Genomic DNA, 57671 nt, shown 5'->3' on the forward strand with positions numbered 1-57671 from the left:
CCCATCTCTTCCTTGGTGTAAATTCTCAAGCAACTCGTCCGATAAGACTCACATTTGTCCCGTATCTTCTTTGTCACTTCGCTCAGTCTGCGACGCGCCGTTCGCCGCCACCTCAGTCTGCTGTCCCCCAGCAGCCGTCGACGTAGGCGGAGCGGATGGGTTGTCCGCACTGGCTGCATCCATGCGAACTGTGGAATTTGTCCTTACTTCTGGCGAACTGGCTGCACGAAGCGGCGCGGTTGACGCCTCTCCTTCTGCGGATGAAGCCAGTGCGGCCGTGCGCTGCACCGATGCGTTGCCCGACTTCGCTGCCAAAGCCTGCTCGGAGTGACCTGTTGGCCCATCCGCGGCGATGCGTTCTGACGCTGGCCGATCCGCCCCATTTTCACGCTGCTGCCGCTGCTTTTCCTTCCACTCTTTTTCCACTTCCGTAGCATGACGCTTCGCGGCACGCTGCTTTACATCCGAAAAGAACTGCTCCACTTTTTGCACCATACTTTCATCAAGAACGCTCATATGGTTGGCCACAGGCTCTCCCACGCGCGACAGAATCGTCAAAATTTCTTTGCTGGACATATTTAATTGCTTCGCGTATTCATATACTCTCAGTTTCGTCAAACAATACACCTCCGCTGATTTCCCCCGCCAAGGTCTTGAAGGGCTTTGCAAATCCGGGGTCTGTGACCGCGATAACGGCCATCACCGACCGTCCCACGGCTCGCCCCATCTCTTCCTTGGTGTAAATTCTCAAGCAACTCGTCCGATAAGACTCACATTTGTCCCGTATCTTCTTTGTCACATTGTCACCAGCATCGGTGGCTAACAGCACGCACGCCGCCTGGCCACTCGCGATTGCGGCTATCGCCGCATCCGTCCCAGTAGCCGCGCGGCGCGCTCGACGCGCCATTCCCAGGCTCTGCAAGCCAGCCAACCGTTTAGGTGTCGCCGTGTCCAACGTCCATCGCCTCCCTCACCATCATCTGTTCTAAATCGTCGTACATGACCGGCGGTATCGCCGTTTTCAAAGCTCTTTCGAGCGATTTTTTCTTCCTTGCTTGACGCAGACACTCCACGTTCTTGCACAAGTAAGCGCCTCGCCCGTTCTGGCGACCACGCAGGTCAAGCAGAATCTTCTCCTCCGGAGTCAGCACCACTCGCAACAACTGCATCTTAGGAAACATTTCTTGACAACCGACACATTTGCGCAGAGGAACTTTCCGCACCTTCACTGGGAAATCCGCACCTCGCTTCCTGAACTAGACCTGAAGCAGGGGCATAGACCGCGCCGTTTATGGCTCATTCAGCCAGTCGGACGAAAGCGTCGCCACTTCTTCAGCATCTTCTTCTGGAAACTCCTCAAACAAATCAAGCCCACCCGCTTGCCGCTCGCTCTTGATATCAATCTTCCACCCTGTCAACTTGGCGGCCAACCGCGCATTTTGCCCTTCCTTGCCAATCGCCAACGACAGCTGATAGTCGGGAACAATGGTTCGAGCAATCTTTTCGTCCTCAAGTATTTGAACCTCGACTACTTTCGCCGGAGACAGCGCATTCGCCACAAACTCTGCCGGATCTTCACTCCACTTGACAATGTCGACCTTCTCTCCGCGCAGTTCGTTGACCACCGCTTGAACTCGTGAACCACGCGAACCCACGCAGGCACCCACCGGATCGACCTCCGGATTGCGGGAATGCACGGCTATTTTGGAACGATGCCCAGCTTCGCGGGACACGGCTCGAATTTCCACCACACCTTCGAAGATTTCCGGCACCTCTAACTCAAACAGCCGCTTGAGAAGACCAGGATTGACTCGAGAAAGAACAATCTGCGGCCCTTTGGTGGTTCGTTCGACTTTCGCGATGAAGGCTCGGATACGGTCCCCGGGTTTCAACACATCCGTCGGCATCACTTCTGACAGAGGTAACACGGCTTCCGTCTCGCCAAGGTCTACATAGACGTTCCGACCATCTTGGCGCTGAACGATGCCGCTCACAATTTCTTCTTCCTTATCGGCAAATTTTCCATAAATGACAGAACGTTCTGCCTCGCGAATGCGCTGTGTCACCACTTGCTTCGCCGTCTGTGCTGCAATTCGACCGAAATCTCGCGGCGTGACTTCAATTTCCACCACGTCCCCAATCTGATAATTTGGGTTCATGTCGCGAGCCGCATCTAAGGATATTTCCAGGCGAGTGTCGGTCGGCTCCTCCACCACATCTTTGCGAGCAAACACGCGCACGGTGCCAAGTTCACGATGAATGTCCACATGGGCATTCGGGGCAGAATTAAAATTGCGCTTGTAGCCCGAGATAAGCGCAGCTTCAATCGCCTCAAGCAACGTTTCGCGGTCAATTCCCTTTTCCTTCGCCAACTGGTTCAGTGCTTCAATAAATTCGACGTTCATGCTCCGTTTAACTCCTCCTTTCATCCCCGTCCAAACGAGCTTAGGTCCACACCGATAAGCGCGCCGCCGCAATCTTGTCGAGCGGCAAACAGACATGACGCTGCACGGATTTCTCTGCGTACTCCATCTCGAGGGACGTTCCATCGCAACGCAACAAGACACCTTCAAAAGCTTTGTGACCGTCGAATGGTTCGTAGAGGCGAATGTGAATGCGTTCTCCAAGAGCTCGCTCGAAGTCGGCCAGTTTTTTCAAAGGGCGTTCCGCACCAGGCGACGACACTTCTAAAAAATACGATGTCGCAATTGGATCCGCCACGTCCAGCGCATCAGACAACTGCTCACTGACGCGGCTGCAGTCGTCAATGTCGACTCCACCGGGTTTGTCGATAAACACCCGCAAAAACCAATTGGCCCCTTCCTTTTTATACTCCACTTCCACGAGCTCAACCCCCGCATGCTCCGCAATCGGCAGCGCCAATCGCTCCACAATCTCGGTCACGCGTTCATTCGCCACGCCACTTCCTCCTCCGGTCGCTGTCGACCACAAAACCGACATCTTGCTGGTTGCATAAATCGAAGAGTGGGCAGGACCCACTCTTCGCGCGATAACCTATACGAAGTCTAACGGAGTGATTATACCATTCCGAGGCGGAGAAGTGCAACATAGGTACGTTGCGCCAGAGGTCTTACCATGGTATGGTGAGGGGCGGAGCACAAATCCACTCCACAAACAAATAGAGAGATAAATCGATGGAGAGAATGAGGAAACTATGTCTATAGAAACTTTGAGTCAACTCCGCAATGTTGCTATCGTCGCCCACGTCGACCATGGAAAAACTTCACTCGTCGACCAACTGCTTCGTCAGTCAGGTCTGTTTCGGTCCAATGAGCACGTGGCGGACCGCGCCATGGACTCGGGAGATATTGAGCGGGAGCGCGGAATCACAATTCTTGCAAAAAATACATCCATTCCTTACGCTGGACTCCGCATCAACATCGTGGATACTCCGGGGCACGCGGATTTCAGCGGAGAAGTAGAGCGCATCGTCAAGATGGTGGACGGTGTCCTGCTCGTTGTAGACGCGTTTGAAGGTGTCATGCCACAAACCAAGTTCGTACTGCAAAAGGCGCTTGAAGTGGGGCTGGTACCCATTGTCGTCGTCAACAAAATTGACCGAGAAAATTCCCGACCTGATGAAGTCATTGACGAGGTCTTAGACTTGTTTATCGATCTCGGTGCATCTGAGGAACAATGTGACTTCCCGGTGGTCTACGCTTCGGCTCTGCAAGGCGTGGCTACGCTTGACATGGAAGTGCCAGGAACCGACATGCGTCCGCTCTTTGAGGCGATTGTCAAACACATCCCTGCTCCGACGGGAGATGTGTCCGCCCCTTTGCAATGGCAAGTGACCATGCTTGACTACAATGAATTTCTCGGGCGCATCGGAATCGGGCGCATCACGCGCGGCACGATGAGTGTCGGGGACGCAGTCAGCGTAGTGCGGCGGGACGGCAGTATCTCTCGGGCTCGCATTGTCAAGTTGTTTGCGTTTCAAGGCCTGAAGCGAATTGAAGTACCCTCTGCAGCTGTCGGAGACATCGTGGCCGTCGCAGGCATCGCTGACTTGACGGTTGGCGAAACAGTGTGTCCTGTCGACGCTCCAGATGGACTGCCGACGATTCACATTGACGAACCCACGTTGCAGATGACATTTCGGGTCAACGACTCACCGTTCGCCGGGCGGGAAGGCCAGTTTGTCACTTCTCGGAAGCTGCGTGAGCGCCTCTATGCAGAATTAGAATCGGACGTGTCTCTGCGCGTAGAAGACACAGAAGATACGGATGCATTCCTTGTCTCGAGTCGCGGAGAGCTTCATCTGTCCATCTTGATTGAGACCATGCGTCGAGAGGGTTACGAGCTTCAGGTCTCCAAACCACGTGTCATTTTGCGCGAGAAGGCCGGAAAAGTGGAGGAACCAGTGGAGCACCTGATTGCTGATGTCCCGAGTGACAATATCGGCGCGGTCATTGAAGCTCTCGGTCTGCGCAAAGGCGAAATGGTTAACATGATGCCTGCACCGTCGGGCGGTTCCACCCGACTCGAATTTCACGTACCCGCACGAGGTCTCATCGGATTTCGGACAGAGTTTTTGACCATGACTCGAGGCTATGGCACGATGCACCACAGTTTCCTTCAATACTCCGAATGGAAAGGCGATGTGGTGACGCGCCGTCAAGGAGTACTCGTTGCCAGTGAAAGTGGTACGGCGACGAGCTATAGCATCCAAAATCTTGAGGACCGCGGCATTCTGTTCGTTACGCCTGGAACCGAAGTTTATGAGGGCATGATTGTCGGCGAACACACTCGTGAAAACGACTTAACCGTGAACGTCACGAAAGCGAAACACGTAACGAACGTACGCTCCGCCACAAAGGATGAGACAGTGCGTCTCAAAACTCCACGGCTCCTCACTTTAGAGCAGGCTATGACCTACATCGAGGACGACGAACTGTGTGAGATTACGCCAACCAACATCCGCTTGCGCAAGCGCTACCTCGATAAGGGTGAGAGAGAGCGTGCGGCAAAGCGAGGAAAAGAAGTCCTGTCATAACGAGCAGAAAAGAGAAGTTTCGTCAGAGAGAGCAAGAAAGAGAAGTTTTGTCATAGCAAACCAGGAAAAAACATCTTGTCGTACGCTGCACGAAGGCTCCTTACAACTGCACTAGAAACCCTGATTGCCTCCGTCCGGTAATGCCTGGCTAGCCCCCGCTAAGGAGAAATACTTTTTCTCTTTAGCGGGTTTTTGCACCACGAACCGCTGCTCCGCTCGACCCCTCATCACTTATCCGTCCGACGGAGCAGGCGTTGATGAGTTTTGACGAGCGGGATCGATATCGTAATAGTACCCGAGTGGTAGAACGGAAATGTCTTGCCATTCCAACATACTGACAACAATGTCCACGATTCGACCCACATCCACGGCCTCATGATGTGCCGTGACCACGTCCACAAAAAAGTCGTAGTAACCGAACATGCCGCCAACCGGTCGGGACTCAATCCGTGACAAATTTAATCCGTAATATTGGAACGGGGTCAACGCCGTCAACAAGCCACCAGGCCGATTTCCAACGCCAGTCAGGCAGAGAGAGAGAGTCTTCACCGCACAGTCGTTCGTATTCTGACAGGGAATCCCGATTTTACTGAGAAGCCCAAAACGTGTCACATTATCGCAGTCATCCTCAACATCACTCCATGCCATCTCAAGCTCATACAAAGTCGCCGCAGCCGCATTGCCGAGTGCTCCATAAGAAAAATTCCTCTCATCGCGCACCAACTTTGCGGCCTCTGCCGAGCTGCTGAGGGCCACCGTCTCCACTTTCGGAAATTCACGCTCCAAAAAATTTTTGCACTGTGCAAGAACTTGCGGATGGGAGTAGATTTTCGCAATCTTCTTCAAATCGGCTCCGGGAAGAGTCAACAGATGATGATGTATCGGCTCCCTTAACGCCGCGACCAACATCGGTAGCGGCAACTCTTCTCGTTGATCGATGGCTCTGAGGAGTTCAGACAGCACCCATTGGTCCGGACTTTTCCGGCCATCCGCACGACTACCCGCAAGACTATGCACTGTTTTCCTCATCAAGCGGTCCCAGGTCAAGGTAACAGAACCTTGCACGCTGTTTTCCAGGGGCACACAAGCCATGCTCTCTCCGGGCGCCTCAGATTCTATCGCCTGAATCACTTCGGAAATACTTGCGAGTGGAACCGCCTGAACATCCTTCCAACTTAACAGCGCAGCCAAATGCTGCGTCGCCACATCTGAGTGTGTTCCGGCGGGCCCGAGGTAATAGACCGTGTGCGGGGGTTTCAAACTGGCCAACCTCTCTCACTCCCTTCAAAAGCTAAAGAGCGTTAGCTGATTGGATTCGGGAAGTCCACCCAAACAGCCAAGTCCAAGCAACACTTCAACGACCGACTTGGAAATACGACTCCTATCTTGCAAGTCCTCGATGGACAAAAAAGGACCACTCGACCGGGCGTCCGCCAAATTTCTTGCGGCCGCTTCGCCCACCCCAGCAATGGCAGCAAAGGGCGGGATCAGCGCTTGTTGATCCTCGTGCATATGAAATTTCGTCGCATCCGACTCGTACAAAGAGATGGGAGCAAATCGAAAACCTCGTTCCACCATCTCCAGGGCGACTTCTAACACTGTCAGCAAACTTTTTTCCTTTGGTAAAGCCGAATTCCCCTTTTCCTCTATGTCCTCAATCCTCTTTCTGATAGCGCTGGAACCCTTCGTCATCAGTTCCACGTCAAAGTCGTCTGCTCGCACGGTAAAGTAAGCGCAGTAAAACGCCAACGGATGATACACTTTAAACCACGCTATGCGAACAGCCATGATGACGTACGCGGCTGCGTGAGCCTTTGGGAACATATACTTGATTTTCTTACCCGATTCAATATACCAGTCAGGAACCTGAAATTCTCGCATATAACTTTCCTCATCAGGTTTTAAACCTTTCCCCTTGCGGATAGACTCCATGATTTTAAACGCTCGACTTGGCTCCAGACCTTTATAAATGAGATAGACCATGATGTCGTCGCGCGCGCAGATGACTTCAGACAGCGTTGCAACCTTGTTGCGAATCAACGTTTGAGCATTGTTTAACCAGACGTCCGTCCCATGAGACAACCCGGAAATTCTCACCAACTCGGAGAATGTCGTTGGGTTTGTGTCCTCGAGCATTTGACGAACAAACTTGGTCCCGAATTCGGGAATGGCGTAAGTTCCCGTATTTGAGCGAATGCTCTCAGGCGTAACCCCTATGGACTCCGTGCTGCGGAACAGTTGAAGCACAGCGGGATCGTCAAAAGGAATGCTTTTTGGGTCGACTCCCGTCAAGTCCTGTAACATGCGAATGACCGTCGGATCGTCATGACCAAGAATATCCAGCTTCAAAAGACAGTTTTCCAAGCCGGAATGATAGTCAAAGTGAGTCGTTAAGGTACCAGCGTTTTTGTCGTCGGCAGGATATTGTACTGGCGAGAAATCATAAATGGAGACATCGTTTGGCACCACGACCTGGCCACCCGGATGTTGCCCAGTCGTTCGTTTAACGCCCGTACATCCTTTGACTAATCGGTCCATCTCGGCTTCCCGGAGAACCAGACCGCGCTCCTCCGCATATTTCCGGACATATCCATACGCCGTCTTTTCCGCGACCACCGAGATGGTTCCGGCACGAAAAACGTGATCGCGCCCAAACAGTTCTTCAGTATACCGATGTGCTCGCGGTTGGTACTCTCCGGAAAAGTTCAAATCAATATCCGGAACTTTATCTCCTTCAAACCCGAGAAATGTTTCAAAGGGAATGTCTTGACCGTCGCGTGCGAGAGCACTTTGACAGTTGGGGCACATTTTTGCGGGAAGATCAAACCCGGACCCATAGTGACCATCTTCCATAAATTCGCTATATTTGCAGTTCGGACAGCGATAGTGTGGGGCGAGCGGATTGACCTCAGTGATATCAAGCATGGTCGCCACCAACGAACTGCCCACCGAACCACGACTGCCGACGAGATAACCATCGGACAGGGATTTGGTCACCAACTTATGGGCAATCAGATAGATCACCGCAAAGCCATTCGAAATAATGGAATGCAACTCTTTTTCTAAGCGTTTTGATACGATTTCTGGGAGCTCTTTCCCATACAACTCTTCAGCACGGGCATATGCAAGACGACGTACATCGTCTTCAGCCCCTTCAATGACTGGCGTAAACAACTCCGTGGGGATGGGGCGCACGTCTTCGACCGAGTCCGCAATGGCCTTAGGATGGTCGACCACGACGGCCATGGCTGCTTCGCCCAAATACTCAAACTCCTTCAGCATCTCATCAGTGGTACGGAGATAGAGCGGCGGTTGATGCATGGCTGCAGAAGCATTCTGCGACTGCAAAAAAACTTCGCGAAACACCCCGTCCTCAGGATTCAAAAAATGGACATCGCCGGTGGCGACCACGGGTTTGTTCAGTCGTTTGCCGAGGTCGACAATTTGAGCATGTAGCTGTTTGATTTCTCCTACATGGAGAATCTCTTCACGAATTAGGTTGTCGTAGTGGCTCGGAGGCTGAATTTCCAAGTAATCGTAGAACGAACAGATTTCTTCTATCTCCTCCATGGACTTTCCGCGAATAAACGCTTCAATCAGCTCGCCTTGTTGACAGGCCGTCCCGATGAGCAACCCGTCTCGCAAACGCGCTAATTCCGTTTTAGGAATCCTTGGGGTTCGATACAAATGCGTCGTGTGCGCCAGCGACACCAACTCATACAAATTGCGCAACCCTGCTTGCGACTGGACAATCACTGTCGCGTGAAAAGGACGAACTTTGCTGACATCAGCAGAATTTGACAAGTCGTTCAATTGGTCAAGGTTATCAATCCCGATCTCAGACAGAGACGCGAGCATTCTCGAAAACACTTTGGCCGTGGCCTCAGTGTCGGCCAGTGCGCGATGGTGATTGACCAATTCCACATCAAACTTTTGGGTGAGTGTCTTGAGTCGATAATTTTTCTCACCCGGATAAAGAATACGCGCCAACGCCAACGTGTCCACGATTGGGGGCGTCCACACATCCATACCTAAACGTTCCATCGACTGTTGCAAAAAACCGCTATCAAATTCTGCATTGTGCGCAACCAGTACCGCATCGCCCACGAATTCGCGAAATTTCGGCAAGACATCTTCTAGATGAGGCTGTCCGACTAACATGTCCGGTGTAATCCCCGTCAGTTCCGCAATCTTCGGAGAGTAACCGCGTTCTGGGTCAATCAGAGAGGTAAAGTGGTCAAGCAATTGCCCTCCCCGCATCCGCACTGCAGCAATCTCAATCAGTGCATCTTGACGCGCGTTGAGTCCCGTCGTCTCCGTGTCAAACACGACGTATTCAGTCTCGTCGGACAGACGTCGCGTCACTGGGTGAATGACCACTTTTGCGGCATTATCGATAACATATGCTTCCACTCCAAGAAGCACCTTGACCCCGTGTTTTTTCCCTGCACTGTATGCATCGGGAAATGCCTGGACTCCCCCGTGATCCGTTATTGCAACGGCAGGATGCCCCAACCGCGCGACTTCCGCGATGAGTTCGGAAGGCGGAATAATTCCATCCAAGGAAGACATGTTGGTATGTGCGTGCAGCTCAATACGCGGCGCGTCTGCTCCATCCACTCGAAGTTTGGGTTCGGTCGGCTGCATGTCTTGAACCATGAACACGATTTCTTTGCTGTACGTGTCAAATTGCACCTGCCCGCCAATGCGCAGTGTAACGCCATCTACTAAATCGGAAAACGACTCTTTTTGGCGTTCATCGCGCACAAAACACTTGGCTGTAATGGAACTCGTATTGTCGGTGATATTAAACTGAACCAAAGTCCTCCCGCTCGGCAGAGTGCGCTTGTCGACGCTAAACACGCGACCTTCAACAACAGCCCGACGCATCTCATCCTCAATCAGCCGGATAGAAATGACGTCTTCGGAAGACATGGGCCGACCCAGGGTCAGCGGGGCCGACGACTCCTCTTCTGCGCGTCCACGCCGTCCCATCCCCCGTGAAGTCACGGCGTTTGTGGCGGCCTCTCGGGCTGCTGCTGTTTCTTGTTTGGCTTCTTCTTCTAAAATGCTGGCAACGTGTTCTTGTTCCATCTTTTTCAATTGCGAGCGAAAATCCGCCTGACGCTCTGAAAAACATTCTTGCGTCTCTAGTCTCAATTGGACGGATATCCCGAAAAACTCGAGTACCGCTCGCTCCATCCACGACGTAACCGACTTCTTTTGAAGTATTTCCACTTCTGAGGGATTTTGAAGCCGTGCTAAGACCACCCACGACACTTCATCGGAGAATCCTTCGCTTCTGCTCAGCACCTCCCACTCGGCCGTCAGCAACCAACGGGCAGCTACCGGCTCTTGACACAGCCACGTATGAGCGAGAGCTTGGAAAATACGCGCATAGGCATTCCCCGACCGGAGTTGCCATGAGTGCGCACATTGAAAGCGCACATCGCGAACGAGCGGGGTTAATGTCCGCTCAACCTCTGCACGCACTTCCACCGCCACTGTCAGCCAGTCGGCCAGCGCCTGTACGGGGAGGGGTTCAACTGCGCCCTCATCGCCCAAGTCATCTCGCATGGAAAAAGTACCGGCGTCTAGGAATACATCTTTCGGCGGGCAAAAAAGAACAGTGACGCTAAGAGCTTCTCTATCGACCATAACTTTAGAAACGCAGCGACGAATTCGGGTGGTCCAGTCCGCAGCATCTTGATAGGTTTGCACCACGCCGGGAGTGGACGGTACCGCCCCATTGCTCTCCATCGCATGGGAAAGCGTCTTGTCGATTCCAGAATTCAAGAAACTATTCACTCCTCCAGCAGTCCGAGCTTGTTCGTCTGTTGACATAGGCTTCCATCCGCTCTTCTATGCGTTCAGAAAAACCGGACGACATCTCGATACGTAATGACCACTGTCAACACCATCAACAGGCCAAATCCAACGAGATGGACCAAACCTTCTTTCCGAGGATCAACCGCCTTACCCCGGATGAGCTCGATGACCATAAAGAGCAGTCGGCCGCCGTCCAAAGCTGGAATAGGAATCAGATTAAAGAGCCCAAGATTAAGCGACAGCAGAGCCGTGATGTAGACCACTTGCCAAATACCCGTTTGTGCCTGCTGAGAAATAACATCCGCAATTCCAACGGGTCCAGAAAGATCTCGAAATTGATGCCGCTCAATCACTTGGCCGTAAAGATGAATGGCACTCACGCTGTTCGTATAAACCGAAGCAAATCCGTGTACAAAAGCTTTGGCTGGATTGTGCGTCAGAGCACTATCAATCCCGAGCAAGGGCACTCCGTTTGGCCCCAACTCTGGTTTAACCTCAACTACCTTGCGCTGACTACCATGCATGACCACTAATTTCACGGGACGAGGTGGATTTGTATTGTCGGAATGAATTGCCTGAACCAATTGTCCCCAAGAATCAATCGGTCGCTGTCCAGCTTGAACAATACGGTCACCCGTTTCCAGATGGGCTGCAGCAGCCGGCGTACCCGATATCACCCCACCAACCACGGGTTGTCCAGACGGCATGCCAAAGTGAATGAACGCTAAGGAAAAGAGCACACCCGCCAACAGAAAATTCATCACTGGACCTGCAAGAATAATCGCTGCTCGTTGGGAGAGAGGCTTTCCAATCAACTGTTCCCGCTTTTCAACAATGGGGATGGACGACCGTGGACCCGTCATCACACGAGCGTGTGGTTGCACAGGAAATGTCCGCAAGGTACCGTCGGCCGTCTCTAAAGTCACAGTCAACTTTTGCATTAAGTCGAGGGCGCGAACCACTCCCACTGGCGCATCCGGAATAGTATCAGGCTCCGCTAAGACACTGATTTGCCCATGGTCATTCAGTCGATAGGCAACCGACTCCCCAATGCGAAAATAAGCGTCTTGCGGCATCTCTCCAGCGAGTTGAACAAATCCGCCGATCGGAAATAGGCGAATGGAATACTCCGTACCACCGCGTTGAAACGCAAACAGCTTCGGACCCATACCGAGTGCAAAGACAGGAACAGCCACTCCAGACTTTTTCGCCACATAAAAGTGACCAAATTCATGCAAAACGATGCATACGACAAACACCAAAATAATCGCAATGGCTGACCGAAGGATGTGCAACAAGGAAATCAACCACATCGTGTTACACACACCCTTCCGTTAAGAATCCAAAACACGACTTGCGAGTGCGCGCGCATTGGCATCGATGTAGAGAATATCGTCTAGAGACTGTGGCCGATAACATTCTGCCACGGACAACACCTCTTCAATCACTTCTGGTATTCGCCCGAACCGAACTCGGCCTGCCAAAAACGCTGCTACTACAATTTCATTGGCAGCGTTAACAACACAGGTTGCAAAATCACCCGCTACGCCAGCTTGATAGGCGAGACGAAGGCACGGGAAACGCTCCATGTCAGGCTCTTCAAAGGTCAAACACGACATGTCCTGCAAAGTGAGTCGGCGCGCTCTGTTTTCGCGGCGTTCCGGATACGTAAAAGCATACTGCACAGGAATACGCATGTCGTGTGTGGCTAACTCCGCAAGTACGGCCCCATCTTCATACTCTACTAGAGAATGGACAATGCTCTGCGGGTGAACCAGTACTTTAATTTTATCATATGGAGCACCAAACAAATGATGAGCTTCAATGACTTCGAATCCTTTGTTCATCATGGAGGCACTGTCTACTGTTATTTTCTCGCCCATCTTCCAATTTGGATGCCGGAGCGCCTCTGCTCTCGATGCCTGCTCAATTTGAACTTTAGGCCATTCCCGGAATGGTCCACCAGAAGCCGTCACCCAAAAAGATGCCACATCCTGTCTCCGGCCCGCTAATAAGGACTGAAAGACGGCCGAGTGCTCACTGTCCACAGGGATGATTTCCGCTTTATGGCGTCGCGCGTGTTCCATGACCAGATGCCCGGCTGCTACCAACGTCTCCTTATTCGCCAGCCCAATTCGCGCACCGCGAGCCATCGCGGTCCAGGTGGGAATTAATCCCTTGGCGCCAACAATCGCAGTTAACACTAAATCAGACGAAACATTGGCCGCAGCGACGAGCCCATCATCACCGATGCCGACGTCACAGGGGAGTGCGCCATCGAACTCCTCCAGCAGACGACGATAAGCCGCCTCATCTCCAACCGAAACATACTCCGGATGATATATTCGGATTTGTTCGGCCAGCACGTCCATCTGTTGCCCAGCAGACAGAGTTGCTACCTGCCACTCAGAGGAAAGGTCAGAGACAACGGCGAGGCCCAGCTTACCGACGACGCCAGTCGAACCGAAAATAGACACTCGTTTCAAGAATGACTCGCCTCCAGTGGGTAGTCTGTGTATGTCAATACGCGATGTGCAGCCAATTCATGACTCCAGAAGTAGCAAACCAGAGCATCAAGGGAGCTGCAAACAACAAGCTATCAATTCGGTCCAGAACACCGCCGTGTCCAGGCAGTAGCCATCCAGAGTCCTTCACTCCAGTAGACCGCTTATAAGCAGATTCAATTAAGTCTCCCAGTTGAGAGAGAATCGACAGGCACACACCAAGAATAAAATAGCCGATGCCTCCACTGACCCCGTTACCGACGACCATACCAAATATCCAGGCAGCCATTCCTGCTCCCAAAATACCGCCGATAGCGCCGCTCCATGTTTTCTTTGGGGAAATTTCGGGCCACATGAGCGGTCCCTTTAACCACCTGCCAACAAAAAAAGCACACGTATCACTCATAAAGACAGAAATGAGCAAAGCCCAGACCAACAGAGGGCCGTGGGCTAAACTCCGCAAAGACATAAGACTCATGCCACCGATGCCAACATACAGGGCACCTATGAATATCGGAGAAGTTTTCCCTAATTCTTGTCTGTTCTTCGTCGCTACTGGCCAGAGCAGGGCGATAGCAACCATCAGAAACAGTGACAACGGCCGATACCAGTCGGCCGAAAACTCGATGTAGGCTGTTGCCAGGACTGCGGCGTACGCAATCGGACTTCGATACGTGGCTCCGTACATTTGCGCAAACTCCATGACGCCAAGACCAGTGACCAAAAACACCAGTACGGCCCAAGGAATCGAGGTAGGGAAAATCAAAATCACAAAAATTGTTATAATCCCAATTGCTGCAGTCAGAACTCGCTGCCTCAGCACATTATTTCACCTACTTTACGTCACCGAAACGTCGTTTACGATGATGAAATGCGTGTAACGCTGCGAGTAAATCTGATTTCGTAAAGTCTGGCCACAGCGTATCCGTAAACCACAGTTCGGAATATGCCGACTGCCACACTAGAAAATTGCTCAAGCGTAATTCTCCGCTGGTCCGAATAATCAAGTCCGGGTCGACTAATTCTCGTGTTGAGAGCCTCGCTGCGATGGCACTTTCATCAATGTCGTCGACCGATAACAGGCCTTGCTCCACATCTTGCAACAAGCGCTTTGTCGCCTCGACAATATCGCGCCGCCCTCCATAATTGAGCGCAAAAGTAACAATCATCCCCGTATTGTGGGCCGTTCGCTCAAGCGATAGTCGCACCGTCTCCTGAGTGTAAGTCGGCAAGCGATGCGTTTCGCCTATGAATTTGAGACGTACACCACGTTGAACCAACTCGTCCATTTCGGAACGAAAGAATTGGTCCGGCAACTTCATCAAATATTCCACTTCGTTCTCCGGACGTTTCCAATTCTCGGTGGAAAACGCATACAAAGTAACACAAGATATCCCGCAGTCGTCACAGGCCCGAATCGCTTCTTTCATTGCGTTCATCCCAGCATGATGACCTGCCATACGGGGCAACCCTCGCCGCTTCGCCCAGCGTCCATTCCCATCCATGATAATGCCAAGATGTTGAGGGAGATTCCAATCGGCAACCTGCTCCAATTCCTCGGACCGCAAGCGAGGGCGGCTTCTAAATCCCCACTGCACAACAACGCCCCCCTCGACCCATCCACCTTACAACACTTCGACGCAGAGAGAAAGCTGCCCCCTATGATTCACCGAGTTCACGCCAGCTTCCATCAGACTTCAAGGAGTTCCTGTTCTTTCGCGGACAGAGCATGGTCGATTTCGGCAATGGCTTTGTCGGTCCGCTGCTGGACCTGGTCCATCAAGCGGCGAATTTCGTCTTCCGATACCTCTCCGGACTTCTCAGACTTTTTCAACTCGTCATTGGCGTCGCGCCGAACATTGCGGACTGCCACGCGCCCTTCTTCAGCAATTTTCTTCACTTGCTTCGCCAACTCTTGCCGGCGTTGTTCCGTCAACGCCGGAACGGCGATTCGAATCACCGAGCCGTCGTTCGACGGATTCAGCCCCAAATCTGACTTTTGAATCGCTTTTTCAATCTCTGCTAACATCGTTTTCTCCCATGGGGAGATTATGAGCAGCCTTGGCTCTGGAGACGTGACACTGGCCACTTGATTGACTGGCATCGGGCTGCCGTAGTAAGAGACCATCACCTTGTCCAACATCGCTGGAGTCGCTCTGCCCGCGCGCACTGAGGCCAACTCTCGTTTCATTGCCGAGACCGCCTTTTCCATTCGGATCTCTGCGTCCTTCACAATCGATTCTGTCACGATTTCATCCTCCTTACCATGGTACCAATGGGCTCGCCCATGACAGCGCGACAGATGTTTCCAGACTCTCCAAGTGCGAATACCAAGAGGGGAATGTTATTATCCATACAGAGTGAAGTAGCAGTGGAGTCCATCACGCCAAGTCCTTGATTAAGGACATCCATAAACTCCAGTTCATCGTATTTAATGGCCTCAGGATTTTTCTGCGGGTCGGCAGAGTAGACTCCGTCGACACCATTCTTCGCCATAAGAATGACTTCCGCCTCGATTTCGGCTGCGCGCAAAGCCGCAGTCGTATCGGTTGAGAAATATGGATTCCCCGTACCTCCTGCAAAAATCACCACGCGCCCTTTTTCTAAATGGCGTATCGCACGGCGGCGAATATACGGTTCTGCTACTTGTCTCATCTCAACCGAGGTTTGCACCCGAGTGTGAACTCCGAGCTTTTCCAAGAAATCCTGAAGGGATAGCGAATTCATCACGGTCGCGAGCATGCCCACATAATCCGCAGTCGCTCGATCCATACCGCGCGCACTTGCAGCTACGCCTCTCCAGATGTTCCCCCCACCTACGACAATGGCCGTCTGCACTCCAAGTTCCGCAACTTCGGCTACTTGTTGTGCGATGTTCGCCATCATCTCGGCGTCAATACCATAGCCTTGCGCTCCGGCCAAGGCTTCCCCGCTCACTTTGAGTATAATCCGCTGATACTTCGGTTTACCTGACGCAAACACCGGCTCACCTCGCCTCCTTTGCCTAGACGACGAGGGAACACGCACCGTGCTCCCTCGTTTGACCTGTCCATTCCCACCTAAGCGCGAACCTGTGCCATCACTTCATCCGCAAAATTGGTCTGCTCTTTCTCGATTCCTTCCCCGACAACAAAACGAGTAAATCTCCGAATGGAAATATTCTCGCCAATCTGAGCAATTTTTTCGCGGACGAGCATTTCGACGGTTTTGTCTGGATCTTTCACAAAAGGTTGATCGAGCAAACAAATTTCTTTCAAAAACTTCTCAATTCGTCCGTCAACAATCTTGTCGACGATGGCTTCTGGTTTACCCTCATTCAAAGTCTGTGCCCTCAAAATTTCGCGTTCTTTAGCGATGACGTCATCCGAGACTTCCTCGCGGCGAACAAACTGGGGGTTGGAAGCAGCAATATGCATGGCAATATCTTTGACCATCTGACGGAAATCATCGTTTTTGGCTACAAAATCAGTTTCACAGTTAACCTCTAGCAAAACGCCGATTCTTCCTCCACCATGAATATAGGCCTCCACCAAGCCTTCAGCAGCGACTCGTCCAGCCTTCTTGGCTGCGGAAGCCAATCCGCGCTCCCGAAGAACTTCTTGCGCGCGTTCCATATTCCCTTCCGCTTCGGCTAGGGCCCGCTTGCAATCCATCATGCCAGCCCCCGTCTTCTCACGCAACTCTTTGACCATTCCTGCCGTAATTTCCATTCGATTAAGTCCTCCTTATCGTAACTCAACGCACTGCACAAAAAAGGTGACGAGCTGAAGATACCCCCGTCACCCGCCGACCTAAATCAAGCGGTCGTCTCTTCGCCCTGCGTTCCTTCCAACACCGCATCCGCCAACTTCGCTGTCAAGAGCTTCACAGCACGAATCGCATCGTCGTTGCCTGGGATGACGTGGTCAATCTCGTCAGGGTCACAATTCGTGTCGACGATAGCAACGATGGGAATACCCAACTTCCGAGCTTCAGCGACCGCGATTCGCTCCTTGCGGGGGTCAATGACATACATGGCACTCGGGATTTTTTTCATTGTCTTGATGCCGCCCAAGAACCGTTCCAGACGCTCCGCCTCTTTGCGCAGTAGAATAACTTCTTTCTTGGGAAGCACATCGAACGTTCCGTCCTCTTCCATTCGTTCTAAGTCGAGAAGGCGTTGAATACGCTTCTGAATCGTATTGAAGTTCGTCAGTGTACCACCAAGCCAGCGTTGGTTGACATAATACATACCGCAACGCTCGGCCTCATCTTTTACCGCTTCTTGTGCTTGCTTTTTGGTACCGACGAACAAAATCGTCTCTCCGTTTTGCGCCAATTCACGAACAAAATTGTACGCTTCTTCTACTTTCCGGACCGTCTTTTGAAGGTCAATAATATAAATCCCGTTGCGCTCCGTGAAAATGTACCGTGCCATTTTCGGATTCCAGCGCCGCGTCTGATGACCGAAGTGAACTCCGGCCTCCAGTAGTTGCTTCATTGAAATAATAGCCAATGTAAATCCTCCTCATTTGGTTTGTCCGCCGCCACCATCATCCGAAAAGCTTCCTCAAGGGACCAAGCTCTTCGTCCTTTGGCGTGAGTACTCCACACTTTCGTGGGTGATGCACCGTTCTCAAATATACCACACAGCGTGAGTCCAGGCAATGTGTACAATGGTGTTCTCGTCAAACGAGGAAACAGGTGGAACTGTTGATATCCTTGTTCGTCTTCAGTTTGGCTCCGACACTGACAGCACGGGAGAAGACATGATGTACTGAACTCTCTGAACTGCCGCTTCCGTTACATCCAATCGATGACTGACCTGCACGCTCGTATAGCCTTGCGATAGCAGGTCGAGAATATCAAAGTATTTTTCGGAAAAAACCTCGTTTTCTAAGGCATGGCTATCTGGTCCATTCGCGTGGTTCTCCTCTGCGCCTTGATGGCCGAGTGCTGTCCCTTCGGCGAAAAGAGGTCTATTTCCACCTACAGCATCACGACTCTCCTCATAGCCTGCTCGAGCACCACCTGTTGTAGCATGCGCGTCCGATTCTCCGGAAAAACGCGTTCTAGGCATGTTCGACAAACCCTCCTGAAGCGACGTCTGGCCTAACATCGACTCTAATCGAGACAATCGCTCTTCCATCTGAAGGCGTAGTTGCTCCACATCCCCTTTCAAGTCTGCATACAAGTCTTCGAGAATGGCCGCAACCTCTTCATCCATGGTGCTACTCCCACTCGCAGAGCGCTTTGACGGCAACGTTGGGTCCGACAACGCGCCGCTACGAATCCACCGAAATATCCCCAATAACCCACCATACTGTCGCCAACCGCCAGTGATTGTATAGAGAACGATGATGAGAGCAATCGACAATAAGCCCATTAAGATGGTCAATCCCACCCGATTCCCTCCCCTTACTGTCTTTCAGTCGCCAGACGTCGTAGCTTTGCGCGACACGCCTCGCTCAGAAACAATACGTTCCACTCAAGGCCGTGCGTACCGACATCGTCTCTGTCCGCACATCAAACTCGATGGTCCGGCCAGCATTGCCTCCAACATCCGACCCGAACAGCGGGATACCGTGCCGCGCTAAGGCTTCGCGCACCGCCTCCACATTGCGAGGACCGACTCTCATGACTTCCGAAGCCTGTCCAGTAGCGGCAAACATCTGCGCACCGCCAGCCATCTTTGCTCGTATCGATGCCAGAGAGACGCCCTGTGCCGTTAACTCAGACACCAGCCAGTCCGTTCCAGTGTCCGCGTATTTACAGACGTTGGTAACGTTCTCTCTAGGTGCCGAGGGCAACATAATGTGAACTAGTCCGGCGAGTTTCTGACCCTCATCGTAAAGAACGAGGCCGACACAAGAGCCAAGTCCTGTGGTGGAAATTCTCTGCGGCGCTCGAACCACATTCCCTTGCGCAATACCGACACGAACAACCTCAGAGGACACTGGAATGGTAGACATCATAGACTACACCCCAATGCCGCAAAAAGTGGCGCCATCGACTCAGGATGCGGCAGCATAAAAAAATGGCCATCCACGCTGCGGTCCCCTTGCCAGATGGAGGTATTGATTAAAATCGCTCGATCCGCCACGTCCCCTGACAACATGAACCCAACATCCAAAATGGCCCCGGCCATATCCAATGCAACCGCAGGAACCGACAACTGCAAGACTAAGGAAGACATTTCCGCAATCGCCGTCAAATAACTCCCCGAAAGGATGTTTCCGACCTCGGCCAATGCAGACATCTCCAGATCACTGAGGCCTTCTTCGCTGTCCACGGGAAGATGCAGATGACGCAGCAGTTGACGAGCACTGGAGAGCGGCAAGAGCAGAAACATGCTTCCATGAAGACCTCCATTCAACTGCAGAAAAATGCCAACAACGGGCACCTCCGCGCCACCGACGACCTCCGAAATTTCGTCAAATTCGCAGAGGCGGGCTGCTGTCACAGACATCCGAACGGTTTGACCGAGCAGAACGGAGAGCGCAGTAGCTGCATGGCCAGCGCCTACATTCCCCAATTCGCGCAGTACGTCCTGTTGCTGCTCACTGAGTGATGAATTCTCGGACGTCATCCTTGTAGACTCTTTTCCACTGCTCGCAACTGCCTTTCCTCCACGTCACTCAATAGTCGAGACAGATTAAGAAGAATCAGCAAGCGGTCGTCCAACTTCGCAACTCCTTTCAAATATTCTGCACGAAGTCCCCCAACGATAGATGGCGCAGGTTCGACCATGGACTCGTCCAAAGTCACCACGTCCGTTACTGCATCGACGGTCATTCCAACAAGCATACTGTCTACGTCTACCACAACAATTCTCGAGTCCTCCCCACTGGCGCCACTGGTAAGTCCAATGCGCTCTGCTAAATCGATGACCGGCACCACCGCACCGCGTAGATTCATGATTCCTTTGATGAACGGCAAGGTCTTTGGAACCCTGGTCACTTCCAATCTCTTTTCAATGGAAAGTACTTGCTCCACGGGCGCCCCATAGCGCTCCACTCCGACCGCCATCACCACGTATTGCTGTTCTCGAATTCCCACGGATGGTCCACTCCCTTCATCCTACTTTGTACAATCGTCCCCTTCGGCACGCCTCATGTAAACTACTCTGACTCTGCACTATGACTCTCGAGACAACTATACAGCCCATTGATGCAGGTCGAGAATGAGTCCCATCGACCCATCTCCGAGTATGGTAGCTCCCGAAAAACCTTCAACGTGCTTTAAATAAGAGCCGAGCGGTTTATTGACAATCTCTTGTTCACCCATCAGGTTTTCCACAATCAGCCCCACAGCGCGATTGCCCTCCCGGCAAATGAGAACTGGCCAAGGAAAGGCTTGTGAGGTACGCTCACCGTAGAATTCAAATGACAAGTCGACAAGAGGCAGTACTTTTTCTCGATACTTCAACATTCTCTCGCCGCGAATCGAATCCAAGTCCGACTTTTCCACGTAAATTACCTCGTCCACGCTGCCCAGAGGAACCGCAAACTGGTCCTTCTGGACGGTAAACAACAAGGCCGGCAGCACCGCCAAGGTCAACGGAAGCTGGATGCGAAAAGTCGTTCCTCGCCCGAGTTCCGAGTCAATAGAAATTCGGCCTGAAAGAGACTCTACCTTGGCCTTGACTGCGTCTAATCCAACTCCTCGGCCAGAGATATCGGTCACTTGTGCAGCCGTGGAAAACCCTGACGCAAATAACAAACCATAAATTTGCCCAGGTTTCCACGTCTTTGCCGTCTCCGCATCTACCAATCCTCGTTCCACGCCTTTGGCCAACACTGTCTCCGCATTGATGCCAGCACCATCATCACTGACTTCGAGATACACGTTCTGACCGGATGAATAGGCGACCAGTCGCATGGTCCCATGTGCCGACTTCCCCTTCGCGAGACGTTGTTCCGCCGATTCAATGCCGTGATCCGCCGCATTTCGAATGAGATGAACGAGTGCCTCCCCCATCTCGTCTATGACGGTTCTGTCTAACTCGGTATCCCCGCCGGAAAGTTCCAGGCGGATATCTTTTTTCAGAGATTTGGATAAGTCCCGCACCAATCGAGGAAACCGCTGAAAGAGGGTGTCCACCGGAACCATCCGCAAGGACATCAGTCCCGACTGGATGTCTCCAGAGATTCTCGTCAACTGGGACACGCGCTCTGTCAACTCGGCGTCGTCTCGAGCCAGCGCGAGCGTCTCCATACTGGTGCGAGCAATGACGAACTCGCTGAGTAAGTTCAACAACACGTCCATGCGTTCGACCGGAACACGAATGGTCCTCTCAAGACGCACGGATTCACCGTCGGCCGAAACTGGTCCCGATTGTCTTTTGGGAGGGATTCCCGGATGGTCTGCTTCCACTGGCGCCGTTTTCTCAACCTTTTCGAGGAGTGGTGAACCAGTGTCGTTCTTGCCCCCAGACGCCTCCCCATCCCAGACGTCAAAGCGTACCGCTGTCACTTCGGAGATATTCTCGATCGCTCGGAGAACGGGTGCCTCGTCTTGCCCAGTTAACGCTACCAACCATCGCAGTTCGGAGTCGTATTTGCCTTCCTGTATGTCGTTTGCACTGGGAACGCAGCCGAGACAGTCTGCCATTTGCTCTAATTCGCGCAACACCAGCAGAGCACGCACTGCTTTCATGGGACAAGATGGATGGATACAAACCGTCAGAACACCTACCAAAAGGCCCTCGGCCTGGGCAGCCATCGCGACGGTCATCGATTCCTCAGGAAAGTCTTCCAGCACTCCGCGACCTGACGTCTGATGTGGCGATGTGGCCGCAACATGTGTCGATTCTAGCGAGTTTGCGTTGGCTTCCGTCAAGCGCGCATGCCATACGGTCAATTGTGCGATAGGCTCTTCATCCGCTGTCCCTTCGTCCGAATGCGTAGAAATAATTTGATTCAAAAGAACACTGAGATGATCGATCCCCTCAAACAGTGCATCCGTCACAGCCGCTGTCAACTTTGATGGATGGGAACGAAGTACGCCCAACAAGTCCTCCAGTCGATGCGTCAACGTGGCCATTCTTGTAAACCCCATGCTCGCGCTCATCCCTTTTAAAGTGTGGGCCGCGCGAAACATGGCAGCAAACAGATCGTCGGACGGACCTTGCTGCTCTAAACGCAAACACAAGTCACCCATAGTCTGAACATTTTCTTGGGACTCTTCCAGAAAAGCTTGCAAATACTCTTCATTTTGCACGAGTGGCACCTCTTCCACCATGGGTCTCCGGACATTCCTGACAAGGTCACAAGCGAATACTTCAACGCCAGAAGTCGACGAACTGCGAGACAACGTTCAGAATTTATCCCTCGGAGCCAGCCGTCGCGTCAAGGCCGGCGGTATCTCCTGCACTGCCAACAATTCGCATACCGCCTTCAATTCGACGGCGGCACGAGGCATGCCATAGACAGTGCAGGTCTCCGCCGACTCAGCGATGGTCCAACCTCCCCCTTCTCGAATGGAGAGCATCCCACGCGCTCCATCTTTACCCATTCCAGTCAGCAGACAGCCCACCGTGTGCGGCAGAATGTCCGCTGGAATAGACTGCATTAACAGATCCACCGCAGGTCTCTGGAAATGGACCAAATCTCCGTCGGTCAAATCCACATACCAGTCGGGACCATCGGCCCGAAACAGACCGTGCTTTCCCGCCGGAATGACAAGGGCCGTCGAACTCTGCAACTGCGAACCATGGATAGCCTCTTCAATCCGCCACTGAGACACGTCGTTTAAACGGTTAGCAAAGCGGCGCGTAAAGCCAATCGGCATGTGCTGTACGATGAGACAAGTCACTCCGCTGAGAGCGGGGAAGTCCCGAAATACGATCTCCAGTGCCTTTGGCCCACCTGTCGATGCACCGACCACCAGCAATTTGGTAGGCGAAGTTTTATGCAGAGTGTCCAGAATTCTTATCTCCTCCCGAATCCCCCGTTCGCCCCAAAAGACGTGACAAAAATCTTGTCCAGCCCCCTCGACTGGGTCTGTCTGCCCGAAGATAATTTTGGACAATTTGCTCCATACAACGAGTCGCGGTGCTGTTCGGATGAGACAATACCCACGGAGTTTGACGCATGACTGCCTTTTGCACATCCTCATCCTCCAGGACGTACCCCAACACCTGCACATCCAAATCCAAAAACCGCCGCACGGTTGCGGATAGCTTTTCCGCCGCATCCTTCGCATCAACCAAGCGGCGCGCGCGATTGATGACCAGTCGCCAATGCGGACGATGGCCATTCTCTTGCACATACTTGATGAGAGCATAGGCATCGGACAGCGCAGTCGGTTCAGGAGTGGTGACGACCACCATCTCATCCGCTTCCGCGACTAAAGTCGAGAACTGAGGACCAATGCCCGCACCGAGATCGAACACAACAACGTTGAAGCGTTCACCCAGTCTTCCGAGTTGTGAGTGAAGGCGCTGCACACCTTCTCCGTCTAACTGATTGACGCTCGAGAGACTGCTACCACCCGACAGAAAAGGCAATCCGTGCTTGCTGTATTGGACCACGTCCCAGACGTCAGCCGTGCCACACAAATCCAACACGGTTGCCGTGGGACGCGCGTCTAACAGCAATTCCACGTTGGCAAAACCGACATCGCTGTCCACCACCACCGGGCGGTATCCCTGTTGACTCAAAGAGAGCGAAAAGTTGACGCAGAAGTTCGATTTACCGACCCCTCCTTTTCCGCTGGCTACCACAATCACTCTCGGCACGAACTCTCCTTCCAATGCCGGTGGCGCGACTTCAACCATGCGGCGACGCAAGGACTCCGCCTGGTCTGTCATGGCAATTCCCCCTTGAACGCCTCATCGAGAAAAGGGAATGTCGATGCGAGAGCGAGATCGTCCGGGACATTCTGTCCAGTGGTCACATAAGATAAGGGAATCTTCATTTTCCAGGAAAGTTCCAGTGCTGCGCCGTGGGATGAAGTTTCGTCCAATTTCGTGAACAGCAGCTTGTCCACACCAACTGGTTCAAACGCCGCACAGAGATTGGCCAAGTCGCACACTTTCGACGTCATGGCCAACACGAGATACGTCTCATCCACTGTGGTGGTCGCCAAAAGCCGTTGCATTTCGTCAACCATCTTCGGCACGATATAATTGCGACCAGCAGTATCCACCAAAATCAGGTCAGCGCCGTCAAGTTCTCGGACTGCGTCATCCAGTCCTTTTTGTGGATCCGCCACAACCATAGGAATGTTGAGAATGGTGGCGTACGTGCGCAATTGCTCCGCAGCTGCAATGCGATACGTGTCCGCCGTCACTAGAGCCACTTTGCGACGTCCAGACAGAACGTGCAGTGCTGCCAGTTTTGCGATGGTGGTCGTCTTCCCGACGCCTGTGGGGCCAACAAACGCGACGACTTTGGAAGAGTCGGAAATTCCCGCCGATGGCATGACGTTTAAGACACAGTCTTTCAACCAGCCTCGATAGAGAGTCTGATTCCAAGTTGCCGGGTCTGGATGAGATTGTGTGAATTCATCCCACCACATGCCCGCCACCGCTTCAGAAACCCCCGCCTCCTTGAGTTCATTGACAAAGAGCGCCGTGCCAGTTTGTCGATGTTGCCCATCCAACGTCTGTATCCATGTTTTGAGACTCTTCATTTCTGACAAAATCGGCTCTAAGGCTGCTTGAAGCCGTTGGTCGGACTCTACTCCAACCTCCGTCTGACTGCTGTCGGCAAAGCTCTCACTCGCGCTGGCAGCGATGTTCGCAAGATGGGCCGCTTGCACTGAGGCCGGTGACATTGAGGCGTTAGCCTGTGGACGGACCGAACTTGGTGCAGTCGATCCACCTACTCCAGTGTTGCTGGCGTCTGCCCATGAAACAGCAGTCTGTTGTGAATTGCGGCTTTCGTCCACCAACCGAACCGGTACGTCTCCAGCGACGGCAGCCGTGACTTCGATTCGCTTCGAGGACCACAGGAACCACTTGCGCACGCGTACCCGTTTGCTACCTAGAATAATCGCATCTTTGCCAAGTTCTCCGCGAATTCTGATCAGCGCTTCGGGCATGTCTCGCACCACATACTTTCGTATCATCATCAGAGACTCACCACCCCGCCACTTTCAACTTCCACCGTAGGATCAAGCTCATTGTAGGACAGCACAACCAAGTCTGGCAGGTACCGAGTCAACCACCGATAGACTGCCAAACGAAGATGTGGGTGAACCAACAAAACCGGAGTTTTGCCCTGACCTGACAGTCTCGACGACTCGTCCTTTAAGCGGCGATATATTTGTTGGGCGATGGTCGGCTCCATCCCCACAATAGCTCCGTCGTCCTGATGGACGAGAGACTCCTGAACTCTCTCTTCCACCGTGGGGGCGAACGTCAGAACCGTCAATGGCTGACCAGGATTCCGGAATTGATGAGAAATTTGCCTGCCTAAAGCGCGTCGCACATGTTCTGTCAGCACATCGATATCTTTCGTAGCCTTTCCATAGTCTCCTAGAGTTTCAAGAATCGTGACTAAGTCGCGAATCGACACCCGCTCTTTGAGTAAGTTGGCAAGCACTCTCTGGACTTGTCCTAATGACAAGTTCCCATTCAAAACATCGTCGACAACCGCAGGCGCTGTACTTTTGACATGGTCCAAAAGAGCTTTCGTCTCTTGGCGACTGAGCAACTCATGAGCGTGTTTGCGCAGCACCTCGGTAAGGTGCGTAGCGAGAACCGAAGGCGGATCGACCACGGTATAGCCAACCATTTCGGCCTGTGTCTTCATATCCCCGGTGACCCACAGTGCTGGTAAGCCGAATGTCGGTTCCTTCGTCGGCACGCCAATGACCGATGGATCGTCATGACCTGGGGAGATGGCCAGCCAATGTCCGATGAGAATTTCACCGCCAGCAACGTCAATCCCTCGCATCTTGATAACATATTCTGTCGGTTTCAGTTGAATGTTGTCACGAAGCCGGATGACGGGAATGACAAGACCTAATTCCAAAGCTAATTGACGGCGGATCATCACCACGCGATCCAACATATCTCCTCCCTGCTTGGCATCCACCAAAGGGACGAGTGCGTAGCCGAATTCAAACTCAATAGGTTCCACGTGAATGAGAGACAGAGCATTTTCCGGCCTTTTCGTGTCTTCCTTGCGAGTTCGCAATGCCTGTTCCTTGTCCCGTTGAACTAGGCGATTGGCATTGACCTGTACTCTCCAACCCGTGACAAACGCGATGATGGAGACAGGAAGCACCGGCAAAATGCCGATAGGAGTGAACAAGCCCAGAAAGAAAATGGCGCCGCCAACCAAGTAGAGCGTCCGCGGATATTGAAAGATTTGGCCGATGACATCGCTGCCCAAGTTTGACTCAGATGCAGCTCTGGTGACCATAAGACCGGTGGCTGTCGAAAGCAGCAAGGCTGGAATCTGGCTTACCAGGCCGTCGCCGACAGACAGCAACGTATATGTGTGCAATGCTTGGCTAAAAGACATGTGATGCATCACCATACCGATGATAAAACCGCCGACGATGTTGACCGCGACGATGAGCATGGAGGCGATGGCATCGCCTTTTACGAATTTGGACGCTCCGTCCATCGCTCCGTAAAAATCAGCTTCTCGCTCGATGTCATGCCGACGCTTCCGGGCCTGCGCTTCATCAATCAAGCCCGCATTCAAATCTGCATCAATCGCAATTTGCTTCCCGGGCATCGCATCCAGAGTGAAACGCGCCGCTACTTCTGCCACCCGCTCCGCTCCGCGTGTGATGACAATGAATTGAACAATGACAATAATTAGAAATACTATAAATCCGACCACCGGATTGTCACCAATGACAAATGAACCAAAGGTTTCAATGACGGCACCGGCATTGGCTTGGCCCAAAATAAGTCGTGTCGTAGAAATATTGAGAGATAATCGATAGAGTGTCGTCATCAGCAAAATGGATGGAAACACTGAGAAATCTAAAGGTTCCTTTGTGCCCATGGCGACCAACAGGATAGTCAAAGAAACAAAAATGTTGACGATGAGAAGCACGTCCAAGACGGGACGGCTCATTGGGATGACCATCATCACGATAATCCATATAATCGCTGCCATGACACCCAAATCAGACTTTTTCACATGTTCACCTCATCATTCAACAGCTCAGTCTCTCTAGGTTGCTTCAAGGCATATACGTAAGCTAGAATCTCTGCCACCGCTTGATAGAGTTCTGGAGGAATAGCATCTCCCAATTCGACACTGGTGTACAGAGTTCGCGCGAGCGGTCGGTTTTCCACAATCGGAACCTCACTGGCAGCCGCAATTTCGCGAATTCGCAACGCAAGATGGTCTTGCCCTTTAGCGACAACACGCGGTGCCGACATCTTTTCGACCTCGTACCTCAGCGCGACGGCGTAGTGCGTCGGATTCGTGATAACGACATCCGCCTTGGGAACTTCCTGCATCATCCGCCGCAGCGCCAAAGCCCGTCCGCGACGACGAATACTCGCTTTGACACGTGAGTCACCTTCCATTTGCCGATATTCGTCTTTCACTTCCTGCTTAGTCATACGCAAATTTTTCTCGTACTCATAGCGTTGAAAGAAGAAGTCCAGACCCGCCAGTCCGAGCATCAATAGGCTGACGGCCAAACCAAGCTGAAAAACAATGCCCCCAACCGCAGGAACCAGCACCGAAACCGAAGTATTCGGCAATACCGCTATACTTTCTATCACTTTGTGAATGAAGTAGTAAGCAACGCCGACCACAATGGCCAGTTTTAAGATGGACTTCAAGCTCTCGACCAAGGTACGAGCCGTAAATAGTTTTTGCACACCAGATATTGGGGAAATTCTGTTTAACTTCGGCAGCAACAACTTCGGTACAAAGAGTGGACCAACTTGCACGAATCCGGCCAAAATACTTAGACCAAAGGCGACCAAAACCACCGGCAACAGGCCGCCAATGACATAACCCACTTGACTCGAGAGCATCTCGATGACCGCTTCGACCGTCATATGCACCGCCGCTGCGTTGGCGATGTCGTGGCGAAACATCTCCATCCATGCTCCCCATACTTTGCCTCCGACGATGCGCAAAACCACCATCGCACCCAAGAGACCGATTGCCGCAGATAGTTCGACACTTTTCGGCACATTTCCTTCTCGCCGTGCCTCTTGTCGTCGACGCGGAGTCGCACGTTCCGTTTTTTCTCCGGAGCTCGAACTACCTGCAAAGCGCTGCAGTTGAATTGAAAGCAAGCCATTCTCTCCTCTTCACTCAGCCTGTATAGTGCATGAAGATACTCAAATCGGCAAAGAGGGTATTAAAAATGTGTCCAAACAGTTCCACCATCCCGGGCATGGCAATTGCAAAAATAGCCAGACCCACAAACAACTGCACGGGCAATCCAGTGATGTAGACGTTCATCTGCGGCACAACCCTCGTCAATAAGGCAAAAGTGATGTTGGTCAAAAGCAACGCCACCATGACAGGCGCTGCCAACTGCACTGCATCAGCCATGACCACATCCATTAACGAAGACAAAGCACTGGCAAAGGACGCTGGAAAGTGAAAAGCTCCGATTGGAATGAGATGATAACTATCAATGGCGGTGAGTGCCAGTCCATCCAATCCGTTTTCACCTAGAAAATAGAGCGTAAAAAGCAGATTGAAGAAGGTTCCTGAGAGTCCTGTGACAAACGACATTTGCGGATTAAAAAGTTCGGCAGAAGAGAAGCCAATCTGAACGTCAATCAGCTGTCCGGCGACCGTCAGTACAGAGAATATCATCGTTGCAATGAATCCAAAGAAAAGTCCGGTGACCGATTCAACCACAGCTAAGACGATAAACGCTCCTGGTTTTGAAATGGGCGACGGAACCGATGCGTGGACTAATCCAACTGTCCACAGAGACATCATGACAACGAGCCCCACTTTAGCGACTGTTGGAAACGACTTGGTCGAAAAAATCGGCGACGCGCCGATCATGCCTGCAATTCTCAAAATGACCAGGAGCAACAATGGGTAATGAGTAAGCGTATAGGCCAACATCACTTATCACTGAACGTATTGCATGAGATGGCCCAGAATTGACTGCGTAAAGTCGACCATCGTCGTCAGCATCCAAGGGCCAAAAATCAACAGTGCCACCATCACAGCCGCGATTTTCGGAATGTATGCCAAACTCTGCTCTTGGATTTGGGTGGTCGCCTGAAACACAGCGACAAGCAGACCAACGGCCAGTCCAAAACCGAGCAGCGGCCCGACGAGTTTTACGACCAGCCACATCACTTGCGCACCCAACCCGACAATAAATGATGCATTCAAAACAATGCCCTCCCTAGCTATAACCTGCCAGCAGAGACTGAACGACAAGATGCCAACCATCTACCATGACAAACAACAAAATTTTAAATGGAAGTGAAATGATGACTGGAGGCAGCATCATCATTCCCATCGACATCAGCGTTGTCGACACAACCAAGTCAATCACCAAAAACGGTAGGTAAATCATAAATCCAATTTGAAACGCTGTCTTTAACTCGCTGATTGTGTATGCCGGAACTAGGGCAGTAATCGGAATTTTGTTGACAGACTTCGGCAACGGAATGTGGCGAAACTGGAGAAACAACTGCAGGTCCGAAGGGCGCGTTTGCTTCGCCATAAATTGTTTAAACGGAATCTCGGCTTGCTGCAACGCTGCAGACTCAGACAACTTGCCAGCCAAATAGGGTTGCAACGCATGGACATTCACCTGGTGAAACGTGGGTCCCATGATGAAAAAAGTGATGAACAACGCGAGGCCAATCAGGACTTGATTTGGCGGTGAATTCTGAAGTGCTAACGCACTGCGGACGAAGGAAAGTACAACGATGATGCGCGTAAAGCATGTCATAAGCAAGAGAATCGCTGGGGCGATGGACAACACCGTCAACAACAAAACAATTTGTACCGTACTGTCGACCGACTTGGGAGAAGACGACGTGCCTAAGGACAAATGCAAGCCCGGAATCAGACCAGCCGGAGTCGCTGCCTGAACGATGTCTCCCCCACACAACAGAAATACACTCAGAAATGCGATGGCAAAACCGATGGGGTAAATGCTCCGACGCCTCATGATTTGTCAGCACTATCCCCCTCGGTTCGATACTTTTTTCGAATTTGTTCGACAGCAGACGACAGCGAAGAAGCAAAACCAAGCTCGACTTCCGGATTCGTCATGCTGTCGCCCATCTCATCCGTCACGTCGGCCAACAAGGTGATATCGTTGCCCACTCCGAGAAGAAATTTTCGTCCATGGACGTCGACCACTTGAACGGAACGGTTAGGGGCCAGTTGTCGCGCTGCGACAACTCTAATATCGCCCCGCTGTGTAATATTAGCCCTTCTTGCCAAGAAACGGATGACGACGAGAATAAGGACAATGACAATAACAAACGCGACGACGGCTTGAACGATATTTTCATAGGTAGACCCAACGTTAGGCAATGGCGCCGTCTTTTCTGGAGACGTCGCTGCAAGCACCAAGCGACATCCCGCCACTCGGAGAATGGCGATAACGGTTAGGAGCGCGAGACCCCTTTGACTCAGGCGCGCCTTCATGAAATCACGCCAGTGCCTTGCGGACCGCTTCGACAACCCTATCTGCTTGAAACGGCTTGACAATGAAATCCTTGGCACCGGCTTGAATTGCGTCAATCACCATCGCCTGCTGACCCATCGCCGAACACATGATAACCCGTGCATTTGGGTCAATTTCGCGAATCTTCTTTAACGCCTCAATGCCGTCCATTTCTGGCATGGTAATATCCAAAGTGACTAAGTCCGGAGATAGCTCTTGAAATTTTTCTACAGCTTGTGCTCCGTCTGCAGCTTCACCTATGACTTCAAAATCGTTTTTACCCAAGATGTCCTTAATCATCATTCGCATAAATGCAGCATCATCTACCACTAGAATCCGATTTGCCACGGGCCCATCGCTCCTTCTCATTCTTTGATGACATATCTATTGACCCAACTGTGGAGTTGATTCAATCCTGAGAGATACGCTTCTGCTTTTTCCCTACTGCGAGAAACCGACCATCGACAACCAGCATTTACAAGCTGCGGACACGCTCAGATGGACTAATGATATCCGTCAAGCGCACTCCAAAGTTTTCGTCAATCACCACTACTTCTCCTGTTGCAATTTTTTTATTGTTGACGAGAATGTCTACCGGTTCGCCAGCCAACTTATCCAACTCCACAATGGAGCCTGGGGCCAAGTCCAAAATGTCGCGAATCAATCTCTTGGTCCTACCCAGTTCGACCGTGATGCTCAGTGGGACATCGAACAACAAAGAAAGGTTGCGCGAAGAACCCACGGAAGTAACCTCTAACCCATCAAAATCGGAAAACTCGGGCTGTTGTATCACGGCTTCAGGTCGTTTGAACGAAGCTGCAAGTGCATTCGCTGGCGGCGCTGGTGGTACGGATTGCATCGAGGCGTGGCTTGCCGCTGCAGAACCTTCTGTGACCACCGTTCTATGTTCTGGGCTACGAGTACTCTCCGCAGTCGAAGGTGACCGTGACGGCGCAGTTTCGGTCGACTGGGAATGGACTGTAGCATCTGCGCCGCCAACCCCCAACTGTCCCAAGATGACGTTGGCAAACGGATACGGCATCAACTGCATAATTTTCGAATCAATGAGGTGATCGACCTTTATCGAGAATTCGACATTGACAATCGGTCCCTCAAACCCTAAATTGACCTGTTCTTTACTCGACAGGTCGACCACCTGCACCTTAGGGGGAGAGATATCGATTCTCTGGCCAAAGATTTGAGACATCGAAGTGGCGGCACCGCCCATCATTTGATTCATCGCTTCGCCAACCGCGCTCAAATGCAGGTCATTGAGTTCATCGAGCGTATTGGTGCCATCTCCACCGAGCATCAAATCCGCAATAGTCTTTGCATCACTGAGCTCAATTGCCAGTGCATTAGACCCTTTCAGCCCCTCCGTGTACTCTACGGACACTAAGACATACGGCTTCGGAAACTGTTCCTGAATGCCAGCGGCATCGACGACCGATACACTGGGTGTGGTAATCTCGACTCGATGCTGAAGCAGGGTAGATAATGCAGTCGCAGCGGATCCGAATGAAATATTTCCAATTTCACCAAGTGCATCCGCCTGTGCTGGCGTTAATGTTGGACCTATAGATGTTTTGTCCATCTGAAACAAAGAGTCAATTTCCTCCTGAGACAATGCTTGACGGTCGGTCATCAGTCATCTCCTCCTTCCACTCTCTCAAGATTCGAACCGCCATTTTGTCTTTTCGCCTGCCGACGCGGCCAACAAATGTCGGAATGTCGTCGACAGCGACAGTGACCGTTTCGGCAATGCGCTGTTGAAGAGGAATGACGTCACCAATTTGCAAATCAAGGACGTCTTGTACACTCAATTCCGTCTCACCGAGTGTAACCGATATCTGTGCGACGAGATCTTTCACATGCGACGACAGCTTGCCACCCTCCACTTGGTGCTCCGACTTTGTCTTGACGCCATCCATGAAGTATTGCGTGGTCAGGTTGGGCATGATGGGCTCGAGGGTCACATGCGGTATGCACAAATTGATGAGGCCGGTTGTGGAACCCACTCTGGCGCTGAGCGTGATGACTAAGACCGTCTCATTCGGCGTAGATAACTGCAAAAATTGCGGATTGCTCTCAATCGACAAAAACTGCGGCTGAAGATCGACCACATTGTGCCAGGCGTCTTTAAAAAAGACTTCCGTCTGCTCAAAAAACGGCCGCAAGAGCGACTCTTCAATTTCCGTCAACTCGCGTTCACGGTATGGGCCTCGAATCGTTCCACCCATCATTCGGTCGAGCATGGCAAATATGATTTGCGGGTTAACCTCCATTACAATCTGTCCACTAAAAGGAGAAAAGGCGACAAGCTCGATGACGGTCAACATAGGCACCGAGCGAACGAATTCCTCGTACGGGACTTGGTCCACCGACTCCACTTGAATTTGCACGACACTGCGCAATTGGCCCGACAGATACGTCGTCATCAGGCGCGCAAAGTGCTCATGAATTCTCGAAATAATGCGGATGTGGTCCTTCGAAAAACGCATCGCGCGGCGAAAATCGTAAGTCCTGACCTTACTCCCGGAGGGTGCATCGCGAATGTCATCTGCCTTGACTTCACCTCGTGTCAAGGCAGAAAGGAGTGCATCGATTTCCGACTGAGACAGTACCTCGGCCATTCGCATCGCCTCCTTTGTCACTGAACGACAATTTGTGAAAGATAGACCTTCGTGACACTGCCTTTTTGCAACTCTTGATTGACCGTGGTCTGAATCGCAGTTCGGAGCGCATTGAAACCGCTGACCTGCTTTAACTGTGTTCCAGTAAACCGACGCATAAGGCCATTCACGGAGTTTTCAATTTCCGGCATCATGGACTTAATCTCGTTTTTTGTTGATGTAGAGTTTGCTTGCAGTGTCATCGTGAACTGAATCAATCCGTCCGACCCCAGATTAGTGGTCATCTCCGGAAAGGAAATCTGCAACTGTTCCTGTTGTTGCGCGGTCAGAACGGGTTTCGCCGCAGGGCCGTCCTTCTTTGAAGTAAAGACATAAATCCCAACTCCACCAACAGATAAGATAGCGATGACGAGTAGAATAATGAACAGCCACATAAGGGGTTTCTTCACACCATGTCCCCCCTTCGTGACACCAAGCCCAAAAGACCCACTTGCTTCATAAAATCCTGTACCTTGGTGATAATTTCTTCTGGACTCTCGCGAATAACATACTTGTGACCATTGGTCAAAGTCACGATGGAGTCCGGGGTCCTCTCTACAGATTCGATGAGCATTGGATTCAGCCAGATATCCGACCCATTTATGCGTTTCAACGCGATCACCCCACTGACCTCCCCGCCGCGGCCCTCAGTGGACCGCGGCTCCGTTCCATAGCGCTGCATCAGACGTTGTTCATCAGCGTCTGCAGAATTTGTTTATCCGTCGCGATGACCTGGGAATTCGCAGCATAGCCGTTTTGAGCCACAATCATGTCCGCAAATTGTTTGGTCAAGTCGACATTCGACTGCTCCACGGCACCGGACTGCAACGTTCCGCTCGTGGTCGATGGAATCTGATAACTGGCCGCACCTGAATTGGAAGACGTTTGCCACATAGAATCTCCGATCTTCTGCAATCCGCTGTAGTTCGGAAATGTGGCTAATGCCAGATTCCCGATGGTGTGAACATTTCCCTGTGTATCCGTCACCGTAATGGCACCCGTCGAACTAATGGAAACATTCGGATTGGCCGCAAGTGTCCAAGTGGTATTTGCGGGATTGTTTGTGGCTCCGGTCACCGCTCCACCTGCTCCCTGAGTCAGGGCCGTAATGTTCATGGGAACTCCGGGGGCGTTCGTGGGTGCAGTCGATGAAGCAGCCCCACCTGGAGTGCTATAGTAATCGCCGGTGCTGTTCACTCCGTACCCCATTACAACCATTCCATTCGGCAACACCAAGTTGGATGCTGAATCCAAATTAAAATCTCCCGCTCGGCTGTATGAGTACTGATAATTGCCGTTGGAACTCATTGGAGATGCGACAAACACCCCAGCCCCGTTGATGGCGACATCCAGTGGATTACCAGTCGTCTGGTCCGCACCTTGAGTCCACTCATTCGTGATGGCTGCAATTTGTGTGCCCAATCCGACTTGCTGACTATTGATGCCACCAAGTCCGCCATTCGTTCCTGACGCACTCGGCGCACTGGCACTAGCCACGGTCTGGCTGAGCATATCTGAAAATACAGTACTTGCCGATTTATAACCGATAGTATTGACATTGGCAATGTTATTCCCGACTACGTCTAAATCTGTTTGAAATGCGTCCATCCCAGACACTGCCGAACCTAGAGATCTCAACATATCATCGGATCCTCCTTAACATTTGTAAGATCTAACTCGATGAAAACCCGACTTTGACAGCGCTGACGCAATTCGTAAGCACCAGTCGCTCTCCCGGAAGCAGTTCAGTCATTCCCCGCCCCCACACAGTCTCCTATCGGTCCAACTGTGGAATCACGACAACGCTGTCCACATTAGTCACCACTTTCCCTCCTGAGTCGGAAAAAGCGGTCACCACCGTGCGGCTCGGCACATGAACCACCAACCCCACCTGTCCAAGAACCAGAAACGCGTCTTTCGCCCCTTTATTCGCTGCAGCGTCAATGGCGCCTCCAATGGCTCCCCACTGTTTGGGCGACAGATGCACATTGCCTTCCGTTAGTCTCAACTCCGCGTGACCGCTCACCCGCACACCGTTTTCGTGAGAAAACTGACCCATAGACTTTTTGCTTGTCCGCACTTGGTCCAACAGGGCTGCAAAAGGTACATCTTTAGTCACAGGCGTTGGTTTTTCTTTGGATGTCTCCTGGCCAGTATCCGGCTTTCGTGTCATCTGGCTCGCGGGAGGTGGTATGTTTATCAAAAAGTCGTTCACCTTCAAGCACTCCCTATCGCCGTGACATCAGAGAGGCTGTACGAAATTCCGTTGACCGTAACTTGCGGTTCGCCCTTTGATGAGAGTTGAACAGAACTCACGGTGCCACTGACCGTCTTTCCATCACTCGCAATCGACACCTTCGCTCCAATCAACTGATGCGCAAGGGATGCGTTCATTTCCGTGGATAGACTCTGCACTGCGGTGAGAATTTCTCCTTCTGTCTGAGTCGTCGCCGTGGCCTGCTGTAACGCAGTGAACTGCGCCAACTGCGCCAGAAACTGCGTATTGGACATCGGGCTCATCGGGTCTTGATATTTGAGCTGTTGCACTAACAATTGCATAAACGAGCTTTGACTTAATTCACCGCTGGATGCGAGAGACGAAGCATTCATAGACACGTTGTCACCCCCTTTAGACGCGCACATTAATCTGCCTGGATGGACCCTCTGAACGAGCCATCGCAGATGGGCCTTGTACCATAGAATCTAGGGACTCCACCGAAGTCACCTTGGACCAGTTCGAATCATTCGTTCGATGATGAGATTCGCGTCGACCATGCCCGTCCCCTCCCTGGGCATTCGCCCCGAGCCACGAAATTTCCAGTCCACTGAGAGCGACACCATTTTGTTGCATCGTCCGTGAGAGGTCCGCGAGGTTGTTATTCAACCACTGCAACGTCGCGCTTTGGTTAGCCGCAATTTGCACCTGTACGCCGTCCTCTGCTTTCATCACGAGAATGGACAACTCACCGAGGCCTGCAGGGTGCAATTTCACTTGGAGAGACTGAACGCCAAGATGCTGTTGAGACTGCGCGAGTTGTGTCAATTGTGTAAGCGACTGGTTATGGCTTTGGACCGACTCTGCCTGGTTTGCCAAATGGACTACACCTGGCCAGATGACTTTGGCGCTTGTTGGTGGCGGCGTCATCATCGATGGCATTGCAGAGGGGTTCGCCGAATGTCCGGTCGAGCCTTCGACGGTTGTTTCACCACCCACTCGGCGGAGACTTTTTTCGGACGTTGGCAAAGAAGACCGCATGCGTTGACTCGAGAACCGAACGCCAACTCGACGTATAGGGCTCTTCACAGTACTCAGCAAAAATTTCTTCTCATTAGCGGTACCCGTGCCATTCAAGGCAGCGGTTTTGTCGGACTTTCTCGATTCGGAAGATGCGGGCAGTGATTTTCGAGGCTTAATTGTCAACAGCGCCTCGCCGTCCGCTCCATCCGCATTGAATCCCGCCGTAGTCCCGTCTCTTGAAGCTTGCTCCGCGACGACTCGCTCCGTCTGCATTCGACGGTTCGTGGCTTTGCCGTCGCTACCACCTGGTTTCGCATCGAACGCCTTCAGAACACCACGATGCACCCGTGCTGAACGGGTCAAACCGTTCCTCGAGATGCCCCCCAACGCCACTTTTTTCGCAGCCGACTCGTTCGTCTTAGGTCCGACTCCCGATGACTCTTCCGTACCAGTCTTTAAAGGCCCTTGACCGGCAGATAGTGACGCGCTTCCGACAAAGCGAGTCAAGCGAGTCGAAGCCAGTGTCTTGACCTGCTCCGTATTCACCAGTTGCCTCCCTGCCAGAGAACTATCTGGAGCCAAAACAAGTAATGGTTCGTGCGCGTCTGCCTCGGTTTTGTGCTCATGCTGCTTCTGGCGAGAAGTTTTCTGACGAGATGTTTCAGCGATAGTCTCCGGAACCTTGGAAAGTCTCGAGGAGCGAGCATCCTGCTTACTATCAGAACTGCCGCGGCGATTGTTTAAAATCTTGTGAAACGCCTGTTGCCCGCCTGCACCCGACTCAACTTCCGCTTTTCCGGCCACTCCAGCAGGCTGAGGGGTACCAGTAACACGGGTCGATCTCGTTGCACCGCCTGCCAACAGGCCGGGCAACCCACTTTGCATGTTCATGTTTATCACCTCCTTTCATCGAGTTGCTAACGGTCATCTCACGATGTTGCGGAATTCGTGTTCGCGGAGACCGTCAGTTTTTCATCTAAGGCCGCCGCAGCGATCAACTTGCTCGCCAATTGTGGCGGTACATCCGCCAAGATTTGTCCCGAATCGGAAGCCTGCATAACAGCAATCGTTCTCGCAGCCGCGGTAAATTTCATGTTTTCAAGGACAGCCGCCGCTTTTTGCGGATCCATCTGAACCAAGATATTCGCTTCCGTTTCGGCTGCAGCATGATCCGTCACCTGGACCCCCTGTTCGGCTTCCAGCTTCTTGACTTCCGCCTTTAGCGCCTGCAGTTTTTGTGTATCGAGACTCAGTTGGTTCTCCAGTGAGTGATTTTCTGCAACTTGCACCGCCATCTGACTCGATAACGCATTCTGGCTACTGGCGGTTCCATTGGCCTCATGTTTCTTCGGCAGAGGCATCACCCAGTCCGTTACCGTCTTAATGACCGGAACACCCACATATTCCAAGGCGCCGCCAATGATGCCTGCCGCCGCCAATAACCCAACCACCGCCAGCAAAATCCAAATCAACAAACGTTTGAACAGAGACGGAGAGCGCTCTGTTGATACAGTGGTCGTATTAGCCACCGACCTCTCTCCTTCCGTGGCGGAGAACGGCGTCATCATCGGCGACGCGCTGCAACAATGTTTCCATCTCTGTCACGGCGAGTCTGTCTTGATGCCCCACCACTTCATGCCACTGTCTCTCGGTGCGATGGGCCATCATCAGCGACTCTCGCTTCCTCGCGACATCCAACGACACTTCTGCGCGCAGTCGCTCCAACTGACTCCACTGACTTTGCAAGAGGCACAGGTGATTGTTCCACACTTGCCAGTGAGAAACCTCTAAATGAAGCGATCTTTGCCGCACAGCTTCCGCCATTGCCGCCTGCAGTTCGGCCATTGTCTCTTCCAACTCCTGAAGTTGCCTTTGCGATAGCGCGAATTGTCGCTGCGCTGCCGTTTCTAAATTCTCCTGAATCGCATGGTACCGTTTGGCGAAACGTCGAAAGTCATTCACACGACCACCCCCGACACGCACTCCAGCTGCCTCAAGGTGTCTTCCCACGTAGCGGCTTCGTCCCGATGCTGACGCACCAAAGCATGGATCTCCGGCAATTTGCGAATGGCCATGTCCGCATCGGGATCGGCCCCTGGTTGATAAGCACCAATCCTCACCAAGTCTTCAACTTCTCGATAGCGCTGCATCCAACTCCGCACTTGCCGCGCAGCAGTTGCTTGTACCGGAGTGGCCAGCGAGGGGAACAGTCGGCTCAAACTCGCCAACACGTCTACTGCGGGAAAGTGCCCAGCATTTGCAATCGTACGCGACAACACCATGTGCCCGTCAAGAATACCTCGCACCGCATCTGCAATCGGATCGTTCATGTCATCGCCATCGACCAAAACCGTATAGAAAGCCGTGATGGTTCCATTTTTTCCAGCGCCGGACCGTTCCAAGAGACGCGGGAGCATCGCAAAAACCGATGGAGTATATCCGCGACTGGTAGGTGGTTCCCCAACTGCGAGCCCAATTTCTCGCTGGGCCATGGCAAAGCGCGTGATGGAGTCCAACATGAAGTTCACATGATATCCTTCATCCCGAAAGTACTCCGCGACTGTGGTCGCTACCATCGCTGCTTTAATCCGAATGAGTGCCGGTTGATCGGACGTGGCGACAATCACGACGCTCTGCCCCAAGCCCTCAGTCCCCAAGTCGTTTTCAAGAAACTCGCGAACTTCGCGGCCACGCTCCCCGATTAACCCGATAACGTTCACATCCGCTTGAGAGTGCCGCGCAATCATAGACAAGAGAGTCGACTTACCGACGCCACTACCAGCAAAAATGCCCATGCGCTGACCTCGCCCAACCGTGAGCAGGCTGTCAATGACGCGTACCCCCGTTGGCATTGGCTGGGCGATCCGCTGTCGCTCCAAGGGATGTGGAGAAGCTCCGTCCATCAGGCGTAATTCCGCACCTTGCACTGGGCCAAGCCCGTCCATCGGTTGCCCGAGTCCGTCGAGAATCCGCCCCCGCAAGTTCGGACCGCACGGAACTGCGAGCGAAGAGCCAAGTGCTGTCACGTCCGCCCCCGGAGACACGGACTTAATTTCGCCGAGTGGCATCAAAATGAGACGGTCTTCTCGAAAACCAACAACCTCTGCAGTACATTCCGCGCCGCCGTCCGATTGAATCGAACAGATATCTCCAATCGTCGCCTTGGGTCCCATCGATTCAATCGTCATCCCGACCACTTTAACGACTCGGCCATAGAGCCGAAAAAGTCGCATCTGCTGCAATTTTTCATCAAACCACAGCGTGTTAGTCATCGGCGCTCAGACTCCGTTCTATGAGCTCGCGGATAAGCGGTTCGAGCAGAGAAAAGCGTGTCTCCTTGCGCGCATCCACCCTGCCAACTTCAGAACGAATCTCGCAGCCGCCGCGACTCAGACTGGCGTCTGGAACAATGACCACATCCCACTCACCAAACTTCCGCTGTTGCCAGAACCCATGAGCATCTGCTGCCGCGGCAAAGTCATCGGGATGAACGCGAATTTCAACCCGCGAAGCACCTAAGACATAGTCCAGCAACTCGCCGACCATTTTCTCAACATTAGGAGCACCAGTGAGCAACTCACGCTGCAAGAGGCGCTCCGTCATGGAAATCACTGCATCACGCAGAGGATTGGCCAACTTTGCATAAAGTTCGCCACGCAACCTCCCAACATCTTGAACCAACAACCGCATCTGGTCTATTAGAGGCAGATACTCATCCATGAACTCTTGTCGAGCGGTCGTCTGCCCCGCCTGGAATCCTGCCTGATAGCCATCTACGGTCGCCTGTTGGCGGATGACTGCTGCCTCCTCCACAGCTGCCGCGCGCACTTCTGCGGCTTGGCGATGAGCGTTTTCCACATCTCGATGGATATTCTCCCGCCATGCCTGGTTCCACACTTCTTCCGAAACGAAACACTCCTCTGCTGTATCTGGGAAGATGCTCGGAAGTGGCAGCCACTGAGAATCGTCGAACGACGGTATCATGGCTATCTTCGCGCTGTCCGTGAGTACCTCGAATCCTTTCAAGACTTTAGACAATGATATCGTCACCTCCTCCACGAGCGACGATGATTTCGCCGGACTCTTCGAGCCTGCGAATCACACCGACAATTCGCTGTTGAGCATCCTCAACATCACGCAGACGAACGGGACCCATAAACTCCATGTCTTCCTTGAACGTCTCGACCATACGCTTCGACATATTTTCAAAAACGATACGCTGCACTTCCTCGCTTGACACCTTGAGAGATAATTGTAAATCTTTGGGATCCACATCGCGTATGACGCGTTGAATCGAGCGACCGTCGAGAAGCACAATGTCTTCGAAGACAAACATTTTTTTCTTAATTTCATCCGCTAGTTCAGGATTTTCCAACTCGAGCGTTTCAAGAATCGCTTTTTCGGTACTGCGGTCCACGCCATTCAATATCTTCACGACCGCGTCAACCCCACCTGTTTGGGTACTATCGAAAGATGCCATGGTCGACAATTTCTCTTCGAGCACTTCTTCAACGTGCGATATCACATCCGGTGAAGTACCGGTCATGAGAGCAATCCGCCTCGCCACATCCGCTTGCATGGGATGCGGCAACGCCGAGATAATCAAAGCCGCTTGAGTTGGTTCCAAGTAAGACAGAACAAGAGCCATCGTTTGTGGATGCTCGTCCTGCAAAAAAGTGAGCAATTGCGTAGGGTCAGCTTTACGGGCAAAATGAAATGGCCTCACTTGTAAACTCGACGTCAATTTCAGCAAGATACTTTCCGCCTCCGAGCTACCAAGCGCCTTCTCCAGCGCTTCCCGAGCAAACGCAATGCCCCCCGTGGAGATGTACTCTTTGGCCATTGCAATGTCCCGAAACTCTTTTAAAACACTCTCACGCTGTTCGAGGTCGACTTTGCTCAAATTCGCAATTTCAAAGGTCAGTTGCTCGACTTCATCGCTCGAAAGTTGTCGATACACTTTTGCAGCAACATCTTGTCCAAGCGAAATTAAAAGTACCGCAGCCTTTTGTCTTCCCGACATCCCCTGTCGCGACCGTTGCAATGAGTTCCATCCCCCTTTCTTCTCACGTCGCTTTACTCGGTCAGCCAGGTTCTTAACAGACTCGCGAATTCTTCCGGCTTTTTGTTGGCTAAATTAGCCAGTTGTTCACGCATACGTTCATCATCCGTAAGCGGAACCCCTTCCATGTCGTCGACGGCTGATGTCTGCGCAAAAATCGGTTCAGCCTGTGCATCCGCAGCACGTTGGCGCCGACGATACATGGCATATCCGCCGCCAGCCATCGCCATAACTGCCAACAAGCCGAGCAGCTCATAAAGCAGCGTATGAGTGTGCGACGAAACCGGTTGACTCGGTGTCACATGGAAGGGCATGAGTGACACAGACACGGTATTGACTTTGCCCGGCGCGCCTTGACCAACAGAGTTACTAACAAACGTCTTGATCTGACTCAATGTAGATGCTGGAATGGTTCGGGTAGTTCCATTCAAAAACACTGCGACAGAATACCCTTTGATTTGTACCGGGTCTTTCACCGTCGTCGTATTGATATAGCTATTTGTGTAATTGGTCGTGGTCTGAGAACTCGTCGAACTCGATGGCCCAGTACTAGACCCCTTGCCTGCATACGTCGGTAAGTTTGGATTGGTCGCGGCTTGCCCCGCCGGCCCACCGGCCGTATTGGCTCCGTTGGTTGAAGAACTGCGTGTGACCTGACTGCTCGTCGGGAGCCCTGTCGTCTGCCCAGGCAACGTCTGCAAAATGTGGGATTTACTCTGGACTTGATTAAAAGTGACATCCGCGTGGACTATGACCACGGCGTTTCCCTGACCGACCAATTGATCTAATCCTTGCTGCAGTTGCTGCGTCATGGTCTGATTAATTTGATTGCGGAGAGCAATTTCGGACGAAGTCGTAGGACTGAGGGCAACCCCGGAAGATTGTGAGGACAACGTGACACCATCCTGGTCAGTCACAGTCACTTGAGACGGGGTCAATCCGGTGACGGAGTGCGCAACCAATTGCTGAATCCCAGCCACTTGCACCGACGACAGCTGAACGCCTGGCCCTAATTCCACAAAGACCGAAGCTTTGGCTCCTGTCTCTGGTTGCGAAATAAAGATTTGCTGTTGGGGCATCACAATGTGCACCTGCGCACTCTCGACGCCATTGATGCTTTCAATGGTGCCATTCAGACTCTCTTGAAGAGCATTGAGAACTTGTAAATTAAATTGGTCTTCGGTCATTCCAAAGGAACTTTTCACGGAACTGTAACCAATGTAACCCGACTTCGGTAGTCCCGCCATTGCCAGTTGGATCCGTGCAGTATTGGCATCTGCCTTCGGCACTAGGACTGCCGAACCTTCAATTTGCGACGGGATTTTTAGCGTCTCCAGTTGCGTTTGGACTTGACCGAGAGACTTATTGTCCAAGCCGCTCATAATCGTCACATAATTCGGTCGAAGCGCGATCCAGAGGATTGCAAAGAAGGCCGCAAGAATAGCGACGACAGCAATCAAGAGATTTCGCCGCTGAGTAGGCGAAAATGCCATCCATCTTCCCTTTACCCTACCCCAGACCCGATTGAAAGTATCACCCAAAGTCGTTCCACCTTGCCCTTTTGCACGCGCGCAATGTTTCTCACTCTGGCGCGAGCTGTTTAGTCATCATCTCAGTTGTATAAAAGCGTACCGAAAACCCTGGATTTGAGGCAGAAAAGAGGACTGTCCAAAATCACCTGTACCAAAACAAAGCTCACATTTGCATATTCATAATGGAGTCATACGCCGAAACCACGCGATTTCTGACTTGGACCATAGTGTCGAGCGCAAGGGTTGCCTTTTGTTCGGCAACCATCACTTGGTCGATGGATACGGGACCACCCATCGCATAACTCATGGCTGCCTTATCTGCTTTTTGAGACAGCTGGTTAACTTGCGAGAGAGAGTTCTGGAGATACTGCAAAAACGAATTTCCCGCTGACGAATTTGACGAATGTCGCGTAGTCAGTGCAGTCGAGGAAAGACTCGTGGACAGGCTGAACGGTAGAATCGCGCTCATCAATACTCACTCCAATAATGTTGTCTTTTGACTACGCTTACTTTCCTAGGTTAATCGCGTCCATGTCCATACTCTTTGTTGCGTCAAACGCTGTTACATTCGCTTCGTACGCTCGGCTAGCAGACATGAGATCTGCCATTTGGGTGCTAATATCAACATTCGGCATTTGTACATAGCCATTCACAGCATCAGGGCTCGATGGGTCATAGACAAGGCGAAAAGGACTCGGGTTCTGCATTATCCCTGATACTTGCACACCAGCAGTTGCGGATGAAATGCCAGAAACGCCAGCCTGTTGAAGATAACTCGCAAAGGAAGAAGACATCGAAATCGGAGATAGGACCGGAATTTCCTCCCGATACGGACCACCTTCTGGAGTGCGGGTGGTGTCAGCATTCGCAATGTTGTTTGCAATCACATCCATTACCAGCCGCTGCGCTGTCAGCCCAGATGCACTGATGGACAGACCACCAAGCCAGTCGCTCATTATGTTCAGCCCCCTACGATGGCAGTTTCCAATCTCTGAAACCGCAATTGCATGTCTTGTACCAACGCATTGTAACGAATCTGATTTGCAGCCATCTTCGCCATCTGGCTGTCTAGGTTGACGTTGTTACCATCATTCTCTACCGAGGTATCGCTTGATGCAGTGATTGCCGGCGTTTGACCTAACCACTGCGAAGCAGAGGAAACAATTCCAGAGCCGGAAACGGAGATAGGAATATGAGAAGCTCCAAAGGCAGTGCCACCATTGGGCTTTGAAACTGCAGAGCGCAGAGTCACTTCGAACGAAACGTGTTCAGCCTTGTAACCAGGGGTATTCGCGTTGGCAATATTCGTGGAATAAACCTGCTGACGCAAATCAGCCACCTGAAGCGCCCGCTCCAAAACATCCATAGTTAGACCATCTAACGACACACCATCACCCCTCGCGCGTCAGACTGCGCACCGACGAATTCAGGAGAATGCAGAAAACGTGGCGCGTCGGTGAACATCTCAATCCATTTAGGACTTGTCGTAGTTGCATATTCGTCAAGAACAACGTAATTCCTGCATGAACAGACATCCTTCGACAAAACGCGTATGTTCCCCAACAAAAAAACCGACTCCCATCGAGTCGGTCAGGCAAATGCACAGATACAGACCTCGCAGAAAGTTTAAAGATATGAGAGTACTGGTCAAAGAATGTACTGACTCAAGTCCCGGTTCAGAACGATTCCCGCTAACTTTTCATCCACATACTCCGGAGTAATCGATATCTCAGCCAGGTGAATCTCCGGCGCCTCAAACGAGAGATCCTCCAACACGCGTTCCAGTAACGTATGCAACCTTCGGGCGCCAATGTTTTCAGTCTCTTGATTCACCTTTTGCGCCATTTCCGCAATCCGTTGAATGCCCGCTTCCGTAAATTGCACACGAATTCCCTCAGTATCGAGCAACGCAATGTATTGCTTGATCAGCGAGTGCTCGGGCTCTTTCAGAATTCTCACGAACTCGGCCGCCGTCAACGGTTCTAGTTCTACGCGAATTGGGAACCTCCCTTGCAATTCGGGAATTAGGTCCGAAGGTTTAGCCATGTGAAAGGCACCCGCTCCGATGAACAAGATGTAATCCGTTTTGACCGCACCGTGCTTCGTGACCACCGTCGACCCTTCGACGATGGGCAGAATATCACGCTGCACCCCCTCGCGCGATACATCTTGACCCCGAGACTCTTTTCCAGCGATTTTGTCCATTTCATCAATGAAAATAATGCCGCGATTTTCTGCCCTATGAACGGCCTCTGTAGTGACAGAATCCATGTCAATTAGCTTCTGAGCTTCCTCTTGCATGAGTACTTCTCGCGCTTCTTGAACGGTCATTCTGCGCTTTTTGCGACTCTTCGGAAGGAGACTCCCGAGGGCTTCCTGCAGGTTTCCGAGACCTTCGGCCCCCATGCCAGGCATCAGTCCGAGAGGCATCTGACTTTGCTCCTCCACCTCCACTTCGATCATCTGCGTCTCGAGGTTGCCCATATCCAGTTGCCGCTGCACGCGCATCCGCTCTGTACGAATCGACTCGGAAGGCTGACTGTGGGTGGTGTTGTTCCCCCCCCCACCAAACAGCATTTCGAGTGGATTGGAAACGGACTTACGCGCACTGGGGTCCGGAACTAAAGTCTCGACAATTCTCTCCTCGGCCCGCCGCCGCGCCTCATCTCGCACTCTGTCCATGTGTTCAAGCTTGACCATGCGAATGGCCGTCTCGACCAAATCGCGAATCATCCCCTCGACGTCTCGGCCAACGTAGCCAACCTCCGTGAATTTCGTAGCCTCCACCTTAATAAACGGCGCACCCACTAATTTGCTAAGCCTTCGGGCAATCTCGGTCTTCCCTACACCAGTCGGCCCAATCATGAGAATGTTTTTCGGCGTAATCTCATCCTGCCACTCCGAGTCCAACTGAGCACGGCGAAAGCGATTGCGCAAAGCGACCGCTACCGCTCGCTTGGCAGCGCGTTGACCTACGATGTACCGGTCCAATTCAGCGACAATTTGCTTTGGTGTCAAATCTCGTTCCATTTTGCCCATCCCCCCGCTCAGTCAGTTCGCGATACTCTGGTCCGCTCCAACCTTTTCGATGACCAGGTGGTCGTTCGTAAAGACGCAAATTTCCGAAGCGATAGTCAGAGCTTGGTGTGCAATTTCGGCCGGTTCCATATCCGTCGAACGAGCCAATGCTCGGCCTGCGGCGAGAGCATAAGGGCCGCCCGATCCGATAGCACAAATTCCATCATCCGGCTCAATAACTTCTCCACCACCGGAGACAATGTACAGATTTTCTGAATTCATGGTCAGCAACATCGCCTCTAGTTTTTGGAGAACCTTGTCAGAGCGCCATTCTTTGGCGAGTTCTACCACAGAACGAGACATGTTCCCGTGATACTCCTCCAACCGCGCTTCAAATTTTTCAAACAGCGTGAAGGCATCTGCCACAGACCCAGCAAACCCAGCAACTACAGTTCCGTGATACAAACGTCTGACTTTGCGCGCCCCGCGCTTCATCACCATGGAATTCCCGAAAGTCACCTGTCCGTCTCCAGCCATGGCCCCTACTCCATTTTTCAGAATGGCGAATATCGTCGTGGCATGCAATTCCATCGGCACTCTCTCCTCTCGTGCGGCCCGCAGCCGCCGCGATGACCTTTTTACTGTGATGCACTAGACCGACAACACATTTTCACTGACAAGCACGCACTTGAAAACGGTCTAGGAACGCGTCGAGTTCAGCCAATGCTCGATCCGCCATTTTTGCCGCACGCTCCCGCTTGTCGCGAACTTTTTCGGACAGCGACGGTAGCAGTCCAAAAGTCGCGTTCATCGGTTGAAAATAGCGCGTGTCTGCATGAGTTATGTAATGCGCGAGGCTACCGATGGCTGTCGTCTCAGGAAACTCCAGCACATCCTGCAAAGTCGCTAGACGTGCAGCGTTCATGCCCGCAACCAGACCTGATGCAGCAGACTCAACGTATCCTTCCACACCAGTCATCTGTCCAGCAAAGAAGAGGTTAGGCGACCGCTTACACTGATAAGATGGCAACAGGATATGCGGACTATTGATGTAAGTATTCCGATGCATAACGCCATAGCGCACAATCTCCACCTGTTCCAATCCAGGAATGAGACGAAAAACGCGGCTCTGTTCGCCCCACTTTAGATGAGTCTGAAACCCCACCATATTGAGCAGAGTTGCGGCCGCATTGTCTTGGCGGAGTTGAACCACGGCGAAAGGTCTCTTCCCACTTTGCGGATCAGTCAACCCAACAGGCTTCATCGGGCCGAACAAGAGCGTCTTTGGCCCCCTCGACGCCATCACTTCGACAGGCATGCAACCCTCAAAGTACCGTTCTTCTTCAAAATCTTTTAAGTCTGCGGTTTCCGCGTGAATCAGAGCATCATAAAACTGCTCAAACTGAATCTCCGTCATCGGACAATTCAAATAGTCCGCGTCGCCTTTGTCATAACGGGATTGATAAAACAATTTATCCATATCCAGCGACTCTTTCGTCACAATCGGTGCTGCAGCGTCAAAAAAATACAAGTACTCCTCGCCCAACAACTCAGAGATGCGGCGGGACAGTATCTCCGACGTCAGCGGGCCAGTGGCCAAAACACAGATCTCTTCGTTCGGAATTTGCACCCATTCTTCGCGGTGCACGTGAATCCTCGGATGCTCCGTTAGGGCGCAGGTCACGTGGCGAGAAAAACCTTCACGGTCGACCGCCAATGCTCCACCTGCGGGCACAGCGTGGGCGTCCGCAGCCGCGATGATCAGTGAATCTAAGCGGCGCATTTCCTCTTTCAGCAACCCAACTGCATTGGTCAATTGATTCGAGCGCAGAGAATTGCTACAGACCAACTCGGCAAAACCATCCGTATGGTGTGCTGGAGTTTGCTTGACGGGCCGCATTTCATACAAGTCAACGTCGACTCCGCGCCGAGCCAACTGCCAAGCAGCCTCAGAGCCTGCAAGCCCTGCCCCGACCACAACCACGCGCATACAGTAACCCCCTCTCAGCTCGGAGTGACGATACAGGCTCCCATCAGAGAATCACGAACGAACCATCATGGTCGATCCGGCCGTCTCATGGGCAGCCTCATTGCTACAAGTAACCCACGTTTTTCCCTTTGATGTCTTTTCTACCATCGGATGCCCACACACTGGACAACTTTGTCCCGTTGGTTTGTTCCAAATCACATAGTCGCAATCGGGATATCCGCTACACCCATAAAAGACTTTTCTTTTCTTTCCCTTGCGCTCCACAATGACCTTGCCACACTTCGGGCAGTTTGCGCCAGTTTCTTTGGTAATTGCCTTTGTGTTTCGACACTCGGGAAAACCTGGACAGGCTAAAAACTTTCCGTATCGACCCGTTTTCACAACCATGTTTTTACCACACTTTTCACAAATGACGTCCGATACTTCTTCCGTCAGGTGTACATGTTCTAAAGATTTTTCTGCCTGTTCCAAGTCGTGTTCAAACGTTTCGTAAAAACGAGACAATAATTGATTTCCCTCAATTCGCCCTTCTTCGACTTGATCTAAATCTCCTTCCATCTGAGCCGTGAAGTCCACGTCAATGAGTTGATGGAAATTTTGTGTCAGCAAGTCGACCACAACTTCCCCTAATTCCGTAGGGACAAACCGCTTGCTCTCGAGCAGCACATAACCACGCTTAAGAATGGTGTCCATCGTGGGAGCATAGGTACTCGGACGACCGATTCCCAATTCCTCCATCGCTTTGACCAAACTGGACTCGGAATATCGCGGCGGTGGCTGCGTAAAGTGCTGCTCCGATTCGTACTCAGGACTTTTGAAGACATCTCCTTCTGCCAAAGGAGGGAGTGTTTTTGCATCTTCGTCGGTCAACGAAGCATCGTCTTGTCCCTCAGTATAGACGGCCATGAAACCTGGAAATCGAACAATCGACCCAGTGCTTCGAAAAAGTGCCCCATTCGCCGTCAAATCTACTGAGGTGGTGTCTAAAATCGCCTGGGTCATTTGACTTGCAATGAACCTCTCCCATATCAATTTGTACAATTTCCACTGGTCCTTACTGAGGTCCGACTTCATCGCGTCCGGGCTGCGCAGAACAGAGGTCGGCCGAACCGCCTCGTGCGCATCTTGGGCTCCACCTTTCGTCGCATACTGGCGCGGCTTGCCCGGCACATAGTCAGCACCGTAACGGTTGCGAATATAGTCGGAAGCTTCCGCTTGAGCTGTCTCCGCAACACGAGTGGAGTCCGTCCGCATGTAGGTGATGAGACCGACGGTCCCTTCCCCGCGTATTTCCAAACCCTCGTATAATTGTTGGGCCACCGCCATCGTGCGATAAGCACGAAAACCCAGTTTCCGAGCTGCTTCTTGTTGCAGAGAACTGGTGATGAACGGGGGACTAGGATTTCTCCTGCGCTCCGATTTCTTCACTTTCGAGACCACTAAGTCATGACCGTTAACGCACTCTAACAGTCGCTCCACATCTTCGCGACTGTTCAAAGGTGTTCTATCTTGGCCATACCCGTGAAATCGTGCCGTAAATTTTTGTTTCATCGCCATTAATTTTGCATCGACTGTCCAATATTCCTCTGGTTGAAATGCTCGAATCTCTCGCTCACGATCAACAATCAACCGCACGGCGACAGATTGAACTCGGCCAGCAGACAAGCCTTTCTTGACTTTTCTCCACAGCAGCGGACTTAAACGATAACCCACCAATCGGTCGAGGATTCTTCGCGTCTGCTGTGCGTCGATCAGGTCCATATTGAGTTGTCGCGGAGCGTCAAACGCGGCCTTGACCGCATCTTTCGTAATTTCGTGGAACACCACTCGACATTGCTCATTCTCAGGAATATCCAATATGTTTTGAAGGTGCCAAGCAATTGCCTCACCTTCGCGGTCGGGGTCAGCCGCCAGATACACTTTCTTAGCCTTTTTCCGCGCCTCGCGCAGACTCTTGATGACGTCTCCCTTACCCCGAATGGTAATATAATGAGGTTCAAAATCATGGTCCACATCTACCCCGAGTTGACTTTTCGGCAAGTCTCGGATGTGGCCCATGGATGCTTTCACAGTATACTTTTTGCCAAGATATTTGCCGATGGTCTTGGCTTTAGCAGGCGATTCAACAATCACCAGATAATCCGCCAAACCGCTTCCTCCTCGCTCTGTAGAAAAGCGCGCTGTGGTTCACCCATATTATCACCTCGGGAAAAACGTTTGCAAACCTATCCATTTAATTACGCCTGCGACAGACGCGATTGTGACACAGACTTCACACTTTTTCGGAGTTGCGGCAGTACCTTGCTCCCGGTAATCTCTGAACATATCCAGCCAATTCCGCCTCAAGAAGAATTGCGTAGACATTTTGCACAGGCCAATCAAGTATCGCAGCAAGGTCTTCCGCCCCAAGTGGTTCAACGCAGGCGCCGAGCAACGCCTCCCAACTTTCAGGGAGAGTACGCCTAGAACGCATAGACCATGAGTTGTCAATACCCAGATCTTTCAATAAGTCCTGCGGGTCAACCAAGGGTCGGGCGCCATCGTAGAGCAATTGATTCGACCCACGAAAGTGTGCGCTGGTAATCGGTCCGGGTACCACGTAAATCTCCTTTCCCATACCAAGTGCATACTCAGTCGTCGTCAATGCTCCCGACTTGTCCCCAGCTTGAACCAAAATCAGCGACTGACAGAGAGCCGCAATAAGGCGATTTCTTTCCAAAAAATAATACGGCTTTGTTCGGCGATTAGGTCCATATTCGCTGACACAGCAGCCAGAGGCACAGATACTCTCGTACAACACACGATGCGACGGCGGATACGCCTCCTGAATGCATGTTCCGAGAACCGCGACGGTGTACCCGCCCGACTCCAAAGCTGCCCGATGCGCGGCGCCGTCAATCCCTAGCGCCATCCCTGACACCACATCCACGCTATTTTGAGCGAGTGTCGAGCCAATCCAGCGCGCAGCCTCCATACCGTAGGGCGATGCTCGCCTTGTCCCAACGACACTTACAACCGGATTTCTCCCCAAACGGCAATTTCCACGCACAAACAGACCAATAGGCCGATCCGGTAGTTCTCGCAAAGCTTGAGGATAATCGTCATCCAACAGCGTCAGCATGCGTACGCCCCAATTCGCAAGTGGGTCCACCCAGTCGCTCAGGTCCGCCTGTCGTCGCCAATGCACAAAGTGCTTGGCCACATCTTTCATAACTCGGTGGTTGTCTACCAAGTCCGTTTCCTCCGCTGTCCAGACAGCTAGCCCACAACCGTATTCGCGGACCAGTCTCCGTGCTAAACTTGGTGCCAAAGCAGGTGCCAGCATCAACAACTTTAAGATATCTTCTTCCACAACAAATCTGCCCCTCGACGATAGAGTCTCATCGAATATGACGGATTCGTCGCACGATGTCGACAAATTAAAGGAGAATCCTGCTATCGGCAGCAAGATTCTCCCCAAAATCAACACTTAATTTTGCAACGCAACGGAAGTAACGGCGTGAGACGCCACCCATTATTTCGAAATCTTACAACGCTCCAACAAACCTTTTTGCTCCAGCACGGAATACAGTGTCGAGCCCATTTCTGACGGGGTCGGCGCCACGCGAATTCCGCAAGACTCCATGGTCTTAATTTTTGATTCGGCTGTGCCACTTCCACCAGAAATGATGGCACCTGCATGGCCCATGCGACGTCCCGGAGGTGCGGTCGCTCCTGCGATAAAGCCCACTACAGGTTTCGTCATATGGTCGCGTACATACTCCGCAGCCTGCTCTTCCGCCGTACCCCCAATTTCACCAATCATGATGACCGCTTCTGTATCGGGATCGTCCTGGAACTGCTTGAGAACATCTACAAAGTTTGTACCGTTGACTGGGTCTCCACCAATGCCAACGGCAGTCGATTGACCAATGTCGCGGACCGTCAATTGATACACCGCTTCATACGTCAAGGTTCCACTGCGGGAGACCACGCCGACCTTTCCAGGAGTATGAATATAGCCAGGCATGATGCCAATTTTGCACTCTGCGGGAGTGATGACACCGGGACAGTTCGGTCCAATCAGACGAGTGTGACGTCCCTGCATGTAGCGTTTGACCTTAACCATATCCAAGACGGGAATTCCTTCGGTAATACAGATGACCAAATCCAGTTCGGCATCGACCGCTTCCATAATAGCGTCGGCGGCAAAAGCGGGGGGAACATAAATGACAGAAGCATTGGCTCCCGTCTCGCGAACAGCATCTGCTACCGTATTGAAGACCGGAACCCCTTCGACGGTTGTTCCACCTTTTCCAGGTGTAACTCCTCCGACCATCTGAGTGCCATATTCAATAGCTTGTTTTGTGTGGAAAAGACCCTGCGACCCAGTGATTCCCTGCGTAATGACCCGCGTATGTCGATTGACAAGAATGCTCACGATTTCTCCTCCTTACACCAAAGCGACCATTTTTTGAGCAGCATCTGCCAAAGAATCTGCGGCGACGATGTTCAATTCGGACTCATTCAATATCTTCTTACCCAAGTCTACATTCGTGCCTTCCAAACGAACGACAAGAGGCTTGTCTAGGCCAATCTGACGCGCTGCAGCGATGACACCATTGGCAATGATGTCGCACTTCATAATGCCGCCGAAGATGTTGACCAGAATGCCTTTAACGTTTTTATCGGATAAAATAATTTTAAATGCTTCTGTAACCTTCTCTTCAGTAGCTCCCCCGCCAACATCCAGAAAATTGGCTGGCTCTCCACCGTAATACTTGATGGTGTCCATCGTCGCCATGGCCAAACCTGCACCATTGACCATGCAACCAATATTGCCATCTAAGGCAATGTAGGTCAGACCAAATTTTGTCGCTTCTGTCTCTTTCGGGTCTTCTTCGTCCAAATCTCGCAACTCTTGTATCTGCGGCTGACGATATAACGAGTTGTCGTCAAAGTTCAGTTTCGCGTCAAGAGCCAGCACATTGCCGTCACCCGTTACGACGAGTGGGTTGATCTCGGCAATCGAGCAGTCTTTGTCAACAAACGCCGCGTAAAGCGCCATCATAAATTTCACGGCCTTGTTCACCAATTCACTTGGAATTCCAATCTGAAACGCCAAATTGCGGGCTTGAAAAGGAATCAGGCCTGTCGCGGGGTCAATCTGTTCGCGAAATATTTTTTCCGGCGTTTTGGCAGCCACTTCTTCAATTTCCATGCCACCTTCAGCCGAGGCCATCATGACGATCCGTCCAATAGCGCGATCGAGCACCAGACCTATGTAGTATTCCTTTTTAATGTCGGTCAACTGTTCAATCAGAAGCCGCTTGACGACTTTCCCGGCGGGTCCAGTCTGATGCGTAACCAAGACTTTCCCCAACAGTGCTCGAGAACTCTCTTCCACTTCTTCGAGCGAACGCGCTAACTTGACGCCACCTGCTTTGCCTCTGCCACCAGCGTGAATCTGCGCTTTGACAACTGCCTTTCCACCTAACTCACGCGCTACTTCTACCGCCTCTTCGACCGTGAACGCGACCTTTCCCTGCGGAACGGCAACGCCATACTGGGCGAGCACGGCTTTCGCTTGATACTCGTGAATGTTCACTCTCCATAGCCTCCCTCAAGTGTTGCTTTGACAATGTCTCTACAACCGTTCGGATAGACCAAAATACCATTCGGTTTTATCCTCTCATAGCATAGAACAGTGGACCCCCATTTACAACTTGCACAATATCCCCTTTTCGCCACGTATGGCAAATCTTTTTAAACAAACTTTTTAAACAATCTCTTTAAACAATGAGGCGGAATTCCTGACAAGGGAAAACGACCAGGTTACCTTGCCCTAGTCGAATCGACAAAACTATGAAAGTCTGACGTCAAACGAACTCATCCACTCTTAAAAACGCACAAGAGCATGCTCTCAAGGAAGGGATACAAAGGTCTTCTTAGAAAAATCCGGTTTTGGTCAGGGAAGCGACGTAAGCCACTAAGAGACAGACCGCCAATACTCCGAGCGGCTTGGTCGCGCGCGGATTGCGCATAGCCGCCAAGGCGAGCGCAGGGACGAAACCCACGGTTGCCAGAAACATGGCCACAATCATCGAACTCGGAGCAAATTTTTGGGAAAGGTAGCCGATGCCCACAAAGACCAAGGATAGCGCACCGAGTGTATACGCACAGAAGAACAGTATCGCCTGGAGATTGACGTGCGATTGACGCCATTCCGCAGCCCTGCGACGCGACCGAAACGACTTGAGATCCACCACTCGCTCGCCTCTGGCAACCGGACGCCTGGGACGCTCTGGGCGCTTTTTCGGTTCCTGCATGGAATGCACCTCATCTCACCATCAAGTATGTCATGGTACTGATCGTAACTTTCGAGCGATATTGGTGCAATACATGTTCGTGCGCATTTTGCAATTTTTCTCGGCATCATGGCGGAATCTAAGATGATCTTGTTATATGTTCATATACCGAAAAGTTGACAGCGACACGAGTCGACCGAAAAACACATTCTTTTCACAGGGAGAGGAAATTAGGTGATTGGAACATCGTATGGAGCGGTGCTCGATGGCATGGAGGGCAAAGTGGTGCGAGTAGAGGCCGATGTCAGTGCAGGCCTGCCTCAGTTCACCGTAGTCGGTTTACCAGACTCATCTGTCAATGAGTCCAAAGCTCGCATTCGCTCCGCCATTCGTAACAGTGGACTTGAATTCCCGCGCGGTCGCATTACCGTCAATTTAAGCCCTGCGGGCATTCGAAAACGCGGCGTAGGGTTAGACCTCGCTATCGCCATTGCCATCCTGCGCGCTGGGCGCCAACTCGCTCCACGACCGGAGAATGCTGCTTTTCTCGCCGAACTGGCACTGACAGGTGAGTTATTGCCGCTCCCCGAAGCACTGCGCTTAACCGACGCCTGTGCGGAAAAGAGTTTACCGAATGTCGTCGTCTCACACTTACAGAGGGACGGAGAGTGGCTTTTGAACCAAGCTACGTGGCAAAACGCCACCACCTTGCTAGAAGTTTCGGACTGGTTGAATGGATTGGGTCAACTAACAACGCATCGACCCCTGCCTCCGAAACTCAAACGGCACGAAGCATGCGACATGTGTGAAGTCGAAAATCTGACCTTTGCCAAGCGTGGTCTCGAAATCGCGGCCGTTGGCGGACTTCATACCCTCCTCGTCGGCCCACCAGGTAGCGGAAAGACGATGTTGGCCGAACGGTTTGTCACTCTACTTCCATCTTTGCCTCCCACCCACGCACGCGAAGTCGTATCGCTGCTGCACTCCTTCAGCAATGTCGATTGGTGCTCGGCAACGCCGCCTGTGCGCGCCCCTCACCATTCCATTTCGAGCACAGGACTCACGGGAGGCGGACATCCGATATACCCCGGTGAGGCCACATTCGCCCACCGAGGTGTACTGCTTCTTGACGAACTCCTAGAATTTAACCGCTCTGCTTTGCAATCTTTGCGCGAGCCGTTGATGGAGAGACAAATCCGAATTTCGCGCGCCGGACAGTCGGTTCTTCTTCCGGCCGACTTTATCCTCATAGCCACGAGCAATCCGTGCCCATGTGGTCAATATGGTTTTGGCGTGTGTCGATGCTTGGAGAGTGAGCGAAATCGATATTGGAGCAAAATTGCTGGCCCGCTGATGGACCGCTTCGACCTCGTCATTGCCGTACATCAGAGTTCGTCGATTCAGAAATTCCCCGTGTCTATGCCGGAAAAATCCCAATTCATAAGATCACGCGTGAGCGAAGCCAAGGCAGCGCTGTCGGCACAAACGAGGTTGTCTCTGTCTTCGACCCGTTCTCGACTCGCAAATCCGTCATTCTTAGTTCGGTCGGCCGAGATTGCCGCAGCATTGGGAATATCTCGGCGCGGACTGGAAAGTGTCCGCCACATTGCCAATTGTATTGCGGTTCTCGACGGAATCGAAGTTCCTGGAGAACCTCAGTTACTGGAGGCACTTCAGTATCGAAATCCGCAAATCCGATAGACACGAGCCTGCGACGTTCATGGACATGGCACGTCTTCTGTATCACCACTCTGCGGCATTGAAAACATGGAGAAAATCCACGACGACTCCTCGTTTTGTCACTATATCGATCACGTCTACCCGCGCCTCGCAAACACTGCTTTCAATATGCCTATCCAAATAAACGCCTAACAATCGACAAAGACGTGCCCGCTTGCGGGCATCCACCGACTCCGCGCCAGTACCGAAAGACTGTCTTTGGTCGCGCGTTTTCACTTCAATGGCGACGATACAGTCATTATGTCGTGCCACAATGTCCAACTCACCAAACTGGCATCGCCAATTGCGCTCCAATATCGTCCAACCCATGGTCCGCTCCACATACTCTGCCGCGAAGCTCTCTCCCATCTTGCCGAGTTCATGAGTGTTCTTCACGCTTTTGGAAGAGAAACGCCAGTATCTGTGCGACCGGTTCGTAAAGTTCTTGAGGAATGACAGAATCTACCTCAACTCGCATCAAAGCTTCCGCCAGTTCTTCACTCTCGTGCAATGGAACACGATGTTCACCCGCTAAGCGGACGATGGTTGCGGCGACCTCGCCCGTTCCTTTGGCAACCACGCGCGGAGCCGCTTCAGACTGATGTTCGTAACGGAGCGCAATAGCTCGCCTCGTAGTCATTCCAAAATCTCCTCCAGTCCGGTCGTCCACTGCCGCAACTCCCAGCCGCATTGACGCAGGGCGAGTCTCGCAGCCGATTCGTTGGACTCAAAATCGCGCAGGGTCATCACATCTCCTGACGAGAGGTGGACAAACAAAAAAGGTTGCATCGCCGTCACTTGCAACGAGACGGAACCGCTCGCCAAGCTCAGTTTGAGGTCAATGCGGTGAACAATCCTACCAGCCGTCCCTAACTTCGTTTGTCGATTGGCTTGCCAGCGCACCGCGCGGGATTTGCCCCGTGAGCGCTCTGCAGTCAAGAACAGCCCTCTTCCCGACCGCTCATAAGGATCTATGACGGTAGCCGCCGTAAGCCGGTCGAGGAGGACTGGTGCCAACAGACCACTCGCCCGAAGTGCCGGAATGTCACTTACCTGCAACGTACTGAACGAAACAAGAGGGTTTCCCGAAGGTCCCTTGTCCAACCCAACCAATTCCGACGAACTGTCTACAGCGAGTTCATCCAACATACGCCAAAAGTTTTGCAATGCATCTTCCGGACTCACCGTCACAGCATTCGAATCTTCCTTTACCCCTGCCTGCACCATCG

At 52.1% G+C, this 57671-nt stretch carries 60 protein-coding genes (1 of these 60 running past the window's edge); 2 read left to right on the forward strand and 58 right to left on the reverse strand.

The features are described from left to right. Positions 1 to 48: 48 nt before the first annotated feature. From M4I36_RS16785 to rimP, 5 genes are read right to left on the reverse strand one after another with little or no spacing between them, the layout of a single operon-like run. Positions 49 to 618 carry a translation initiation factor IF-2 N-terminal domain-containing protein gene (locus M4I36_RS16785; RefSeq protein WP_374985326.1) on the reverse strand — a complete coding sequence of 190 codons (570 nt, stop codon included), beginning with the start codon at positions 616 to 618 and terminating at the stop codon, positions 49 to 51. Further along, positions 596 to 955: a L7Ae/L30e/S12e/Gadd45 family ribosomal protein gene (locus M4I36_RS03230; protein ID WP_258110225.1), complete on the reverse strand. Its 360-nt coding sequence runs from the start codon at positions 953 to 955 to the stop codon at positions 596 to 598. Before M4I36_RS03230 ends, M4I36_RS16785 begins: the two co-directional genes overlap by 23 nt. Continuing rightward, positions 936 to 1229 (reverse strand): RNase P modulator RnpM, encoded by a 294-nt coding sequence (gene rnpM, locus M4I36_RS03235; RefSeq protein ID WP_258110226.1) that lies wholly within the window; start codon positions 1227 to 1229, stop codon positions 936 to 938. The genes M4I36_RS03230 and rnpM overlap by 20 nt, the downstream gene beginning before the upstream one ends. Positions 1230 to 1289: 60 nt before the next feature. Then, positions 1290 to 2405, reverse strand: coding sequence for a transcription termination factor NusA (gene nusA, locus M4I36_RS03240; protein WP_258110227.1), 1116 nt, complete (start codon positions 2403 to 2405; stop codon positions 1290 to 1292). 40 nt (positions 2406 to 2445) lie between these two features. Beyond that, positions 2446 to 2919 (reverse strand): ribosome maturation factor RimP, encoded by a 474-nt coding sequence (gene rimP / locus M4I36_RS03245; RefSeq protein WP_258110229.1) that lies wholly within the window; start codon positions 2917 to 2919, stop codon positions 2446 to 2448. A 256-nt stretch (positions 2920 to 3175) separates the two neighbouring features. Here rimP and typA point away from each other — a divergent pair, with 256 nt between their 5' ends. After that, positions 3176 to 5017 (forward strand): translational GTPase TypA, encoded by a 1842-nt coding sequence (gene typA, locus M4I36_RS03250; protein ID WP_258110230.1) that lies wholly within the window; start codon positions 3176 to 3178, stop codon positions 5015 to 5017. 231 nt (positions 5018 to 5248) lie between these two features. On the opposite strand, the gene M4I36_RS03255 is transcribed toward typA, so the two are convergent. The 50 genes from M4I36_RS03255 to M4I36_RS03500 form a co-directional block, all read right to left on the reverse strand. Further along, positions 5249 to 6286 carry a prephenate dehydratase gene (locus M4I36_RS03255; protein WP_258110231.1) on the reverse strand — a complete coding sequence of 346 codons (1038 nt, stop codon included), beginning with the start codon at positions 6284 to 6286 and terminating at the stop codon, positions 5249 to 5251. 15 nt (positions 6287 to 6301) lie between these two features. Then, entirely contained in the window at positions 6302 to 10813 is a 4512-nt protein-coding gene (locus M4I36_RS03260) for a PolC-type DNA polymerase III (protein ID WP_258110232.1), read from the reverse strand. Between the two features lie 74 nt (positions 10814 to 10887). Then, the gene (rseP, locus tag M4I36_RS03265; RefSeq protein WP_258110233.1) at positions 10888 to 12159 is read right to left on the reverse strand and encodes an RIP metalloprotease RseP; all 1272 of its coding nucleotides are present in this window, start codon (positions 12157 to 12159) and stop codon (positions 10888 to 10890) included. 21 nt (positions 12160 to 12180) lie between these two features. Further along, positions 12181 to 13323 (reverse strand): 1-deoxy-D-xylulose-5-phosphate reductoisomerase, encoded by a 1143-nt coding sequence (gene dxr, locus M4I36_RS03270; RefSeq protein WP_258110295.1) that lies wholly within the window; start codon positions 13321 to 13323, stop codon positions 12181 to 12183. A 43-nt stretch (positions 13324 to 13366) separates the two neighbouring features. Beyond that, complete coding sequence (locus tag M4I36_RS03275) at positions 13367 to 14173, reverse strand: phosphatidate cytidylyltransferase (protein WP_258110234.1); 807 nt, start codon at positions 14171 to 14173, stop codon at positions 13367 to 13369. Between the two features lie 10 nt (positions 14174 to 14183). Beyond that, entirely contained in the window at positions 14184 to 14948 is a 765-nt protein-coding gene (locus M4I36_RS03280) for an undecaprenyl pyrophosphate synthase (RefSeq protein WP_258110235.1), read from the reverse strand. 92 nt (positions 14949 to 15040) lie between these two features. Then, on the reverse strand, positions 15041 to 15598 hold the full coding sequence (gene frr / locus M4I36_RS03285) for a ribosome recycling factor (protein ID WP_258110236.1): 558 nt from the start codon (positions 15596 to 15598) through the stop codon (positions 15041 to 15043). Beyond that, positions 15595 to 16332, reverse strand: coding sequence for a UMP kinase (gene pyrH / locus M4I36_RS03290; protein ID WP_258110237.1), 738 nt, complete (start codon positions 16330 to 16332; stop codon positions 15595 to 15597). The genes frr and pyrH overlap by 4 nt, the downstream gene beginning before the upstream one ends. Before the next feature lie 77 nt (positions 16333 to 16409). Continuing rightward, positions 16410 to 17060, reverse strand: a complete 651-nt coding sequence (gene tsf, locus M4I36_RS03295) for a translation elongation factor Ts (RefSeq protein ID WP_258110238.1) — start codon at positions 17058 to 17060, stop codon at positions 16410 to 16412. Positions 17061 to 17146: 86 nt separating this feature from the next. Continuing rightward, positions 17147 to 17845, reverse strand: a complete 699-nt coding sequence (gene rpsB / locus M4I36_RS03300; RefSeq protein WP_258110239.1) for a 30S ribosomal protein S2 — start codon at positions 17843 to 17845, stop codon at positions 17147 to 17149. A 216-nt stretch (positions 17846 to 18061) separates the two neighbouring features. Continuing rightward, positions 18062 to 18733 carry a hypothetical protein gene (locus M4I36_RS03305; protein ID WP_258110240.1) on the reverse strand — a complete coding sequence of 224 codons (672 nt, stop codon included), beginning with the start codon at positions 18731 to 18733 and terminating at the stop codon, positions 18062 to 18064. A gap of 64 nt (positions 18734 to 18797) precedes the next feature. Further along, the gene (locus M4I36_RS03310; protein ID WP_258110241.1) at positions 18798 to 19304 is read right to left on the reverse strand and encodes a chemotaxis protein CheD; all 507 of its coding nucleotides are present in this window, start codon (positions 19302 to 19304) and stop codon (positions 18798 to 18800) included. Further along, positions 19301 to 19918 (reverse strand): chemotaxis protein CheC, encoded by a 618-nt coding sequence (locus M4I36_RS03315; protein ID WP_258110242.1) that lies wholly within the window; start codon positions 19916 to 19918, stop codon positions 19301 to 19303. Before M4I36_RS03315 ends, M4I36_RS03310 begins: the two co-directional genes overlap by 4 nt. Then, the gene (locus tag M4I36_RS03320; protein ID WP_374985337.1) at positions 19915 to 20388 is read right to left on the reverse strand and encodes a chemotaxis protein CheW; all 474 of its coding nucleotides are present in this window, start codon (positions 20386 to 20388) and stop codon (positions 19915 to 19917) included. Before M4I36_RS03320 ends, M4I36_RS03315 begins: the two co-directional genes overlap by 4 nt. 96 nt (positions 20389 to 20484) lie before the next feature. Further along, positions 20485 to 22551, reverse strand: coding sequence for a chemotaxis protein CheA (locus M4I36_RS03325; RefSeq protein WP_258110244.1), 2067 nt, complete (start codon positions 22549 to 22551; stop codon positions 20485 to 20487). Positions 22552 to 22647: 96 nt separating this feature from the next. Beyond that, the gene (locus tag M4I36_RS03330; protein ID WP_258110297.1) at positions 22648 to 23352 is read right to left on the reverse strand and encodes a CheB methylesterase domain-containing protein; all 705 of its coding nucleotides are present in this window, start codon (positions 23350 to 23352) and stop codon (positions 22648 to 22650) included. Next, entirely contained in the window at positions 23240 to 24142 is a 903-nt protein-coding gene (locus M4I36_RS03335; RefSeq protein WP_258110245.1) for a P-loop NTPase, read from the reverse strand. Before M4I36_RS03335 ends, M4I36_RS03330 begins: the two co-directional genes overlap by 113 nt. After that, positions 24139 to 25407 carry a flagellar biosynthesis GTPase FlhF gene (gene flhF / locus M4I36_RS03340; RefSeq protein ID WP_258110246.1) on the reverse strand — a complete coding sequence of 423 codons (1269 nt, stop codon included), beginning with the start codon at positions 25405 to 25407 and terminating at the stop codon, positions 24139 to 24141. Before flhF ends, M4I36_RS03335 begins: the two co-directional genes overlap by 4 nt. Beyond that, positions 25407 to 27440: a flagellar biosynthesis protein FlhA gene (gene flhA, locus M4I36_RS03345; protein ID WP_258110247.1), complete on the reverse strand. Its 2034-nt coding sequence runs from the start codon at positions 27438 to 27440 to the stop codon at positions 25407 to 25409. Before flhA ends, flhF begins: the two co-directional genes overlap by 1 nt. Then, on the reverse strand, positions 27437 to 28561 hold the full coding sequence (flhB, locus tag M4I36_RS03350; RefSeq protein WP_258110248.1) for a flagellar biosynthesis protein FlhB: 1125 nt from the start codon (positions 28559 to 28561) through the stop codon (positions 27437 to 27439). The genes flhA and flhB overlap by 4 nt, the downstream gene beginning before the upstream one ends. Positions 28562 to 28580: 19 nt before the next feature. Further along, positions 28581 to 29354: a flagellar biosynthetic protein FliR gene (locus tag M4I36_RS03355; protein ID WP_258110299.1), complete on the reverse strand. Its 774-nt coding sequence runs from the start codon at positions 29352 to 29354 to the stop codon at positions 28581 to 28583. A gap of 6 nt (positions 29355 to 29360) precedes the next feature. Further along, complete coding sequence (gene fliQ / locus M4I36_RS03360; RefSeq protein WP_258110249.1) at positions 29361 to 29630, reverse strand: flagellar biosynthesis protein FliQ; 270 nt, start codon at positions 29628 to 29630, stop codon at positions 29361 to 29363. Positions 29631 to 29643: 13 nt separating this feature from the next. Then, positions 29644 to 30420, reverse strand: coding sequence for a flagellar type III secretion system pore protein FliP (gene fliP / locus M4I36_RS03365; protein WP_258110250.1), 777 nt, complete (start codon positions 30418 to 30420; stop codon positions 29644 to 29646). Continuing rightward, a complete protein-coding gene (locus M4I36_RS03370; RefSeq protein WP_258110251.1) occupies positions 30417 to 30905 on the reverse strand; it encodes a flagellar biosynthetic protein FliO in 489 nt (162 codons plus the stop codon). Before M4I36_RS03370 ends, fliP begins: the two co-directional genes overlap by 4 nt. A 4-nt stretch (positions 30906 to 30909) precedes the next feature. Continuing rightward, positions 30910 to 31272 carry a response regulator gene (locus tag M4I36_RS03375; RefSeq protein WP_258110252.1) on the reverse strand — a complete coding sequence of 121 codons (363 nt, stop codon included), beginning with the start codon at positions 31270 to 31272 and terminating at the stop codon, positions 30910 to 30912. A 127-nt stretch (positions 31273 to 31399) separates the two neighbouring features. Further along, positions 31400 to 32569 carry a flagellar motor switch phosphatase FliY gene (gene fliY, locus M4I36_RS03380; RefSeq protein ID WP_258110253.1) on the reverse strand — a complete coding sequence of 390 codons (1170 nt, stop codon included), beginning with the start codon at positions 32567 to 32569 and terminating at the stop codon, positions 31400 to 31402. Beyond that, positions 32532 to 33557, reverse strand: a complete 1026-nt coding sequence (gene fliM / locus M4I36_RS03385; protein ID WP_258110254.1) for a flagellar motor switch protein FliM — start codon at positions 33555 to 33557, stop codon at positions 32532 to 32534. The genes fliY and fliM overlap by 38 nt, the downstream gene beginning before the upstream one ends. Positions 33558 to 33574: 17 nt before the next feature. Next, on the reverse strand, positions 33575 to 34006 hold the full coding sequence (locus tag M4I36_RS03390) for a flagellar basal body-associated FliL family protein (protein ID WP_258110255.1): 432 nt from the start codon (positions 34004 to 34006) through the stop codon (positions 33575 to 33577). Then, entirely contained in the window at positions 34003 to 34218 is a 216-nt protein-coding gene (locus M4I36_RS03395; protein WP_258110257.1) for a flagellar FlbD family protein, read from the reverse strand. Before M4I36_RS03395 ends, M4I36_RS03390 begins: the two co-directional genes overlap by 4 nt. Before the next feature lie 59 nt (positions 34219 to 34277). After that, the gene (locus tag M4I36_RS03400; RefSeq protein ID WP_258110258.1) at positions 34278 to 35237 is read right to left on the reverse strand and encodes a flagellar hook-basal body complex protein; all 960 of its coding nucleotides are present in this window, start codon (positions 35235 to 35237) and stop codon (positions 34278 to 34280) included. A gap of 133 nt (positions 35238 to 35370) precedes the next feature. Continuing rightward, positions 35371 to 35811: a hypothetical protein gene (locus tag M4I36_RS03405; RefSeq protein WP_258110259.1), complete on the reverse strand. Its 441-nt coding sequence runs from the start codon at positions 35809 to 35811 to the stop codon at positions 35371 to 35373. 2 nt (positions 35812 to 35813) lie between these two features. Then, positions 35814 to 36206: a flagellar hook capping FlgD N-terminal domain-containing protein gene (locus tag M4I36_RS03410; RefSeq protein WP_258110300.1), complete on the reverse strand. Its 393-nt coding sequence runs from the start codon at positions 36204 to 36206 to the stop codon at positions 35814 to 35816. Positions 36207 to 36225: 19 nt separating this feature from the next. Beyond that, on the reverse strand, positions 36226 to 37725 hold the full coding sequence (locus tag M4I36_RS03415) for a flagellar hook-length control protein FliK (RefSeq protein WP_258110260.1): 1500 nt from the start codon (positions 37723 to 37725) through the stop codon (positions 36226 to 36228). Positions 37726 to 37763: 38 nt separating this feature from the next. Continuing rightward, positions 37764 to 38363, reverse strand: a complete 600-nt coding sequence (locus M4I36_RS03420) for a magnesium transporter MgtE N-terminal domain-containing protein (RefSeq protein WP_258110261.1) — start codon at positions 38361 to 38363, stop codon at positions 37764 to 37766. Beyond that, entirely contained in the window at positions 38356 to 38796 is a 441-nt protein-coding gene (locus tag M4I36_RS03425) for a hypothetical protein (protein ID WP_258110262.1), read from the reverse strand. Before M4I36_RS03425 ends, M4I36_RS03420 begins: the two co-directional genes overlap by 8 nt. Next, entirely contained in the window at positions 38793 to 40106 is a 1314-nt protein-coding gene (locus M4I36_RS03430) for a FliI/YscN family ATPase (protein WP_258110263.1), read from the reverse strand. The genes M4I36_RS03425 and M4I36_RS03430 overlap by 4 nt, the downstream gene beginning before the upstream one ends. After that, positions 40099 to 40872 (reverse strand): FliH/SctL family protein, encoded by a 774-nt coding sequence (locus M4I36_RS03435; RefSeq protein ID WP_258110264.1) that lies wholly within the window; start codon positions 40870 to 40872, stop codon positions 40099 to 40101. Before M4I36_RS03435 ends, M4I36_RS03430 begins: the two co-directional genes overlap by 8 nt. Next, positions 40865 to 41857, reverse strand: a complete 993-nt coding sequence (gene fliG / locus M4I36_RS03440) for a flagellar motor switch protein FliG (RefSeq protein WP_258110301.1) — start codon at positions 41855 to 41857, stop codon at positions 40865 to 40867. Before fliG ends, M4I36_RS03435 begins: the two co-directional genes overlap by 8 nt. Before the next feature lie 53 nt (positions 41858 to 41910). Next, a complete protein-coding gene (fliF, locus tag M4I36_RS03445; RefSeq protein ID WP_258110265.1) occupies positions 41911 to 43437 on the reverse strand; it encodes a flagellar basal-body MS-ring/collar protein FliF in 1527 nt (508 codons plus the stop codon). A 154-nt stretch (positions 43438 to 43591) separates the two neighbouring features. Then, positions 43592 to 43897, reverse strand: a complete 306-nt coding sequence (gene fliE, locus M4I36_RS03450) for a flagellar hook-basal body complex protein FliE (RefSeq protein WP_258110266.1) — start codon at positions 43895 to 43897, stop codon at positions 43592 to 43594. A 37-nt stretch (positions 43898 to 43934) separates the two neighbouring features. Then, the gene (gene flgC / locus M4I36_RS03455) at positions 43935 to 44384 is read right to left on the reverse strand and encodes a flagellar basal body rod protein FlgC (RefSeq protein WP_258110267.1); all 450 of its coding nucleotides are present in this window, start codon (positions 44382 to 44384) and stop codon (positions 43935 to 43937) included. Positions 44385 to 44389: 5 nt separating this feature from the next. Next, positions 44390 to 44815, reverse strand: coding sequence for a flagellar basal body rod protein FlgB (gene flgB / locus M4I36_RS03460; RefSeq protein WP_258110268.1), 426 nt, complete (start codon positions 44813 to 44815; stop codon positions 44390 to 44392). 260 nt (positions 44816 to 45075) lie between these two features. Then, positions 45076 to 46458, reverse strand: a complete 1383-nt coding sequence (gene hslU / locus M4I36_RS03465) for an ATP-dependent protease ATPase subunit HslU (RefSeq protein WP_258110269.1) — start codon at positions 46456 to 46458, stop codon at positions 45076 to 45078. A 21-nt stretch (positions 46459 to 46479) separates the two neighbouring features. Then, positions 46480 to 47037 carry an ATP-dependent protease subunit HslV gene (hslV, locus tag M4I36_RS03470; RefSeq protein ID WP_258110270.1) on the reverse strand — a complete coding sequence of 186 codons (558 nt, stop codon included), beginning with the start codon at positions 47035 to 47037 and terminating at the stop codon, positions 46480 to 46482. 79 nt (positions 47038 to 47116) lie between these two features. Beyond that, positions 47117 to 48436 carry an FADH(2)-oxidizing methylenetetrahydrofolate--tRNA-(uracil(54)-C(5))-methyltransferase TrmFO gene (gene trmFO, locus M4I36_RS03475; protein WP_258110271.1) on the reverse strand — a complete coding sequence of 440 codons (1320 nt, stop codon included), beginning with the start codon at positions 48434 to 48436 and terminating at the stop codon, positions 47117 to 47119. A 51-nt stretch (positions 48437 to 48487) separates the two neighbouring features. Beyond that, a complete protein-coding gene (gene topA / locus M4I36_RS03480; protein WP_258110273.1) occupies positions 48488 to 50584 on the reverse strand; it encodes a type I DNA topoisomerase in 2097 nt (698 codons plus the stop codon). A gap of 124 nt (positions 50585 to 50708) precedes the next feature. Then, positions 50709 to 51788 carry a DNA-processing protein DprA gene (gene dprA, locus M4I36_RS03485; protein WP_258110274.1) on the reverse strand — a complete coding sequence of 360 codons (1080 nt, stop codon included), beginning with the start codon at positions 51786 to 51788 and terminating at the stop codon, positions 50709 to 50711. Between the two features lie 162 nt (positions 51789 to 51950). Then, a complete protein-coding gene (sucD, locus tag M4I36_RS03490; protein WP_258110275.1) occupies positions 51951 to 52856 on the reverse strand; it encodes a succinate--CoA ligase subunit alpha in 906 nt (301 codons plus the stop codon). A gap of 12 nt (positions 52857 to 52868) precedes the next feature. Continuing rightward, the gene (sucC, locus tag M4I36_RS03495) at positions 52869 to 54023 is read right to left on the reverse strand and encodes an ADP-forming succinate--CoA ligase subunit beta (RefSeq protein ID WP_258110276.1); all 1155 of its coding nucleotides are present in this window, start codon (positions 54021 to 54023) and stop codon (positions 52869 to 52871) included. A gap of 340 nt (positions 54024 to 54363) precedes the next feature. Next, a complete protein-coding gene (locus M4I36_RS03500) occupies positions 54364 to 54744 on the reverse strand; it encodes a hypothetical protein (RefSeq protein WP_258110277.1) in 381 nt (126 codons plus the stop codon). Between the two features lie 213 nt (positions 54745 to 54957). Between M4I36_RS03500 and M4I36_RS03505 the strand changes: the two genes are divergently transcribed. Beyond that, complete coding sequence (locus tag M4I36_RS03505; protein ID WP_258110278.1) at positions 54958 to 56424, forward strand: YifB family Mg chelatase-like AAA ATPase; 1467 nt, start codon at positions 54958 to 54960, stop codon at positions 56422 to 56424. A 42-nt stretch (positions 56425 to 56466) separates the two neighbouring features. Here the strand turns inward: M4I36_RS03505 and M4I36_RS03510 are convergent, their stop codons facing one another. The 3 genes in view from M4I36_RS03510 to M4I36_RS03520 are tightly spaced (each overlapping or abutting the next) and all read right to left on the reverse strand, a layout consistent with a single transcriptional unit that may run on beyond the window. Next, positions 56467 to 56838 carry a YraN family protein gene (locus M4I36_RS03510; RefSeq protein WP_258110279.1) on the reverse strand — a complete coding sequence of 124 codons (372 nt, stop codon included), beginning with the start codon at positions 56836 to 56838 and terminating at the stop codon, positions 56467 to 56469. After that, positions 56822 to 57082, reverse strand: a complete 261-nt coding sequence (locus tag M4I36_RS03515; protein ID WP_258110280.1) for an EscU/YscU/HrcU family type III secretion system export apparatus switch protein — start codon at positions 57080 to 57082, stop codon at positions 56822 to 56824. Before M4I36_RS03515 ends, M4I36_RS03510 begins: the two co-directional genes overlap by 17 nt. Beyond that, positions 57079 to 57671, reverse strand: partial view of a hypothetical protein gene (locus M4I36_RS03520; RefSeq protein WP_258110281.1) — the 3' portion only. Its footprint extends 280 nt past the window's final position; the window shows 593 of its 873 coding nt (coding positions 281-873); its start codon lies off the right edge, out of view; its stop codon occupies positions 57079 to 57081. Before M4I36_RS03520 ends, M4I36_RS03515 begins: the two co-directional genes overlap by 4 nt.

It is taken from the genome of Alicyclobacillus sp. SP_1, assembly GCF_024706985.1.
Taxonomy (GTDB): domain Bacteria; phylum Bacillota; class Bacilli; order Alicyclobacillales; family Alicyclobacillaceae; genus Alicyclobacillus_I.

Bases quoted from the DNA above. Each gene is read 5' to 3' on its own strand.
- fliP (WP_258110250.1), bottom strand. From the start codon at position 30,420: ATGAGGCGTCGGAGCATTTACCCCATCGGTTTTGCCATCGCATTTCTG.
- M4I36_RS03500 (WP_258110277.1), bottom strand. From the start codon at position 54,744: ATGCAGGAACCGAAAAAGCGCCCAGAGCGTCCCAGGCGTCCGGTTGCC.
- hslU (WP_258110269.1), bottom strand. From the start codon at position 46,458: ATGGAACGAGATTTGACACCAAAGCAAATTGTCGCTGAATTGGACCGG.
- flgC (WP_258110267.1), bottom strand. From the start codon at position 44,384: ATGAGCGACTGGCTTGGTGGTCTGTCCATCAGTGCATCTGGGCTGACA.
- M4I36_RS03415 (WP_258110260.1), bottom strand. From the start codon at position 37,725: ATGAACATGCAAAGTGGGTTGCCCGGCCTGTTGGCAGGCGGTGCAACG.
- fliG (WP_258110301.1), bottom strand. From the start codon at position 41,857: ATGTCGGGAAGACAAAAGGCTGCGGTACTTTTAATTTCGCTTGGACAA.
- hslV (WP_258110270.1), bottom strand. From the start codon at position 47,037: ATGGAATTGCATGCCACGACGATATTCGCCATTCTGAAAAATGGAGTA.
- trmFO (WP_258110271.1), bottom strand. From the start codon at position 48,436: ATGCGCGTGGTTGTGGTCGGGGCAGGGCTTGCAGGCTCTGAGGCTGCT.
- M4I36_RS03515 (WP_258110280.1), bottom strand. From the start codon at position 57,082: ATGACTACGAGGCGAGCTATTGCGCTCCGTTACGAACATCAGTCTGAA.
- fliY (WP_258110253.1), bottom strand. From the start codon at position 32,569: ATGACCGACCGTCAAGCATTGTCTCAGGAGGAAATTGACTCTTTGTTT.
- M4I36_RS03370 (WP_258110251.1), bottom strand. From the start codon at position 30,905: ATGAAGGCGCGCCTGAGTCAAAGGGGTCTCGCGCTCCTAACCGTTATC.
- M4I36_RS03355 (WP_258110299.1), bottom strand. From the start codon at position 29,354: ATGTTGGCCTATACGCTTACTCATTACCCATTGTTGCTCCTGGTCATT.
- fliE (WP_258110266.1), bottom strand. From the start codon at position 43,897: ATGAGCGCGATTCTACCGTTCAGCCTGTCCACGAGTCTTTCCTCGACT.
- nusA (WP_258110227.1), bottom strand. From the start codon at position 2,405: ATGAACGTCGAATTTATTGAAGCACTGAACCAGTTGGCGAAGGAAAAG.
- typA (WP_258110230.1), top strand. From the start codon at position 3,176: ATGTCTATAGAAACTTTGAGTCAACTCCGCAATGTTGCTATCGTCGCC.
- flhF (WP_258110246.1), bottom strand. From the start codon at position 25,407: ATGATGATACGAAAGTATGTGGTGCGAGACATGCCCGAAGCGCTGATC.
- M4I36_RS03310 (WP_258110241.1), bottom strand. From the start codon at position 19,304: ATGATGTCTACCATTCCAGTGTCCTCTGAGGTTGTTCGTGTCGGTATT.
- M4I36_RS03315 (WP_258110242.1), bottom strand. From the start codon at position 19,918: ATGACGTCCGAGAATTCATCACTCAGTGAGCAGCAACAGGACGTACTG.
- M4I36_RS03400 (WP_258110258.1), bottom strand. From the start codon at position 35,237: ATGTTGAGATCTCTAGGTTCGGCAGTGTCTGGGATGGACGCATTTCAA.
- M4I36_RS03430 (WP_258110263.1), bottom strand. From the start codon at position 40,106: ATGACTAACACGCTGTGGTTTGATGAAAAATTGCAGCAGATGCGACTT.
- rseP (WP_258110233.1), bottom strand. From the start codon at position 12,159: ATGTGGTTGATTTCCTTGTTGCACATCCTTCGGTCAGCCATTGCGATT.
- M4I36_RS03335 (WP_258110245.1), bottom strand. From the start codon at position 24,142: ATGACAGACCAGGCGGAGTCCTTGCGTCGCCGCATGGTTGAAGTCGCG.
- fliM (WP_258110254.1), bottom strand. From the start codon at position 33,557: ATGGCCGAGGTACTGTCTCAGTCGGAAATCGATGCACTCCTTTCTGCC.
- M4I36_RS03410 (WP_258110300.1), bottom strand. From the start codon at position 36,206: ATGAATGCTTCGTCTCTCGCATCCAGCGGTGAATTAAGTCAAAGCTCG.
- tsf (WP_258110238.1), bottom strand. From the start codon at position 17,060: ATGGAAATTACGGCAGGAATGGTCAAAGAGTTGCGTGAGAAGACGGGG.